The sequence below is a fragment of the Leptolyngbya sp. UWPOB_LEPTO1 genome (genome assembly GCF_017302695.1).
GTDB lineage: Bacteria > Cyanobacteriota > Cyanobacteriia > Leptolyngbyales > Leptolyngbyaceae > Leptolyngbya > Leptolyngbya boryana.
In genome coordinates this window covers 57672-113300 of the sequence record NZ_JAFLCJ010000012.1, presented here as the reverse complement: position 1 = coordinate 113300, position 55629 = coordinate 57672, and the positions used below count along the sequence as shown (strand labels likewise).

Sequence of the window (55629 nt, the reverse complement as noted above, 5' to 3'; positions counted from 1 at the left end):
GGGTACAGACTTGGGCAGGAGAGGAGTTCTTTGTGTACTGTCCCACCCCAAAATCGATCAATACAGATGGCGAAATTACAACTTCAACGCCTGCTCACTTTAAGGTGATTCCAAAGGCACTGCCTGTTTTGGTTCCGTAAGGCTTCTGAGGTAGAGGGTTCCAACTGTCGCCAAAAAGGTGAAGTATGCGATCGCTTCTGCCCAGTAAAAGCGATCGACATAACCAAACAAGGTATGCAAAATCACGCCCGGAAATTGTTTTTGAGGTAGGACTTGCGAAGTATCCCAAATCAAGCCGCCTAAAATGCAAGAATCCTGAGTACAGGGGAAGTTTGGATTGAGTACTAAGCTTTTATTCAGATGTGCGAGTACTCCAATCACTAAGCCCGAAACAATCAAGAGTAAAAAGATTCCCATGACTTGGAAGAACTGCTTGAGATTGATTTTAATGCCGAGTTTGAACAATAAAATCCCGATGATCGTCGCCCCACAGAGTCCACCCATTGCACCAATCACAGGTGAGCCACCTTGCTGAAATTGGGCAGCGATAAACACAACAGTTTCAAAGCCTTCTCGCAGAACTGCAAAAAAGATAATGCCAAAAATGCCCCAAGCGGCATTGGTTTGAATGGCGCGATCAAGTTCGTGTTCGACTTCACCTTTTAAGGATTTTGCTTGTCGGGTCATCCAGATCAGCATCCAACTTAAAAGCGCGATCGCGATCAGTCCAAATATCGCTTCGAGCAATGGTTTTAAATACAGTTGATTAGTCGTGTCTAAACTCGATAACGTTCCAATAAATATGGTTCCAATTGCAACGCTTGCGAGAATTCCTGCTGCAATGCCAGCGTAAACCCAAGGATTCAGATACGAGCGATTCGCTTTGTTCAGATACGCCAACACAATTCCGACCACGAGAGCAGCTTCTACACCTTCTCGCAGGGTAATCACAAACGTCGAAAGCATACATTCAAACCTGAAGAACTATGACTTATTTTAGAAGCTCGATCGAAGCTATCATCAGGTCAGGAGGAAAAAGCGATGACTCAAGCCAAGCCGAGATTTAGAACGATCGAGGAATATCTTGACTATGACGACGGCACGGACATCCGCTATGAGTTAGTTGATGGAGAATTAGTCGAGATGCCGCCGGAAAGTAGGTTAAACCGCCAGATTGCATCCTTTCTGTTTGAAGTCTTTCTTCGGTTAGGTTTGCCGTCAAGGTTGCTTGCGATCGGAACGCAGATCACGGTAACGAATCGCAAAGTTACAGCTAGACAGCCTGATTTCGTCGTGCTATCGCAAGATTGTGCAGATGCACTAGATGGAGCAAATCGCGATGTGATTACATCGAACATCCCATCTCCAACGCTAGTTGTTGAGATTGTTTCACCGGGAAATCCTGGAAGCGAGAATTACGATCGCGATTACATTGAGAAACGCAAAGAATATGCGTTACGAGAAATCGCTGAATATTGGATTATTGATCCGAATCGCAATACTGTGACTGTCCTTGCGCTGAATGGGAATGAGTATCAAGAAATTGGCTGTTTTCAAGACAATAATTTCATCGTTTCTCCAGTATTTCCAGCACTACAAATTATTGCAAAACAAATCTTACAGGCTGGAATGTAAGATGCAATCGATGTTTAGATACTCTCAACCCTTGCAACTATAACGCTCCAATCCCTTTCAGTGATCCTCAATTTAGGAGGAAAAAGCGATGACCCAAGCTAAACCGAGATTTAGAACGATCGAGGAATATCTTGACTATGACGACGGCACGGACACCCGTTACGAGTTAGTGAATGGAGAATTAGTCGAGATGCCGCCGGAAATGCCCATTAACAATTTGATTGTTAGTTTTCTGTTTGCGACATTTTTACGGATCGGAATTCCTCATTATCGATTGGTGATTGGTCATCAGGTTGTAACAAGTTCAACTAAGGTCACAGCACGACAGCCCGATCTAGTTGTGCATACAGAAGAATCTGTTTCTGCGATTCTGAGTGGAAGCCGAGTGTTGCAAGCTGAGATGCCGCCGCCCTTGCTAGTGGTTGAAGTTGTCTCTAACAGCGAAGGAGACAAACGATCGCGCGATCGCGATTACGTTGAGAAACGCAAAGAGTATGCGCTGCGGGGAATTGCTGAATATTGGATCATCGATCCGAATCGTAGTGCTGTGACCGTACTCGCGCTGAATGGGGATGAATATCAAGAAATGGGCTGTTTTCAAGATAATCATTGCATCGTTTCTCCGGTATTTCCAGCACTAGAAATCACTGCAAAACAAATCTTACAGGCTGGAATGTGAGATTCAGTCGAATCCTAACCTGCTGCTATTCTAGACACCAAACTTCACGGAAGTTGTGAGGCAATGCCTTTAAGTTATCATCGGCTTAGAAGGAGAGAAGCCATGACCCAAGCCAGGCCGAGGTTTAGAACGATCAAGGAATATCTTGACTATGACGACGGGACGGACACCCGTTACGAGTTAGTGAATGGAGAATTAGTCGAGATGCCGCCGGAGATGCCCATTAACAACACGATCGCAGTATTCCTGATTGTGACGTTTGTAAGATTGGGTATTCCTCATTATCGTTTGGCGACTGGGCATCAAATTGTTGTTAGTTCGTCGAGAGTAACAGCACGACAGCCCGATCTAGTTGTGCATACAGAAGAATCTGTCTCTGCAATTTTGAGCGGAAGTCGAGTGTTGCAAGCTGAGATGCCACCGCCCTTGCTAGTGGTTGAAGTTGTCTCCAACAGCGAAGAAGATCAACGATCGCGCGATCGCGATTACATTGAGAAACGCAAAGAGTATGCGCTACGGGGAATTGCTGAATATTGGATCATCGATCCGAATCGCAGTACTGTGACCGTACTCGCGCTGAATGGGAATGAATATCAAGAAATTGGCTGTTTTCAAGAAGCCGATCGCGTCGTTTCTCCTACCTTCTCAGAGCTAGATCTCACCGCAAAACAGGTGCTCAATGCAGGAATGTAAATCAGCAAACTATCCACTGCCAAATCGATACCCTTTGCCATATACGGTTGTAATTAACGATGTTTCTCCTTTGGCTTCGATCTTTCTGCGGAGCAAACGAATTTGTGCAACTAAAGCGTTGCTGGTTGGTTTCTCGCTGTCACTCCAGAGATGCTGGGAAATCTGTTCGTGGGTGAGAAGTTGATTCGGCTGGCGCATTAAATATGCCAACAGTTGGCTCTCTTTTTCAGAAAGCTCGATCGCTCTGCCATTGCGATAAGCGACTTGATTCTGAGTGTCTAATTCTAAATCGTCTACTTTCAATCGAGGCGTAGCAGTTGGCTCAATATTTGTCGGTCGGCGGAGCAGTGCTCGCACTCGTGCCAGTAATTCTCGCAGTTCAAACGGTTTGACAATGTAATCGTCGGCTCCTGCATCTAACCCTTGAACTCGATCGTCGATCGTATCTTTTGCCGTGAGAAACAAAACCGGAGTCATATCACCTTGCGATCGCAAATTTTGGCAAATCTCCAGTCCAGAATGTCCGGGCAACATCCAATCGAGAATCAGCAAATCGTAAACTCCCTGACCCGCCAGTTGCCGACCGTGATCGCCATCATACGCGACATCCACTTCGTAGCCTTCGCGCAGCAGGGAACGGCTTAAGGGATTTGCCATTTCGATTTCATCATCGACTAACAGAATTTTCATGCAATTCCCTACTCCCCACCTCAAATGCTCCAACTCAAAACGGATTGCTCTAATATAAGATTCTGACATTCTTGCGGGTTGATTTCATGCTTACCGTCGCGTTGCCGAAAGGCGCACTCCTCAAAGACAGCATTCGATTGTTCAAAGCGATCGGGCTAGATTTTAGCGCATTCCTCGAATCCGGCAATCGACAACTTCAAATTACTGACCCTACAGGCACAGCTAAAGCGCTTTTGGTCAGAAATGGAGATGTGCCTGTTTATGTCGAATATGGGCAGGCGCAATTAGGCATCGTTGGCTATGACGTGCTGAAGGAAAAAGCGCCTAATGTTGCACATCTGATTGATTTGGGATTTGGTGGTTGCCGAATGTCGGTGGCGGTGAAAGCGGAAAGTCCTTATCGATCGTCGTTAGAATTGCCCCTGCATGGTCGAGTCGCTTCTAAATTTGTCCATTGTGCACGGGAATATTTTGAGAATTTAGATTTACCTGTTGAAATTGTGCCACTGTACGGATCTGTGGAATTAGGTCCAATTACAGGCATGTCAGAAGCGATCGTAGATTTAGTCGCAACCGGAAATACGCTGCGTGAGAATGGCTTAATTGAAATCGATGTCTTATTTCATAGCACGGCTCGTCTGATCGCTCATCCACTCAGCTATCGCCTGGATAGCGATAACATCAGTCAGCATATCCAGAATATTCGTCACCAAATTGCATCTCCTGTATGAATTCTTCTCGCTCTAAAGAGACTGATTGGCGCTTATTTCTGCGTCTCGCTCCGTATGCTCGTCGAAATCTGAAATTATTGCTGTTGTCGATGGTATTTCTTGTGCCATCTGCGATCGCAAGTACTGTGCAGCCGATTTTGATCGGGAAAGCTGTTTCTCTGCTCAAACGCGAGCCTTCTGCATTTGATGCGCCCTTCGGCTTTTTGCGCGATCTCTCGCTGAGTCAAGGGCTGAATGCATTGGCAATGTTGTTATTGACGACGATCGTATTTCGATTGATTTTCGATGCGTCTCAAGGCTTTCTTGTGCAGAATGTGGGTCAGCGAATTACCGCCAACATTCGCAATGATTTGTTTGATCATGTGACCTCTTTAGCGGTGCGATTTTTCGATCGCACTCCTGTGGGCAAGTTGATCACCCGCTTAACCAGTGATGTCGAAGCGTTGGGCGAAGTATTTTCGACTGGAGCGATCGGGGTTGTCGGTGACTTGTTCACGATGCTGACGATCACGGTGACGATGTTTCTGATTCAGTGGCAGCTTGCGTTACTGCTCATTTTCATGCTGATTCCGGTCACAGGATTGATCGTTTACTTTCAGCAGCAGTATCGCAAATCGAACTATCGCGCCCGCGAGGAACTCTCTGATCTCAACTCGATGCTCCAAGAGAACATTACGGGGATTGGAGTCGTTCAGTTGTTCAGACGAGAGCAGTTTAATAGCCAACTGTTCCGGGAAGTCAATCAGCGCTACATCAAAGAAGTCGATCGCACTATCTTTTTCGATTCTGCGGTATCGGCGACTTTGGAATGGATTTCACTTGTGGCGATCGCAGGTGTGCTCGGTGTTGGGGGATGGCTGGTCACAGGCGGGAATTTGAACTTTGGCGTGTTGTCTACGTTCATCTTGTTTGCTCAACGCTTGTTTGACCCGTTGCGGCAGTTTGCGGAGAAATTTACCGCGATTCAGGCTGGCTTTACCGCAGTCGAGCGAGTCAGCGAAATTCTCAATGAGCCGATCGAGATTCGTGATCCAGCAAATGGTCAGATTCCTCCTTCCTCGCAAGCGGGCGAGATTCGCTTCGAGAATGTCTCGTTTGCTTACAAAGCAGATGAATTCGTTTTACACAATCTCGATTTTACGATTCGCCCAGGCGAACAAGTTGCTTTAGTAGGCCCGACTGGAGCCGGAAAGAGTTCGATCATTCGGTTACTCAGCCGTCTATACGAACCGACGAGCGGCAGAATTCTACTCGATGGGGTGGATATTCGAGACTTGCCTCAAGCAGAACTGCGTCGTCGTATGGCGATTATTTTGCAAGATGGTTTCATCTTTGCTGGCGATGTCAAAAGCAACATTACTTTGGGTGAGTCGTATAGCTTTGAGCAAATTCGCTCTGCTGCTGAACGAACAAATGTCGATCGCTTAATCGAACAATTGCCGCAAGGCTACAATACTGCGCTGCGAGAACGCGGCACAAACCTTTCTGGTGGACAGAAACAACTTCTAGCCTTTGCGCGCGCAGCAATTCGCGATCCGAAAATTCTGGTTTTAGATGAAGCTACCGCCAGCTTAGATGTGGGCACAGAAGCTCTGATTCAAGAGGCATTAGAACATCTGCTAGAAAATCGGACGGCGATTATTATTGCGCACAGGCTTTCAACGATTCGCAATGTCGATCGTATTCTCGTACTCAAGCGGGGACAGTTAATCGAATCTGGAACCCACGAGGAACTGCTGAATCTCGGCGGACTCTACGCCAGTCTCTATCATTTGCAAATGCTTGAGAGTTAGTATTCCTCTTTTTTAGAACAGCAACAGTTTTAGCGGAGAACATGGTTAGCTCTGCTAGAACTGTTGCACGATCGCTTTTTTCCAAAAAGGGTTTACAAACCGAAATTTATGGGGCAGAATTTATAACAAGCGTTCGATATAAATCCATGACTCAGTTTCCATCAAGGTTCCTCTTACGGTTAGACGATAGAATATATCGATCATTCGATATCCCAATTCGCCTGTATGCCGAAAATTGTTGACCACGATCGCTATCGCAAGGAACTGATTTTTAAATCGTTTGATCTGTTTGCTGAGAAAGGATACGCCGCGATTACGATGCGGCAGATCGCCCAAGGCTTAGGAGTTTCGACTGGAACGCTGTATCACTACTTTCCGAGTAAGGAGGCATTGTTTGAGCAATTAATCCAAGAACTGACTGAGGTGGATATTCTCAATTTTTCGACTCGATTAAAAGGCAAAAACCTAGTCGAACAGACTCAAGCAGGTTTTGCACTGTTTGAGGAGCATCGAGACTACTTTCTGAAACAGACATTGCTGATGACAGATTTTTACCAACATCAGAAACGAGAGGGAAAAGAAGTCAGTGAAGTCTTCAGAAGAATCTGTGATCAAGCTGAAAAAACGATGTCTGCAATGCTTGGAATTGATGATCCACAGATTCTGATTTTTATGATGAGCTTAGTCGATGGATTATTGCTCCAAGACCTTTACGGGCATCGCAAGATTGATTACCAAGCTCAAGCAAAATTACTTGCTGAAATGCTAACGCTGTACTTAGAGAAACACAAACCGAAAACATCATGAGTCTGGATCTCTTTCTGAAACCGAAAAATCGTCTCTGGAGCGGCATTGCGATCGCAACCTTGATCACAGGTGGAACATCGTTTTATGTCGTCTCTCAATTCAGTCCTAAGCCTGCAATACAACCTGCTGAAACCGCTCCGACTGTGACCCGAATTGCTGCGTTGGGACGACTAGAACCTGGCTCTGAAGTGATTCGATTGTCGGCTCCGATCTCGTTAGATGGCGATCGCATTTCTGAGCTATTCGTAAAACAAGGCGATCGGGTTCAGAAAGGTCAAGTAATCGCTGTTTTAGACTCGCGGGATCGATTGCAGGATGCACTCTTACAAGCTCGCGAACAAGTTCAGGTCGCACAGGCGAAACTTGCTCAAGTTCGAGCAGGCGCAAAGACTGGAGAGATTGAAGCGCAGCAAGCAACGATTGAACGACTCCAAGCCGATCGTCAAGGTGAAATTGCGGCTCAAACAGCAGAGATTAATCGTTGGCAATCTGAAGTAAGAACGGCTCAAGCTGAGTTCGATCGCTTTAATTCACTCTACAAACAAGGTGCGATCTCGGCTTCTAACTTAGATAGTAAACGCCTTGCACTCGATACTGCTCAATCACAACTCAGACAAGCTCAAGTCAAACAGAATCAAACTGCAAATTCGCTCGAAGCACAGTTAAGTGAAGCAAGAGCAACGTTGAATCGGATTGCAGAAGTTCGTCCGGTCGATGTTCAGACGGTTGCAACTGAAGTAAATAGCGCGATCGCTGCTGTAAAACGAGCTGAAACTGAACTCGAACAAGCTTACATTCGCGCACCGATGGCAGGACAGATTCTCAAAATTCATACTCGTGCAGGTGAAAAAATTAGCGAATCTGGGATTGCAGATTTAGCTCAGAATGATCAAATGGTGGCTGTAGCTGAAGTGTATCAAAGTGACATTGCCAATGTGAAAGTTGGACAGCGAGCGACGATTACTGGACAAGCATTTGAAGGAGAGCTACAGGGAACAGTTTCAGAGATTGGATTGCAGGTGAATCAGCAGCAAGTCTTTAGTAACCAGCCAGGAGAAAACCTCGATCGACGAGTGATTGATGTGAAAATTCGCCTAAATCCAGTAGCAAGCCGAAAAGTTTCCAGCCTGACGAATTTACAAGTTCAGACTTCGATTCTGCTGAACTAATGGATAACGAACGTTCGATTTAAGGAGTGAGAGATGGACATTGTTAAACTAAAGCCTTCAGATTTTGCGATCGCATCGGATCAGCTTTCAGCAGCATTTAATCAAGATCCGCTCATCGGTTACTTCTTACCCGAAGAAGCATCTGCTAGGTTAAATGCCCTCAAGCACATGGCTCGCGCTTTGTTGAACTATGGTCAGCCTTACAATCAAATTTATACAACTGCTGAAACGCCAAAAGGGGCTGCAGTTTGGCTGCCCCCAGAAGCTTCTCAGTTTACTTTGTCGAAGGGGTGGCAGGCAGTGGTATCAGGATTGATCACTGTTCCGTTCTATATCCGTTGGGATCGAATTGGGGATTTACTTTCTTTTGTGGGAACAGAGATCCAATTACAGACCAAGAATGCTTCAGAGCCACACTGGCACTTAACTCTGCTCGGAGTATCGCCAGCATATCAGGGGCAAGGAATTGGTGGAAAGCTACTCCAACCCGTACTTCAAGAAGCCGATCGTACAAAATTGCCTTGCTATTTGGAAACTTCGACAACAGGCGCAGTGCGATTCTATCAGCGGCATGGATTTGAGATTGTTCATCAGGGAACCTTTGCGGGTCGTGAATACTGGGCAATGAAACGTAGCCCACAAGGAGGCTAGAGCGATGGACATGATCAAACTTTACTTCGATGAGATTGGGCGAATTCCGCGTCTGACTCCAGCACAAGAAATCGAACTCGGTCGGCAGGTTCAACGCCTACAAAAGCTCTATGAGATTCGACAGCCGACGCTTGAACAATGGCAACAAGCAGCAAACCTATCCTCTGAGGAGTTACAACGTGAGATTGCGCTTGGAGAACGAGCAAAGCGCAAAATGATCGAAGCGAATCTACGCTTAGTGGTTTCAATTGCGCAGCAATATCAGAACCGGAATCTAGAGCTTTCAGATTTGATCCAGGAGGGAAATCTCGGCTTACAGCGCAGTGTCGAGAAGTTTGATCCCGCGAAAGGCTATCGATTTTCGACCTATGCGTATTGGTGGATTCGCCAAGCGATGAGTCGAGCGATCGCACTCAAAAGCCGTTCAATTCGGATTCCAACTCACCTAAGCGAGAAGCTGAATCTGATTCGTAAAACTCAAAGATCGCTTTCACAGACTCTAGGTAGAACTGCAACCATTCCAGAAATTGCTCAGGCGCTTTCTTTTACTCCAACAGAGATTCGAGATGCGTTGCTTGCCGTGCGAAGATCGATGTCTTTGGATGTGCCAATCGGACAGGATCAGGAGACAAAGCTAGGTGAGCTATTGCCCGATGCAGGAGAAATGCCAGAGGAGAGCGTAACGAGATCGTTGCTTCGAGAAGATTTGCTCAATTTAATCGGGTTGCTACCGTCTAATCAGCGTCAGGTACTGACCTTGAGATTTGGATTAGAAGATGGGGAAGCTCTGAGCTTATCTCAAGCGAGCCGGAAGATGAATTGTAGTCGAGAAACGGTTCGCTTGTTAGAGAAAGCAGCAATGAAGACTTTGCAGCAGTATAAGGTGCGATTGCAGGAATATGTTGCGGTCTAAAAGTTCAACGTGAATTCAAATCTGGAGTATTTCTGATGCAATTTCTAGGGATTGGAGTTTTCATCTGGTTGACTGCCACGATCGCGTTTCGTCTAATCGGTCAATTTCTACTCGATCCGACGAATCTTGTACTCTCGATCGGTTTATTTCTCGCTACCAGTCTAGTAATGCTGATTGTTGTTACTAGCGTTTATCTCTGGCAGCAAGTCAAATCCATTGATCGACCGAAAACTGCATTGCTGATTGCTCTACCGGGAATGCTACTAGATGTTGGAAGTATTTTATGGTTTCCAACGGTCTTCCCAAACATTGATCCAAATGCAAACATTCTATTTGCAGGACTGATGCTATGGGGATATACATCCATTCTAGTTACTGGTTTTTTACCTGAGCAATGAACAGCAAATTTCTTTTAGTCTGGGGACGTTTTTTGCGCTTGAAGCTTTCGCCGTGGTTGACTTTGATGCGATCGAGTTACCGAGCAATTCGAGGCTGCCCCCGAGGACAATCCCGCTGGATGATGGCGATCGCAAAACTCAATCTACTCCCTATCTATGATTTGCTGGACGATTTGATTCGTTATCCACCGTACTAAGGAAGCTTGATATGGCTCGTAAAACACCGCTGGCATGGTTCCAGTTGATGAAAGAGAAAGCCCGCTTAGTCGTCGCGATCGCGGGAATCGGGTTTGCTGACATGCTGATGTTTATGCAACTCGGCTTTCAAGATTCGCTCTACGATAGCGCTACTGTGCCGCATCGCATGTTGCAAGCAGATTTGGTGATCATTGATCCAAGATTCAAGAGCTTAGCAGCATTTACACCTTTTTCTCGCGAACGCCTTTATCAGACGAAAAGTAGCGATCGCGTTCAATCAGTGAGTTCTATCCGAATTGCGATGGGACAGTGGAAAAATCCTGAAACTCGCTTAACTCGAAGCATTCTCATTTGGGGGATTGAACCGGATGCACCGAGTTTTAAGCTCTCCGGATTGCAAGAGAATTTAGAACCGCTGAAGTTACTCAACAATGTGGTCTTTGATCGAGTAGGTCGTCCTGAATTTGGCGCGATCGCAGATACGTTTCAAAAACAAGGTAGTGTCTCAACGGAATTGAATCAACAATTGATCAATGTCAGTGGACTGGTCACGATGGGCGCATCTTTTACTGCTGATGGCAATGTGTTCATGAGCGATTCAACTTTCTTGAGGCTGTACCGCGATCGCCAAGCGAGCAACATCGACATTGGGCTGATTCAACTCAAACCGAACTCAGATGTCAAAGCCGTTCAAGCTCAACTCAGTGCAAGTCTGCCAGATGTAAAAGTTCTCACGCCTGAAGAGTTTGCAGGCATTGAACGCAATTACTGGGAAAGCCAAGGAACAATTGGCTTTATTTTTGGAATTGGTGTGATTGTTGGATTCATTGTTGGCACTGTGATTGTTTATCAGATTCTCTACACAGATGTTGCAAATCACCTGCCTGAGTATGCCACGTTAAAAGCAATGGGATATAGCGATCGCTTTCTTCTGAATATTCTGCTGCAAGAAGCTCTAATTTTAGCAGTTCTTGGCTTTATTCCAGGCTTTGCGGTTGCAGTTGGACTTTATCAAATTACTTATGCTGCAACGTTGTTACCGATCGCAATGACAGCAAATCGAGCCATTACGGTCTTTGTTCTAACTGTTGTGATGTGCTCGATTTCGGGCGCGATCGCCATGCGAAAACTTCAAGCTGCTGATCCTGCGGATATTTTCTAATGATGCAACCTGTTATTTCTGTTCAAAATCTCAACCATTACTTTGGTCAAGGTCAATTGAGAAAACAAGTCTTATTCGATGTCAGTCTGAATATTCATGCAGGCGAGATCGTGATTATGACGGGACCTTCTGGCTCTGGGAAAACAACGCTACTAACGCTCTTAGGTGGATTGCGATCGGCTCAGGAAGGAAGCTTAACGATTCTGGATCAAGAAATTCGAGGCGCGACCAAGCAACAACTGACCCAGCTTCGTAAAAATATCGGCTATATCTTCCAGGCACACAATTTAATGACATTCTTAACCGCAAAGCAGAATGTCAGAATGTCGCTGGAACTGCACGCTCGCTATCTCAATCAAGATCTAGATGCAATGGCAGTGTCAATGCTCGAAGCTGTTGGACTTGGGCATCGAGCAGATTACTATCCAGATGGACTCTCTGGAGGTCAGAAACAGCGAGTTGCGATCGCGCGAGCTTTAATTAGTCACCCTAAAATTGTTCTCGCAGACGAACCGACTGCTGCACTCGATAAACAATCGGGTCGAGATGTCGTTGAACTCATGCAGAAGCTCGCAAAAGAGCAGCATTGCACGATTTTATTAGTAACCCATGACAATCGGATTTTAGATATCGCGGATCGCATTGTTTATATGGAAGACGGGCGATTGGTCAGTGATGGAAAAAGTGCGATCGCTGCCGTAAAGTAACGTCAAATGCGATCGCACCCCAACGGATCAAGTATCTTATGACTTTGGTGGTCCGGCGGTCACAATGATCAATTGCTCTGGTCGAATCAGTTCTTGAGCAGCCTGATTGACCTGAGCTTGCGTCACCGATTCGATTTGATTCGGAAATTGACGCAACTCAGCCGGGTTTAAGCCATAAGTCTCATTCATCAAAATTTCACTGGCAAGCTGATCCGGATTCGCTAAATCAACCGGATAGCTACTGGTGATCGATCGCTGAGCAGTCAATACCTCAACTGTACTGACTCCCTTTTCTCGAACTTGCTCTAAGAGCTTCACCGTACTTGCGATCGCTTTATCTGCATCTTCTGGAGCAGTCTGCATCGAAATCACAAATGGACCCGGACGATTTCCCGCTTGGAAGTAACTGTAAATTCCATAAGTTAATCCTTGTCGATCGCGCACCTCAGCCCCTAAACGGCTCGATAGCGTATCGCCTCCTAGTACCTGATTCACAATCGAGGCATTGTAGAATCGTGCATCTCGTCGATCGATTCCGGCTGATCCAATCAGCGTGACAGATTGTGTCTTACCCGGAATCGGCGCATAACGACGCACGACAGAGCTAGGAGTAGGCAAGGGTGGATAGGTCAAAGCTGGTGCGGCTCCAGAAGCTTTCCATCCGCCCAGTTCTTTCTCAACTAGGGTTTTCACATCCGCGAGATCGAAGTCACCCACTAAAGACAGAATCATTCGATCGGGTCGATAGTGTGTTTGGTAGAAGTTCAAGACATCTTGGCGCTGAATTGCTTTTAGACTCGTTTCGGTTGGGAAACTGTGGAACGGATGATTTTCGGGATAGACCGCCTGCTGAAAGACGCGACGAGCTAGAACTGCTGGATTGTCCAGTTGAACTTTGAGCGCCGAAAGCGCGCGATTTCGAGCCAGTTCAAGTTCTCGATCGGGAAATGTTGCATTTTGGGCAACGTCTGCCAACGTTTGAACTAAAACCGGGAGATGTTCGCTGAGTGCGCTTGCGTTGACTAACACGCTCTCACGATTGGTTTCAATTCCAAGCTCAATGCCTCGATCTTCTAGCGTTTTCGCTAACGTTAGCGCATCTTTGGTCTGGGTTCCATTCGTTAAGTTATCAGCAGTCAGCTTGGCGATTCCCGCTTTGGTACTTGAGTCAAATTCGGAACCTGCTTGCATAGAAGCAGCGAGCGAAACGGTTGGAGTACTGCTATCTCGCATCAATAGCACGCGCAATCCATTCGGCAAGACATAGCGTTCTGGTAGCGCTTGCGTGGTGCGATCGCTCTTTTGCACGGCAGGCAAATACTTGGCAACTTGAGCCGGATCAACAGGCGCACCTAGGTTAAATTTCTCAGTCGTCTGACCTGAATTCGCTGCATTTCCTGCTTTTGCATCAATCGTTGTCGGTTGAAAAAAGCCAATCGTCGATTTTTCAGGGGCGAAATATGTTTTAGCAACACGTTGCAGATCAGCTGCAGATACACGATCGACGGCGGCTAAAAAGCGATCGGTATATTTGTAATCGCCTGTCGTCGTCTGATCATCCCCAAGCTGAAAGGCTTGGCGAGTAATATCGCGATTTTTGAGCAGAATTGAAGACTTTAACTGCGTCTTAGCGCGGGTCAGTTCTTCTTGGGTGACGCCTTGCGATCGCACATTAGATAGTACTTTCTCGATCTCGGCGCTGATTTTATTCAAATCTTGATCCGGCGCAGCAGTTGCAGAAAGGTCGTACCATCCCCCCGAAATCATATTCGCTGGATAACCGCTAAACCCGCTGACCAAGCCCGTTTCAACCAATGCCTGATACAGTCGAGAACTCCGACCCTGAGTCAAGACTAAATCCAACACATGCAATGCAGGTACATCGGGATGGGTTGCTTTGGGTAAAGGATAGACTGAGTTCAACAAGGGCGCGCTACCCGGTTCGCGAAGCACAATCGGTTGGGCTGGTTTTACAGGTTTTGCAACAGGCTGAGCTTGTTGCTGAACAGGTTGCTTTTCTTTTTTCGGAACTTTGCCAAAGGAGTCTTTGACCGCTTGCAAAGTCGGCTCTGTTTTGAAGTCACCGACAATGATTACAGTTGCATTCTCAGGGCTGTAGTAATTGCTGTAGTAACTACGAACTTGTTCGATGCTAAACTTTTCGACATCTGCTTTTGTACCGCCCACAGGCAGTCCATAAGGAGAATTTGGGAAAGCAGCCCGCATCACCGCTCGACTTAATCGATAGTTCGGGCTATTTTCGTTACCTTGCAATTCTGAAATGACCACTCGCTTTTCACTGGTCAGCGAATCTGCGGTGATCAAAGCATTCTGCATCCGATCCGCTTCGAGCACTAGCAGCGATCGCAATTTGTCCCGCTCAACGGTTCCGAAATATGCAGTCTGATCGTAGCTCGTAAACGCATTCGATTGACTGCCCAAGGCATTGAACAGGCGACCGAATTGAATCGGTCGATCGCTCGTTCCTTTAAACATCAAATGTTCTAATTGATGTGCAATCCCATTTACACCTGTTGCTTCATCTCGTGAGCCAATGCGATACCAAACTTGCACGGTTACCACAGGAGCCGTCGGAACTTCTTTCGTCAACACGGTCAAGCCATTGTCGAGGACTGTCTTACGAACTTCATCGGTCGTCGTCATGGCAACGATCGCAGGAGAACTCGCCCACGCCTCTAATTTGCCAAAGTAGACTGAATTAGAAAGCAGAACGATGCCGAGGCAAAGTGTAAACAGCCCACTAAAAAGGCGATGATGTCGAAAGAATTTCAGAAAAGACATAAGTTAATGAGTAAAGCGCCGACAGAAAAAATTCGGCTTGTGAAATTTAGACCTGATCTGACCAGGTAAGTTCCACTTACTTTAGCGTGTCTTTATTTAGATCGACTGATGCAATTTGTGAATGGCGATCGTGTTCTGGCTTACATTTGGGAGATACATAGTTTAGGGTAGGATGAAATGATGTCTACCAAACTTATTTCTGGAGTGTCGCATGTCTATGACTTGACGGCTCCGACTTCCCATCCCGAAACGCTAGTTTTTATTCACGGCTGGATGCTCAGCCGAAATTATTGGCAACCCTTGATTGATCAACTGTCAGTCGATTATCAATGTCTGTCTTATGATTTGCGGGGTTTCGGTGAGTCTCAGCCTGGTCGAGATCGCGTCATCTTGCCAGAGGCTCAATCGTCTGGAAACCTGGCTGTTGCAGTACAGGCGAGGGTGACCCAATACAGCCTCTTATCGTATGCCAGAGATCTGGGCATGTTGCTCAGAGAGTTGCAGATTTCCAAGGCATGGTTGATCGGGCATTCGTTAGGAGGATGTGTGGCACTGTGGGCGGCGGATCAAATGCCGGAACAGGTTCAAGGCGTGATTTGCTTGAATTCAGGGGGCGGAATTTATTTGAAAGAAGCCTTTGAGCGGTTTCGATCCGCCGGGCAGCAAATGGTCAAATTTCGTCCAAAATGGTTGCCACAGTTACCGGGATTAGATTTAGTATTCACGCGCGCAAATGTGGTGCAGGCGATTGATCGATCGTGGGGTCGCCAGCGGTTGATTGATTTTGTCAAGGCTGATCCAGACGCTGCTGTTGGCACGTTGCTCGATTCGACGACAGAAGCCGAGGTGCATCGATTGCCGCAAGTTGTAGCACGCCTATCACAGCCTGTCTATTTTGTGGCAGGGACGAAGGATACAGTGATGGAGCCGAAATATGTTCGTCATCTTGCTAGTTTTCATCCGCGATTTGGCAGCGATGCGGACAATGTGCTAGAGATTGCCGATTGTGGACATTTATCGATGTTGGAAAAAACGGATGTTGTCGAGGCTCATATTCGTCGTATTTTGCGATCGTAAGTTCAACCAAGCAGAAATAGTTCTCAACTGTCTGCTCAAGGCTCAGATTCTCGCAAGCTAGGCGAAATGGGCAACGTTTATTCTTTGATCAAAGTGATAGTAGCTGCGATTCTTGTGATATATTGCTCCGCGGTGGGAGTGATTTTGTTACGAAGAATTTAAGTAAAAGCTACGTGAGCAAGATGCAAAGATCCGAAGAAAAAGCCCTGACTCGAATTCAAAAAGTAATCAAAAACACTGCTTTAGCTGTCAGTATTAGTCTGGGAGTCTGGAGCCAGTCTGAAGTTGCCACTGCCCAAACTTCGTTGTCCGATGCACCATTAAATTTTGCGGTGCGATCAACTTCTAGATTCTGCCGAAGCAATTTAGAATCTGCGATCGACGCTATTGTGAAAAATCCAAGATTTCGCAATGCTCGCTGGGGCATTCTGATTAAGCCGATCGAAACGCCTGCAATTCTCTACCAGTACAATCCGAATAGTTCACTTATTCCTGCCTCGAATGTCAAATTGCTGACGACCGCTGCCGCGCTGAAAATTGCTAGCACCAACAATCCTCAAACGATACCGTCTTTTAGTAACTGGGTGACTGAGGTCAATCGCTATAGCGATAACAATCGAGCAGATGCGCTGCGCCGTCGTATTGGAGGACAAGCTGCCATCAGAAATGCATTAGAACTGCTAGGAGTGAATGCCCAGAGCTATGCGCAAGTTGATGGTTCGGGACTCTCTCGCAATAATCGGGCAACGCCATCTGCTCTCGTTGCTCTCTTGGAAGGGATGTTTACGAATGATTCAAGTGGACTATTTTATCGATCTTTAGCCGTTGCCGGAGTGAATGGAACACTCCAAAATCGCTTTCGCAATACTCCCGTTCAAGGTCAATTTCATGGCAAGACTGGAACCTTGCGGGGAGTCAGGGCATTGTCTGGATATTTAGACAACCCGAACTATGGCACGATCGCGCTGAGTATTGTGGTCAATCAACCTGGGCAGTCAGGACAAGTCCTCGTCCAAGCAATCGACCAAATCGTGCTGAAAACGGCTCAAGTCGATCGCTGTGATTAGCCTGCGAATTCCGTGCTGAGGTGTATTGTGTGAGATCCTATTGATCAGGTGCTCGCACAAACTTCTCTCAAACTATGCCGCATACGATCGCTAAAATCTTGAAATTCTCCTTGATTGTTCTCCTCATTGCTGGAATGATTTGGGGAATCAATCAAATTGGTGTCGATCAACTCCGAACAGAAGTTCAACGCTTTGGCGTATGGAGTCCGATTGTTTTACTCGGACTGCGATTTGTCAGTATCGTGATTCCGATTCTTCCAGGGACGTTGTATGCGCTGCTCGCTGGCGGTCTGTTTGGATTTGGAGTTGGGTTAGCGACGATCGTTGTCGCCGATCTCCTTGCTTGTGTAATGAATTTTTACCTAGCACGTCGCTATGGTCGATCTCTTGTCCAAAAGCTGGTGGGCGCAAAATTTATGGAGCGCGTCGATCGGTTTAGCCAAAAGCATCTAGAGAAGAATTTCTTCTTAGCTACGGGCTTTATGATGGGCGGTGGTTTTGATTTTGTCGCGTATGGGATTGGCTTAACTCAGATGCGATGGAAAAAATTCCTAGCATCTTTGGGTCTGAGCTTGATTGTTGCCAAGCCTCCAACAGTTGCTTTGGGTGCAGGATTATTTGATGGCGGTCAAGCAGTAATCGGCATCGCAGTTATCAGTTGCTTTGCACTCGCGGTCGTCACTGCACTTTTGAATCGGCAAGCAGACAGTTCATCGGCAGAATAAGAAAAGAACTCCAGGCTTGACACAACTTGGAGTTCTGTAGCTGCTCGAAACTTTAAAGATTCAGGTCAGGAGAATAGGGTGAAGATCTGAAATGATAGTTGCTACTCCCCACCCTGCACAATGAATGCGATCGACGATTACTCATCCGACTCAAAATGCGAGTCCAAGAAATTCAGCGCATGATTCCGCAGTTCATAGTAAGCAGGAGAATTGCGAATCTTCGCTCGATCGCGGGGATGCTCAAACGGGACTTCTAGAATCTCTCCGATCGTAGCTTCAGGTCCATTCGTCATCAGCACAATGCGATCGCTCATATAAATCGCCTCATCGACATCATGCGTAATCATCATCACCGCTTGCCGATGCTGCTCCCAAATTTCTAGTACCTGTCGCTGTAATTTACTCTTCGTCAACGCATCCAAGGCTCCAAACGGCTCATCCATCAGCAGCATTTTTGGGCGGATTGCTAATGCTCTCGCAATCCCGACTCGCTGCTTCATGCCGCCTGAAATCTCATCCGGATACTTATCAGCCGCAGCATTGAGATTCACCATGGCAATGTGTTCATTGACAACCTGTTTTTTCTCAGCCGCAGACAAGCCTCGCGACACTTCATCGACAGCTAAGCGAATGTTCTGTCGAACGGTTAACCAAGGCAGCAATGAATAGTTCTGAAACACCATCATTCTCTCTGCTCCGGGTTTGCGAATTTCTCGCCCTTCGAGTAAAACGGAACCTGAAGTCGATCGCTCTAGTCCCGCCACAATTTTTAGCAACGTAGACTTCCCACAGCCCGAATGCCCAATAATCGAGATATATTCGCGCTCCCCGATCGTTAAATTGACATCTTTGAGAATCACAGTTTCGCGATCGCCGTTTTTATACGATTTAGAAAGCTGCTGAATTTCAAGAAATGCTGGTGCATATGACATCCCAAACTCAGGCTTTGGCGCATTGAGCATGTTGAATTTTGTCATGAAGAACTCCTTCTAAAATACTCGTTAACTACGAAAAATAAACCTAGGAAAAATAGACTTTTGTAGCTTGACTCGCCCGAATCTCGAAACTGTTGAGATACCCGACTGGATCGCTTGGGTCAAACGCTTTCTTGTCGATAAATGCTGCTGATGGCTCAACTTTGTAATCCTCAGTTGGACAAGCAATTCCCAACTCTGCTGCGACTTCGCGATAAATATCGGTGCGCCAAGATTTTGCTGCAATCTGATCCGCATCTTTCGGAATTTCTTTGATTTGTCCCCATCTCGCTGCTTGGGTCATCAGCCATAAACTGCGCGATTGCCACATAAAAGTAGAATGCTCATCTTTGACGTGAGGCACATCTTTCGGCATGTCGAAGAACATGGTTGTCGAATCTGATTTCACGGTTCGATTTTTGCCATCAAATCCGCCGTAGTTGTAGTCTCCGACGATCGCTGGTCGAGTAAATTTCACATTTGCTCCGGTATACGATCGCGCTGAAATAATCTGAGCGACTTCTTCTCGATTTTGATCACAGTAGCGACAGGCTTCGATCATCGCTTTGAGTAATGCCCGATAAGTTTTGGGATTCTCATCAATAAAAGATTGCATGACCGCAAGTAAGCGATCGGGATGTCCATTCCAGATCTCTCGTCCTTGAGCAAAAGTAAACCCGATGCCTTCATTCCCTGAAATTGCCCGTGTATTCCAGGGTTCAGCGACCATGTAACCTTGCATTGCGCCAATCCGCACATTCGTCACCATCTGGGGCGGGGGCACAATAATCACTCGAAACTCTTTGAGTGGATTGACTCCTGCTGCTGCAGCAACGTAGCGCACAAAGTACTCGTAGATTGAAGAACTGAGGACGACTGCCCAGACTCGTTGCTCTGAAGGTAAGTTATCAAAGTACTGTCGAAAGTCTTGCCCAAATGTGTCTAAGTTGCCGTTGTATGCTGACCAAGGACGCAATCCTGACTCCCACATTGCGCGATTCATCGTCATCGCATTTCCGTGATGATGAATGGTCATGCCAGCACACATCGGAGCATGGCGCGCGCCTTCTGCTCCAACTCGCGCATTTGTAACTGCTCCGGCAACGACGGGAGCCGCATCTAAGCGACCGAAGATTAAGCCATCTCGTGAGGTCGCCCAACTGGCTTCACGGCTCAATTGTACATTCAAGCCATATTTGCGAAAAAAGCCTTTTTCCCAAGCGATCGCAAATGGCGCACAGTCATTGACCGGAACATAGCCGATCGTCAAATTCGGTTTCTCTAACTCGCTCGATTGAATCACAGGAGTAACTGACATTGCAGCCTCAGAGAGTCCTTGGGGTGCACGACTGGCATTGATCGCACATGAAGGCAGTGAAGCTGCCACAGTCGATGTTCCCGCGCCGATTAAAAATGCTCGTCTTGTCCAATTTCTCATGCTCTACTCTCTGCATTCGGAGGATGTTCAGTTGAATGTCGGGTTCGGTTTAAGGGTGCTACAGTAACTTCGGCTTTAGCGTCTAAAGCTCCTAGAATCAGGGACTTTAAGTTTTGAAACCTCTAAATTTTCAAGATCTGCTAAGCCTACAAATTGCTATCAATCGTTCCTGATAGCACGCAATTCTCTAGAGAGTTTCTCGAAGCTAAACCGATCGCCGACGATGTGTTACTAGAGCTTCAAGCTGGGCTAATCCAAAATCTAATAGCAATCCTGTTAAGCCAATGACAAACACGGCTAAAAACACAGAGCTAAGATTCAATCGACTCCATTCATCCCACACAAAGAATCCGATTCCCACTCCGCCAGTTAGCATTTCGACTGCCACAATCACCAGCCAAGCAATTCCCAGGCTAATTCTCAAACCTGTAAAAATGTACGGCAAGCTAGCAGGGAGCACAATCTTCAGAATCCGCCGCCACTGCGGCATTTCTAACACTCGCGACACATCAATATAATCTTTTGGAACACTCGATACGCCCAACGCAGTGTTGATAATCGTTGCCCAAAGTGAAGTAATGAAGATCACGAAAATTGCTGAAGGATCAGCCAGATTGAAAATAGAAAGCGCGATCGGCAACCAAGCTAGCGGCGAAACGGGCTTAAAAATCTGAATGACTGGATTGAGCGCCATCATGGCTTTTTCAGACATGCCAATCAAAAAGCCGACTGGAATTGCTACCAATGCACCCAAGCTAAATCCAATCAATACCCGCCGCAAACTCGCAAGTAAGAGCCATCCTAATCCTAAGTCTCCAGGGCCTCGACGATAAAACGGATGCAGAATGTAATCCAAATTTGCCACCCATGCTTCAGGAGGCGTTGGAATCAACTCCGGTTTCGCAAGCGCGATCGCCCACCACAGCACAATCACACCTAGAAAACCTAGGAACGGTAAAAAGACACGATCGCGACTAATAACTGGACGAACCCGCCGCCCCATCGCTTGAGAAACAACAGCAAACATTGCTGCCAAATTGATTTGCAGGATCATAAGTTTAGATTCTCCAGAGCCACACTCTCGAATGCTGACGAAGTTAGCTGACGGGCGAGGGCTGCGAGATGCCCCCCATTGGGTTACTTAGAAATAACTAAGCTCACAACAGTAAGCCCCGAATAAACTGGTTCCTCCGCTTCAGAGATTACTCTCTGAATTAAGCTGACCGACTCGAATAGGAGATACTTTACCATCGAAGTATCAAAATGAACAATCTTTCTTTAGAAGTATTTCATGATCCTCTCACAGCAGAATGCATAAAAATTCTCAATCGATTGGATAATTTATCGATCGAACACTGTGCCCCTCTCCGATCTCTAGAACTAAATCTGCCTGCTTTAGTAGGGGCGGAATGAATAATTCAGGGTGTAAGGCTTGCCAAAAGTACTCGACAAATTCATCGATTTCAGCATCACTCATTCCAGCTTTACCTTGAGCAATCATTTTATGCTCAGCTTCTTTCCGCCATTGTTTGCTCAGTTGATACTCTGGAACATAGAGAATCACGAAGCGATCGAGTAATTCCCACAACGGTACATAGCTCTGCAATTGCTGATTCATGGCTTGTGCGAATTGCTGATCTGCAACAATCTCGAACTCAGAAACAATCGGGCGTACTCCCACAAACCATCCCTCAAAGAGAATAATATCTGCCTGTGTAATGAGTTCTGGCTCACTGCGATCGCCTTCGCCTCCATGAGCCGATTTATCAAATCTGGGCAGTGAGATCGGAAACTCTCCCCGCTGAAACTGCTGTAAAACCTCAATGCCTAATTGCACATCATGCGTTCCAGGTGGTCCTCGACGAATCATTCGCGGATCACGAGTTCGCAACCGAACTCGATCGACATACGGCAAATACAAATCATCAAGTGACCAACTCACAGTCGAGTAGCCGAGCTTGTTGAGAAGCAGCGCAAGGACTTTAGTTAAGGTCGTTTTTCCAGTGCCTTGCCCACCTAGAAACCCCTGAATGAGAACACGAGATTGAGCGTTGCGCCAATGTGCAATCTGAAAGGCTAAAGGTACCCAGATCTTCTTAATGGTGTCAGGGTCGGGCACAATTTCGAGTTCGTTGCAGAGTTCTACGATCGCAGCTTCGTGGATTTTAAGAAACTCGGATCGATTCCTTTCAGACTCATAATCAATATCCATAGAATCAAGTCTTTATCCGTCGCAATTCTATTATTGAATCAAAAAAACCGGGAGAATCTATCCCCCGGTCTATAACCCCTGAAATCAAACCCTAGCTCGTGCAGCGATTATTTAGCAGCAGCTTTTTGTACTTCGCTCTTTCTCGCCTTGAACTGAGTTGCCAGATTTTCTAGTTCAGAACTGCTGAAGTTATCGCGCAATGCTGCAAAGAACGTGCTTTCTTCTTGACGAACGTGATCCATGATCTCATCCATCAACTTGTTCAATGCAGACATGAACTGATCCGACATCATGTCCATTTTTTCCATCGCTTCAAGTGCGGGGAACCAGGAATTTTGCTCATCGTAAAGTTCTTGCAAGTCGCTTTCAGCATACTTACCTCGAACTGCGGGATAAGCAATTTCGTTTTCAGCGATCGCATGAGCGCGTAAGTCACTCGCCAACTGAGTGAAGAACTCTTTGCGCTTCATTTGATCTTGCGTTCCTTTGATTTCAGCAAACAGAACATTCACTTTTTGGTGATCCATCCGAATCACATCTTGAATGTTCATATCAGACTTGCCACTCGCTTGCGTGACAACACTACCTGCTACACCAGACAGTGCCGCAACCGCATCTTGAACCCGGCTCCACAGTCCTTGGTCTGCATCCATTCCGGTCAATTCGCGCACGCCCAACGTTTCGAGAACGCCTTTGAGTTGCTCTTGGTGAGCACGGTTTTCAAAGTTGACAGTATTTAGTGGAGTAATCGCCGCTTCGATATCTGCACCCACGCGCTGAGCAGCTTTGTGAATCGTGATTCCGGTCATCACTTGCTGATGCTTCATCAATTCATGTTGAAACACCTTTTCATACATGGTCAATTCGGAACCAGACATCATCTGATCCATCTTGCTGACGAATTCGCTAATCGTCTGCTTCGGTTCAGATGGCACACCATATTGAACAATCACAGTGTCCAAGATTCCCAGATTCTTCTGGTCATCTTTCAGCATCTCTTGAAAGCGCTTGGCAATCTCAGAATCTGTCGTTGCTGAAATAAATTCCTGTTCATTAGAGATGATTAATTCTTGAACAGCTTTCATATCCGCAAGCTTCATCGCGATCGCTTTGCGTTTCGTGTCGTCTACTGTTGTAACCATAATGAGTGTTCTCCAAATTTGCTCTTATTGAGATTTCGGTATTCGTTCCAGCTTTGAGCTTCGCACAGGCATCTAGAAACAACATCATTCCCGTGGTTGACTAAAATGTTGGGTAAATCACCTTCGGGATCAGACTCTAGATACACGTAGAATCTAAAATTTCGTCTTTAGATAGTTGCCTTTTGCTCAGTTGTGCTAGACGCTTTTGAATAAGAATAAAAAATGGGATGCTTAGGCGAATCGTGCCGCTAGGACTGTTCGCACATCACGTGAGAGAAATGCTAGGAGCAAGTATCGATGTCTACTTATGATGTGGTCATAATTGGTGCAGGTCACAATGGATTAGTCTGTGCTGCCTATCTACTCAAAGCTGGGTACAAAGTGCTTTTGCTAGAAAAGAGATCGGTTCCAGGGGGAGCCGCGACAACCGAAGAACTTCTACCCGAAGAAGCACCTGGATTTCGCTTTAATCGATGTGCGATCGATCATGAGTTTATCCATCTTGGTTCAGTGGTCGAAGAACTGGAGCTAGAAAAATATGGGTTGAAGTATCTTTACTGTGATCCGGTTGTCTTCTGTCCGCACCCGGATGGCACTTACTTTCTGGCGCATCAATCTGTTGAAAAAACTTGTGCTGGAATTGCTCAATATAGTGAGCGAGATGCGAGAAAGTATGCAGAGTTTGTGGATCTGTGGCAGCGGACGATCAACGCCATGATTCCCATGTTTAATGCTCCTCCTAAGTCAATTATTGATATTGCTGGAAACTATGATCTCAAGAAGATCAAAGATTTTCTATCAGTAGTTGGTTCCACGAACAAAGCACTCGATTTTGTGCGAACGATGCTTTCGAGCGCTGAGGATATTTTGCATGAGTACTTTGACACAGAAACAGTCAAAGCACCTCTAGCTCGATTAGCAGCAGAAATGAGTGTGCCACCTTCACAGAAGAATTTAGCGATCGGAGCAATGATGATGGCAATGCGACATCATCCAGGAATGGCACGACCGCAAGGGGGAACAGGTGCGCTGACCGCTGCTTTAGTAAAATTAGTTCAATCTCTAGGCGGGGAAATTCTCACAGATCAATCAGTGAAGCAAATTCTGATTGATGACGGAAAAGCAGTGGGTGTCAGAGTTGCAACAGGTCAGGAATATCGCGCGACTCGTGGCGTAATTTCTAACATTGATGCGAGACGAGTATTTTTGCAACTCGTCGATCCAAGCGATGTAGATTCAGCCGATGAACATTTGCGAGAAAGGCTCGATCGTAGAATCGTGAACAATAATGAAACGATTCTAAAAATCGATCTGGCAATGTCTGAACCCTTGAAATTTATTCATCACGATCACAAAGATGAGTATCTCATTGGTTCAGTGCTGATTGCGGATTCGGTTAAGCATGTAGAAATTGCTCATCACGATTCTTCGATCGGTAAAATTCCCGATGCTGATCCCTCGATGTACATTGTTCAACCGACGATGCTCGATCCGACGATGGCTCCTGAGGGTGGTCATACGGTGTGGATTGAATTCTTTGCGCCTTATCAGGTTGAGAATGCTGAAGGAACAGGCTTGAATGGCACAGGCTGGACAGATGAATTGAAAAATAAAGTTGCCGATCGTGTCGTCGATAAGCTGGCTGACTATGCGCCTAATGTGAAAACAGCTACGATCGCTCGTGCGGTTGAAAGCCCTGCCGAGTTAGGGGAACGGCTTGGCTCTTACAAAGGTAATTACTATCACATTGATATGACCTTAGAGCAGATGGTCTTTTTCCGACCTTTGCCAGAGATTGCGAATTATAAAACCCCGATCGAGAATCTTTATCTCACAGGAGCAGGAACACATCCGGGTGGGTCAATTTCGGGAATGCCGGGGCGGAATTGTGCGCGAGTGTTTCTCCATGCTCAGCAACCGTTTTTGCAGACGTTTCGGGATGCAGGCAGTTCGATCAAGTCTGTTTTTGATGGGTTGTTTCAGAAATAATCACGATCGATAGTTTGATCCTCATGCTGGTTGATTTGATAAAACGATTGAGCTTCTCTTTGCTGCGGTGCTTCTCTGAGCGAATTAAAAAATTAGGAATCCTGGGTGGTGCTGATGAATTAATTCTTACAATTGAGAAAAAGCTAGAGGATGATTCATGTTTGGAAAGAAGCCCCCGGAAAATCCAACTCAGTCTCAGTCGATCGGTGGAAATGTCACAGGTAGCCAAGTGCAGATGGCGCAAGCAGGTCGTGATCTGACGGCGGTTCAGCGCGGTGACTCGGACGATCAGACGCAAGGCATGACGATCGCTGAAGTGGTGCAACTGCTGGAAAAGCTAGAAACAGCGATTAAATCATCCGGGGTCGCTGAGACAGAACAAGAAGAAATGCTGGATTATCTCGACGCTGCTAAGAAAGAGGCGAAAAAAGAAGCGGCGAAGAAAAAGGAAGCGAATAAGACCCTGATTGGCGAGAATCTGAAGCAAGTGAGTGAGACGATGAAGAACTTACAGGAGACTTCAGAGGCGGCGAAGGGTTTATGGCAGACGGGAGCGGAGATCTTGAAAGCGATCGCGCCTTGGCTTGGGGTGGCGATGCATTTTTTTGGGATTTAAGAATTAACAACGATGGCTTCTCAAGATCAAAACATCGGCGGCGACATTAACAATAGCGAGGTCGATCTCACTCAAGCAGGACGAGATCTGAAACAGATTGCAGGCGACGATCGCAGTACGACGATCTATCAAACTTTCCTGCAAACCTTTCCGCAGCCTGGGAAAAAGTGGGACGATCGACAATCTCGTATTCTTGAAAAAATGCAGGAGGATGTGATCGCTCGGCTGGATTTTACGCTGAATGATGACGATGTTTTGATTCCGTTGCAGATGAAACCGTATGGTGCAAATTCGAGTAAGGCATCGCTAAAACTGCGGCGGAAGTTAAAAACAGAAGGTCAGGAAGAAGTTGACCTGGATTTGAATGACGCGATCGTAAAAGTCTTCTGTCGTAAAGATGTTCGCAAGAAATTGCTGATTTTGGGTGCGCCAGGAGCGGGGAAAACGACGACGCTGTTGACCTTGGCGCAGGATTTGTTGGCGGGCGCGATCGACAATCTGGGTTCTGTGATTCCGATTATTTTTGAGTTATCGACTTGGAAGACGGGGAAGATCGAGGATTGGCTGGTGCAGCAGCTTCGATCGGGGTTTAACCTGGCGGAAGATCAGGGAAAGGATTGGATTGAGAAACAATTGCTGTTGCCGCTCCTGGATGGGTTAGATGAGTTGGGAATGGAGCAGCAGACGCAGTGTATTGCAGCGCTGAATGAGTTTGCGAGTGGGTATCCGCATTTAGTCGTGTGTTGTCGGGTGCAGGAGTATGAGGATGCCGGAGCGAGTTTGAGATTGATGCCGGGGCAGATTTGTTTGCAATCGCTGAGCGAAACGCAGATTCAGCAATATTTACAGGAGATTGAACTGGATTCGTTGTGGCAGGCGATTCAAACTTCGGCAGAGATGCGGCAGATGTTGCAGCCGGACAAAGACGGGAATCCGGGGATTTTTCAGGTTCCGTTGCTGTTGAGTATTGCGGCTGAGGCGTATGATGGGCAGCCGTTTTCGAGTCGAGAAGAATTGTATGAGGCGTATGTTGAGAAGCGACTATATCGGGAGACGCGGGAGAGAGAGCGACAGTTTCGGCGGGATGAGAAAAAACAGTGGGCTTATGTGACGGTGGAGGCGGAGCCAAATTGGTCGGAAACTCGGCGGTCTTTGGCTTGGTTGGCGCGACAGTTGCAGAGTCGGGATCAGGTGGAGTTGCTGATTGAGAAAATGCAGCCGAGTTGGTTGGAGACGAAGCGAGCAAGACGACAGTATCGGCTGGTGTTTGGATTAATATTCGGACTATTTTTTGGATTAATGATTGGACTATTTTTTGGTTTAATTTCGGGGCTAGTAATTGGATTAATATCTGGACTCACATTTGGATTGATTAATACGCTAAGCGGCTGGTTACTTGGCTGGCAAGTTTTTGGAAAAGATTACATTGTTACTATAGAGTCATTTCAAATCTCGATGTCAGTAGCAGGCAAAGCAGCACTGTCTAGTCTGATTCTTGGAACAATCTCAGGTCTGCTGGGAGGACTCCTTTTTGGGCTGATTCTTTGGCTAAACGGGGATTTAATTCTTGGAATGATTTTAGGCTTTGTTATTTCCTCAACCTTCACTGTAATTTATATCCTACTAGGCTGGTTCCAGCAGGATTTACAAAGACGTGCTAAGCCTAATCAAGGAATTTGGAACTCACTACACAACACCGCTTGGACAAGCATTTTTATCTATCCCTTCTTGCTCATATTGCTATCGTTAATTCCGGCTGCCATCCATCTAGCCAGAAAGCAGTATGATTTTAATTTTTTCACTGTTCTTTCAGAGACTGTACAAATCTTCCTAATTCCTGGAGTGCCACTAGCACTGATTCTAGGAGCTTATTTAGGTGGTGGACTCGCTTGCATTCAGCACCTCTGTCTCCGCCTCATCCTCACCCACACCCACAAAATCCCCTGGAACCTCGCCCAATTCCTCAACTACTGTACCGAGCGCCGCCTACTCCAGTGCATCGGCGGACGCTACCGCTTTCTCCACCGCGAACTCCTCGACTACTTCGCCACCCTGCAAACCTGAGCCTCACTGCTCAATCTCATAACCTGCTCACTCGATCGCATAGTCGCCCATCTGTCTAAAACTCGGTGGATGCAATCCTAAAACAATATCTTGCCGTTCGACTCCCGCCTGCATCAGAGATCGAGCAATATCCACATCAGTACGATTCTCTTGTATCCAAACCTTACCGTTGATCAAATCGAGATGCACAATCGGCAAAAAGACCCGTTCATCTTCACGCCACCCCAAATCTAGCAGTTGATATCGATCGTGGACTGTATCGAACACTGGAACCGTCTCAATCTCATCTTTAGAAGCGTGTAAAAACTGATTCAAAACTTCAATGACGATCGCTCGATAATCGTTCTTTTTCGGGCTTACGTCGAGTGTGGCATTGGGCTGACAGGTGGCATCCATTGTCGAATCTCCTTTTCCGTAACATCAATCAATATCAGTCGAACATTGTGAGCTTGAAGACTAGCTTGAAAAAACTCATCTGTGAAATGTCGATCGTAAATGAAGCTAGGAACTGCAAGATAGGGAATTCGGGGTGATTCAAGCCGCTCTAATACTAAACGATAATGCAAATATTGCCCGATCGCCTGATGAAACTCATACACAACGCTCGGAGCAACAAAGCTTTTGACTTCTACCGCGATCTGAATATTTTCCTTCTCAGCAATCAAAAGCCGCTCTGCTGATAAATCAACCTCTAATCGGATATTGCCATATTTCAGAGTTAAGGGTGCAATCTGCACCCACCCGTCTTTAGCTAATGCCTCTCTGACAGCCTCATGAAAAATATCTTTTGCTGGCATCCTTCAGCCCTACAACTTCGGACTCCGAGTATGCCAATCCGTCGCCTGCTCATAAGCATAAGCAACTTGGAAAACCTGATCCTCTCTCAACACATTGCCAACAATCTGAAGTCCGATCGGTAAACCTTGCGAATCAAATCCACAAGGCACACTCATTCCCGGCAATCCTGCCAAATTCACCGGAATCGTCATCAAGTCAATCAGATACATACTCAATGGATCTTGCGACTTATCGCCGAGCTTAAATGCAGTCGTCGGAGCCGTCGGTGAAACTAAAACATCCACTTCCTCAAACGCTTTCTCGAAATCTTGTTTGATCAGCGTTCTCACCTTCTGAGCTTTCAAATAATACGCATCGTAATATCCAGCCGAGAGCGCATACGTTCCGATCATGATCCGGCGCTTCACCTCCGCGCCAAATCCTTCTGATCGCGTTTTCGTATACATCTCCATTAAATTCTCAGCATCCTCAATCCGCGCCCCATACTTCACCCCGTCATATCGTGCCAAATTCGCCGAAGCCTCAGACGGAGCAATAATGTAATACGCTGCAATTCCATACCGGAATCGAGGGCAAGAAATTTCTTTGACTTCTGCACCTAACGCTTTGAGCTGATCGATCGCAGCATTCACCGATTTCTCGACTTCGGGATCAAGCCCTTCGCCAAACGTTTCTTTGATGACTCCAACTTTTTTCCCTTTCAAGTCAGTCGTTAAAAACTGCGTGTAATCAGGAACGTCTACTTTCAAACTCGTAGAATCTTTCGGATCGTATCCCGCGATCGCATTGAGCAAAATTGCTGCATCTTCCACCGATCGCGCAAACGGTCCAATCTGATCCAACGACGACGCAAATGCCACTAATCCATACCGTGAAACCAATCCATAAGTCGGCTTCATCCCCACAATTCCACAGAATGAAGCAGGCTGCCGAATCGATCCCCCGGTGTCTGATCCCAACGAAATCGGACATTCTCCGCCTGCAACCGCTGCTGCTGAACCACCCGATGATCCGCCCGGAACTCGTGAAATATCCCAAGGATTCGCTGTCTTCGCATAAGCTGAAGTCTCGGTCGATCCGCCCATTGCGAACTCATCGAGATTCGTCTTGCCGACCATCACCGCGCCCGCATCGATCAATTTCTGCGTCACCGTCGATTCATAAGGCGGCACAAAATTCTGCAAAATCTTAGACGCACAAGTGGTTGGAACCCCTTGCGTACAGAGATTATCTTTAATCGCGATCGGAATTCCTGCCAGCAGTCCGATTTCTCCTCCAGCAGCAATCTTTGCATCAATTTGCTTCGCCTGTTCTAATGCGCGATCGTTCGTGACCTGCAAAAAACTATGCAACTTCGGCTCCAATGCTTGAATCCGATCCAGCGACTCCTGCACAATCTCAACGCAAGACCGCTCTTTGCTAATCAGTTGCTGATGCAACTCACGAATCGATGCCATACGAACCTTCCTCAATAGACGTGCGCACTCAAAAATCTGCACAAGTTTACAGTATAGGGGAAGCCAGAGATCGAGCGTTAGAAAAAAAGACGTTATCCCACTAGCAAATTCTGGGAATTTTGAGAGCAAAGCAGAAACTTTAAACTTCTATGACTGCGTTGCGAATTCTATTCGCGCTTGGCTCAGTCAGCGGCTGGAATAATTTCTGCGTCAGTTCTAGGGGGCTAGGTTAAATTGTTTACATCAATTTCCTACGCGCTCTATGATTTCAAATTCCTGAAATTCGCGATATTTCTCAGTTTTTCGTCCAAGTTTTCTGTGGCGTGCATGTGATTACTCTAACTTTATTACACCCAGTTCAGCTAACGCCCGTTCAACACTGGACTTTTGAGGACTCCCCAGTGGTAAAAGTCGGTCGATCGACTGACAATCACGTTGTGCTGTATAGCGCAGTTGTGTCTCGTTACCACGTCGAACTTCGGCAAGTCAACTTAGCCTGGGAGTTGGTCAGTCTCGGTGCGAATGGGACTTATTTTGAAGGCAAACGAGTCTTACAATTGCCTGTGCGAGATGGCATGATTTTCCGACTCGCGCGATCGGGTCCCAATCTTCAAGTTCATTTTGGGCGACCTGAAACTCTGACCGTGAAGCGTTCTGTTGAGCCTGCGAAAATTCCCGTTGCGGCTCTCAATGTGCCGTTTACGAGTACCGAGGATGAGGATAGAACTCAGCCTCTGCTCAATACTCAAACGATCGCGGTTTCAGATTCTAAGACAACGATGGATACAGATGTATCTATCGGGCATCCCAGTGCGGAGTGGATTCGCAAGCAAGATGAAACGAGAATCGGCAAATATCAAGAGATTCAACTGCTCAGCCAAGGCAAAGTGGGGATCACCTATCTGGGAGAGCGAGACGGCGAATTGCTGCTGCTCAAAACGCTCAATCCTGATTGGATCAATCATCCCCAAGCGCTTGCCTTGTTTGAACGTCAGTCTAAGATGCTCAAGCAACTGAATCATCCTGGTCTTCCGCGCTGGCGGGATTTTTTTCGGATTGACGGACAACCTTTTCTTGTGACAGAGCGGATTTCTGGGCAGACGCTCTGTCACTACATTGGCGATCGCGGCAAAGTCGAACTCAAGCAAGCGATCGCGTGGATGGTAGAAGTCTGCGAAATCTTGGAATATCTCCATGACCAATCTCCTCCTGTGTTGCACCAAGATCTTCGTCCTCATAATTTGATTTACCGTGCTCACGCTACGTCTTCCTATCAGCTTGCGTTGGTCGATTTTGGCAGTGTCCGGGGATTGGGTATGGATGAGACTTCTGCCGCTTATCTTGCCCCAGAGCAAAAAAATGGACAGGCAACATACCTTTCTGATCTCTATGCGCTCGGCACAACGTTAGCCTTTCTGATTTCAGGGCAACATCCGCATCTGTTTTACCGACAATGGCGGCAGGAATATCGCTTCAGTCCCGATTTGATTCCGGGATTACTACCGCAATTGATCGAAGTTTTATATCAATTAACCGAACCGAACCCGGCAGATCGCTACCAGTCTGCGCGTGAAGTTCTAACGGCATTGCGATCGCTGATTTAAGCCAAAATCTGAGCAACGTATGCGATGATGAAATCCGTTTGTTTCATCCTGGCTCATGAAGATTGCAACTTGGAATGTCAACTCGATTCGGACTCGTCTGACGCATGTTACAGACTGGCTAACGGCGAATCCCATCGAGCTATTGTGCGTACAAGAAACAAAAGTCGTCGATGAGTTATTCCCACATGAAGCGATTCAATCGATCGGCTATCATGCAGCGGCATTTGGACAAAAGAGCTATAACGGCGTTGCTTTGATTAGTCGATCGCCTTTAGAACACGTCGATCGCGGATTTGGAGCGATTCTCCCGGCGGAGCTTGTGGGCGATCTCGATGATCAAAAACGAGTCATTAGTACAGTCATTGACGGCGTTCGAGTGGTGAATCTCTATGTTCCCAATGGCTCGGCTGTGGATAGTGAAAAGTATGTCTACAAGTTACGCTGGCTGAAGGTGCTGCGAGAATATTTAGCTGTTTTGCTAGAGCGATCGCCTTCTCTACTTGTCTGTGGAGATTTCAATATTGCGTTAGAAGATATTGATATTCACAATCCCAAAGGTCGCGAAAAGCAGGTGATGGCAACCGATGTGGAGCGAGATGCATTACGGCAGGTCTTGGAATTGGGGTTATCTGATGCGTTTCGGAAGTTCACAACCGAAAGCGGACATTTTAGCTGGTGGGATTATCGATCGGCTGGATTCCGTCGGAATGCAGGTTGGAGAATTGATCATCATTACTTAACGCCAGATTTGTACGATCGAGCAATTTCCTGTGTCATCGATCGCGCTCCTCGTGAATTGGAACAACCGAGCGATCACACTCCCGTTGTCGTAGAATTCTGATCTCCTCCAAAGGCTTAGAACCTAAAGAACAACCGTGTGTTCTTGCAATTTAGCCCAATTCTTAGCTTCTGCGATAGTAAAAAAGTACTTGAAACAGCAATGCTGCTACGATCGGAACCACGATCGGAATGAGCACTACAAACCCCCAGCGATCGAACTGGAGTGGTTGATCTTTCGGTTTCAGGAGATATACACCTGCTGCAATCCCAGCGATCGTGCAGAGGATACCGAACCCTAGAAAAATAACAAATCCTGACTCTGGAATTCCCATACTGTTGCTCATGCACTGCGCACTTGATTCTAGAGGAATTGACACAGTGTGCTGCTCCAACCCGTGATAGATCTGATAAAAATCCATCTAAACAGCATTTTTTAAATCAATCGGGATGACAGGATTTGAACCTGCGGCATCCTGCTCCCAAAGCAGATGTACTAAAACACTAAAAGTAGCGCTAGACTAGGCGTATCAAGGAATTTGAGCGCTATAAGTAGGGGTAATAATTCATCCTGAATCGTCCTGAATCATCCTTGATTGCACCAAAAGTTAGGGCTAGTTTAGGGCTGAGCATGGACGCACTTAAAAAGTTGAACGATCGCTTAAAAGCCGCATGTATTCCCGTTCGTGTCATTCCCAAAGGCAAGAATTTAGGGCTACGTGCGACTTTACCCAAAAAACCTGAGCATGGCGGGATTGGGCAAAAACAGTATGATATTTCGCTCCGCATCCCCGCATCTAAGGACGGTCTGAAGGAGATATGGAAAGAAGCTCTTAAACTGGGGCAGTTGATAACGGAGCGTTCGTTCACATGGGAAACTTACATCCAGTCGGACTCTGATCCTGACGAAAAGACGATCGCGCAATGGCTCGATGAATTCAAAACTAACTACTTCAAAACGCATCGACGGATCAAAGAGCCAACTTGGAATAACAACCAGGCTTGCACATTTCGGAAGTTACCATTAGGCGAAACCTTAAGCGAGCCAACGCTTTTAGCGGTTATTCTCAGCACAGAAGAGGACAGCCGCAATCGAGAGTTAACGTGTCAGCGATTGCAGAATTTTGCAACATTTGCAGGATTGAAAGTCGATTTATTGCAGTACATCGGTGAGTATGAGCCTAAAGCTCGTGATCTGCCTGACGATGAAACGATCGTAGAATGGCGAGACAAAATTCCTAATGAGCAATGGAAATGGGCTTATGGCGCGATGGCTGCATTTGGTATCCGTCCGCATGAAGTATTTGCCTGTGAGCCAGTTGACGAACTAACTCTTAAAGTCCACGGCAATACTAAAACAGGTGCAAGAATCACTCATGCAATCCGTCCAGAATGGGCAAAACAATGGAATTTGATCGAGATGAATGCTCCTCAGACAACCCAGACAAACAATCGCCTCCGAGGGCAGCTAGTGAGCCATCAATTCGGAAGCGATCGCTATAATTTGCCGTTTGTCCCCTACGACTTGCGCCATGCTTGGGCAATCCGGGCATCAGTTGTCGAAGGATTGCCTGTCTCTACCGCAGCCGCATTAATGGGGCATGCGCCTGATGTTCACATGAAGGTCTACCATCGGTGGCTAAGTGCGGCAGAGAATGAGCGAGTTTATCGATCGTACATTCTGAAAAAACGCGATTAACCTGCACGATATCGCCGTTCCAACGCCTTTCTACAGTTCGGAACATGGTAAAGCCATCTCGGAGTTTCACCCTTACCCACGTTCCGAATTTCGCCCTTGGATTCGTTAAATGCCCCATCTAGCCGCAAATTCTGAAGCTGTTTTGGTGATTTGATGCCGTGGGTCTGAAGTGCGATCGCTGCTTCTTTAGCAGTCATCCAACCATCAGAGATCGCGGGATGTCCTTCGAGTCGCAATCGGAGTGCCTGAACCTCAGCCATTAATTTCTGCTGATTCAGGTACATTTCGGCGATCAATTTTTCAACGTCGTTCGTCATGCTGATCGCCTCCAATAATCTTGTGAACACGGAGCTTCAATGCCTTGCTGTAATTCAGTTGTAGAAGTTTGCTTTTCTTCGCTGTACTCAGTCGATTCTGGCTCGGATTGCGTAGTGGCAATGTCGATTGGGGCAATTACGTTGAGCCGTTTTCTAGCGGCTGCGAGTGCCTTTTCTCGCATTTCCCAAGCTTGACTCTGTAAATCTTCCGATACTCGATCGACTGATACAGAGTAAACCCGCTCTCGTTGCTCCCCCCGCTTGCCTTGGGTCTTGACGCACAAAGATTTCAAGCCAATCTTCTTGAGCAGTTTGCCGCAGACATCGACGGGCGTGTGTTGCCTTCTGCCTTTTGAGTCTGTGTATTCAGGTGCAATCGTCAGTCCGAAATAATATCGAAGCTGCTTTGCGTGTTTGACTGCCCATTGCTGGATTGCAATGCAGCGCGGATCAGAATTCGAGAATTTAGCATCACGATCGGCAAGCTGCAAGATCCCGCTCTTCTGGAGCAGTTGAGCGCGAATGTACCGCCGCTTCATCCGATGCGTCATTCCCAAATCATCGGAGCAAATCGCCTCAATCGATTCGCGATCGAGTTCTTTAGTCGCCAAAGTATTCTCGGTTGCCGCCTGCATTTCCGCACCGCGTCCTAATTTGCCACGGTTGCAAATCAGAATCCACAAGCAGTTATCGAGATCGTCAAAATTGATGTCAGGGAAGCGATCGCAGGCTAGAGTTTTCTTCGCCTTGATCTCGTCTTCAAGACTGCATTCAGAAGCCAGAGTCTTATGAGCCGCGTCAGTTGTCTCGTACTTGCCAGAATCTGCCCATCTCTGAGCCTCTTCGAGGTCGATTTCGTCACGAATCTGAACAAGCTCAGCGAGTTCTTCGCTGCATCTGCCCCATTCTTCGGTCTGGACAGTATGCCCTGCTTCATTTAGAAGAGATTCTAAGTAATCACGAGAGATCGCCTTCTGTGCCCCGCGTAGAGCGCACATCTCCGAATAATATTCTTGTGCTGCGAGGCGAATTGCAACTTTACGATCGTCGGTTTCTTCTTCTTCGAGAGCTTCGATCGCATAGTGAGCCGACATTGCAGCACGATCGAGATCCGCTTTCTCGCGAATTGACTTCGGCAGCATCAAGGACTCATCGCCTTGCGTCACAACGAACTTGGGACAGCAGACAAAGCGGGGTACGCTCGGACGATACCGACCCAACATCTGAAACCAGCCGTCCGGGTCGATCGCTCCGACGAAGTAGCCATAAACCGCGTCAAAGCCCTCCCAAGTAATCGAAACACCCGTTCTGACAGAGGGAGAGACGATGAGAAAATCAGGCTGATTCTGCTCTAGCCAAGTATCCGGATCGTCGAAGAATTCAGCAAATGCCCCGCCTCGATTTGTTTCCGAATCAATCCGAATAACCTTCTTGTTAGGGAATTCAGCTTGTAACCGACGATCGAGCTTCTTGCCACTAGCTTGTGAATCGGTCGGAATAAAGAACCGCTTCGATTTTCCGTAACCCAACTCTTCAACGGCATCTAACAGAATCTTGGCTGAAAAGCCGCTCAAGTCACCAGAACCGATTGTTACCTCCCACGTTGCGTTCTGCCGATAGTGCTTGAAGTAGCGAATATCGGCAGAGCCTGAGAACTTCTTGAGAAGTTCAATTGATCGTGGGTGAATCTCTGCTTCTGCTGAAATAATCGCCCCTCTGAATCCGCAGATGAAACAGATCTCGGCAGAGCGATCGAGGATTTCTGAATGCTTCGCTCCTAAATTTCCACCTTCGATCAAATAATCTAAGCCCTGGTTAACCTCGTCTAAAACAAGCAGTAGCGGGCGATCCGTGAGAAACCATGTAGGAATTCTATGCAGTGAGTTGAAGCAGATTGCCGCGCCATGCCGTGCTGATATATCTCGGCAGAAAGCGCTGTACCCATCCTTATCGCCCAAATCATAGTCCGAACTATGCGGAATATCTGAGAGCCGCGATCCTTGCGCTCCAAGAGATAGAAGTGGGTCAAGTCGCAAGACATTGCCGCCATTTTCGATCCACTGTTGCACTGTCCGATTAATGCCCGTGTAGCTCTTACCCGATCCCATGTTTGCTGCGATCGCAGTAATTGAGCCGATCGGAATCTCAGAAGGCAACTCAGGCAGATAATCGCCAGTAGTATCGCGATCAGGCGTAATTTGCAGAGTTTTCAGTCTGCGAATGATCTCGAAGTATTGCCGCTTCAGTCCGCATTTCTTCCACTCATCCAGAGTGAGAGATGCCGCGATCGTTGCGTCTACCCAGTCCGCACCCTCTTGAACAAAGGCATCGTCGATCCCTTTCCCGCTTCGGGAATCCCAAGTGGTTACGAAAATATTGCACTTAAACTCTTGAAACGCCTGCCCTAACTTCTTGATCTGCGCTCCAACGTTCGCGACCGTCTTAGGCTTCTCGTCCTGGTCAAACACGATTCGGATCATTCTGCCTTCAGTCGCAAACTCTCGCAGGATTGGGAAAAGCTCAGCTTCTCCTTTACGATGCCAGTTTGCGACACCTCGCAGACAAATCGCTGGATAGCCTTGCTGAGTCAAGAGAACGGCTTTCTTAAGCCCCTCAGTAACACATACAGGCAGACTGCAACGTTTAACAGTTCGCCAGAAAGATTCGCCTTCTAGTGGGACAGCATCGTATTTCTCGAAAACCCTTTCAGCCGTCGCCTGATCAACAAATGGCAAGATCGGCAACGCCTCGCACTTTCCAGGCGTTTCGTATTTAATCTTTTTGCGCTTCTCGAAGTCGATTCGAGGATGTCTCGACTTGAAATAAGCAACTTCTGCGCGATCACCGTCGATTGTACTGCCATAGCTCAGCCAGCCACCTAGAGCCGCATTCTCGTAGCGTCTAAGAATTGATTGAGCAGATCTTGTGACGTACTGAACGCTCTGGCGTTGCGCGATCTCATGCTCTGCCAGAACTTCTACCGCATGATCGCCCTCGATCGTCTGCATATTGAGCACGATCATCTCGTCGGCGATGCCACTCGATTTCCAGTCCTCTTTTGCCCATTCTTTGACTGTTAGTTCACGATCGAGACGGTTTCTAAAACCCTGAATCGATCCACCAATTTCAATGGGGTGAACTTTGCCAAATCCTTTGGAAGTGATCATGGCTGACCACCCCCGCACTCTTCAAAGTGTTCAATCCAGCGAGCGACGGTCGTAGTTTCTTTCGGTTTCCGATTGAGTTCGGCAATACGATCGTTCAGCGAGGTTTGGAAGTCTAGTTGGAGCGATCGTGAGAGATCGCTCCAGTTGGATCTAACTCGTCTCACATGAGACTTAATGAGAGAGAAAGTTATTTTCCTTGTCGCAGAATTTCGATTTCGTGTCATCATGGGTTTAGAAAATTTATGAATCGAGCACGGTTTCCGCCGTGCTTTTTTGTGTCTAAGAGCAATCTAAGCGATCGGAACGAGGAATAGTAGGTCTGATCTAGAGATGGGCATAACCTGCTCAGGGCTTAGATTTGAGGTCGATTTTTGCCCGTTTTTCAACCAAAATAGTTCCTTAGAAATTTCAAGCACCCTTGATCCTGTGGGCGAGTTTCCGAAATCGGTCAAAGCGCTTCGACTGTAGGCATTTGAACGCTTTCAGCTTGCTTCTCAAGGTTGGATTTCCCCGGAGCCGCTTCTGAATTGCTAATTGGCAGAAGTTCAGAAATGAGCCGGACTCATTCCGCGATCGCACCGAATCGGCATACTCGATCGTCCTCAACGCCCGCTTATTTTCAAGTCCGTGGAACATGGCAGGATCTGGCAGACTACCCGAAAGCAGTGTTTTAGATTCGCGAACATTGACTTGATTGCCCCTTGCAGCCGACAGCATTGCCTCACAGTCAAGTTCAAGAATTGTTGTGAGTGCTTCGCCCGGAGAACTAGGGAACCACGATCTCGGATAATTTTGACTTACCTCTGCTTCAATCTCGCTCCAGCCAAACCAGAACAGATCGTAAACGCCAAGGTAGTACGCGACTTCGCCTTCAATGAGGCGTTTCCGCTTCACGTCATCTTTCCCGATCGGGTTTGCTTCCCCTGAGAAGTACGCCGCAAGAGCTTTTTTCAGGTCTTGAAAGTGTTGGTGGACAGCAATAAAGTGCTGTCCTTGCTTGATCGTCTCAGTTCGATCCCACTCCTCGACGGGTGGCAATCCGTTGCATGTTGCCAAAAGCATTTCTTGATCCGTTGGTGTGACTTTGATCTTCACGACTTGCTAGCCTTCTGATGTTCCTCGATCGCTTTCTCCACAACTCGATAGAGAGCAGTGCTAGGGCGACCGCTCGGATCAAGTGCTGCAAGCGCTTCAGCCTGCCAAGGATAAAGCACGACTGATACGGTTTTGCTTCGGACAGGCTTGCTTTTAATGTGCATAGTATGACTGAACTAAGAAGTCGTGAGAATATTGCCTGATTTCATCGATAAAGTCAACTAGAAATAAAACCTTTCTCAAACAATATTGTGATCGCTGGGATAGCCACATTTGTAATTAGTTAGTTACAGATAATGATCGCTAAAAGAAGCACATCTGTTACGTATCTGTAACAGCTAGATCGCTCTCTATAGCTGAGATTCAGCGAAATCGCCTAACTTACAAAAGTTTGTAAATCACCCTGCATTGAGAACTTGTTCTGCGGTGAGTTGCAAGTTTGGGAAGGTGGGGGAGACGATCGGATCAGTTCCGCGAAACTCTGCGATTCGATAAGAGCCGCTTCTCAAGCTCAGCACTGCCACAACTGCGCGACTGGGATCGACTCGCCAGAATTCAGAAATTCCCCGCGCTGCATATTCCTTGGGTTTATCAACGTAATCGCGATCGTAGTTCTCGGTTCCGGGCTTTCCTGGCGATACGACTTCGACAACAAGCATAGGAGCAGGCATCGCAATCCGAATCAGTTTTTCGCCTGATAGCAATGCGGTAATGGACTCGTCGGTATGAACAACTAGATCCGGCTGTCGAGCGCTGACATCAGCCGATGTGACCTCGATTTGATGCCCTATGGCGAAACGTCTAGGAGGAATCCCCATTGCCGCAAAAGTGAGCAGTAGAAATGCTGCGATCGTGGAATTGATTGGATCTTCAGTAGGCAAAGCGATCAACTCCCCATCAACCAGTTCATAACGGGTGTCTGTTCCATCGTCATATTCGAGATAGTCCTCAATCGTTCTAAATCTTGGCTTGGCTTGGGTCATGACGATTCACCTCGCTTTGTCCTGTCTCAAGATTACTCTGATTCATCTCGCTCTGCCTCGGTTGAATTTGTGCGATCGCTTTCCTTTTTGGATTTCTTTTTCCGTTTGCCACTCTCGAGAGTTTTGGGATTTGCGAGATCGCTGGCTTGTTGACTCGGATCGGATGTCACTGCCTCGCGCTGAGCTAGTTCAGATTCGTGAAACCTGTCGAGAGCCTCAAAAATTCTTTCTGCTACTGTCTTCACGATTAGTCCTCCGTGTTGTTCTCAGAACCTAAGCGATCGCTCTCTTCTGCCGTCGAGTTTGTTTTCTTTGGCTTGCTGCGATCTCCTCCACGGGTTTCACCCAAAGGTTTAGCTTCATTAGGCAACTTGCCTCGCTCTTTAGCATGGTTAAACAAAAGTATTTCTAGGTAACGGTTCGCAGACAAATTAGCGTCTTGAGCTAATTCTGCAATCGCGTCAATTACTCGATCGTCCAGTCGATAGTTTGCTTGTTTGCGAGGCATTGAGAGGCACACGGTTTTAATTCCTTAATTGAACGTCAATATCAAACCTAACTCAATAAGATATCGAATAGCATTCAAAAAGCTATCACTTTGTCTTTATTGTCTCTCTGGAAATATTAGCAATAGTGATAGCAAATATATAGCAAACAGCTATCACATTGGTTATATTAGTTTTGTCGGGGGCGGTGAGAGCCGAGAACCTGACCGGGGACTCGCCCGAAGCGAGCGGAGGGGTTAGCCTAGCTAGCTCCGAGGAAAGTAGAAACTTTCCAATCAATATCGTCCGGGGTGACTGGTAAAGGACGTTAAAGCGGGATTGCAACCGCCACGAACACAACCACAAGATTCCACACTCGATCGTGCTTCTCATGGGGCCGATCGACTGCTGGATTCTTCCAGCCTCAACCCTACAGCGAGGTATTCAAGAATGCTTACTTTAATTTTGGGATTAACGATCGGTTACTTCGTTCGCAAATACACAGTTTTCGAGATGCTTGATGACGGCAGTACAGCTAGTGCCGAGATCAATTTCGGGCAACTCATCAAAGATGTGACCTGGCTTTTCGGAATTATCGGATTCTGCTACACCTGGACGATCGCAACTGCTCGAAACACTCTAGCCTACTGCGATACAGTGCTTTTTCCTTGGTTAAGTGAGCGAGGAATTTCGATTCAGCTTCCAACAATCGTTCTTCCCGCAATGCCAACCGATACCGAGAGTGAATTAGAAGACCTGCTCGAAGTTCAAGCTTAATTTCCAATCAAAAAGCCGTCCCTGCCTGAGAAACATTGGACGGCTTCAAACCACAATCACGAGGTTTCACCAATGCTATCACTTCAAACGATTCCGGTTCCTGTCAAAACAACGGAGCCAATTTGTTCACGGTGTCGCCGCTCCGATCGTGGACTTTGCCGCCTCAAAGCCGAGGCTGATTGGGATGATTCCGCTAAAACTTCTCCCACAAGAAAAGCTTGCTACTTTGCAAGTCTCATTCCGTTCTAAATTTCCCCACTTGGCTATAGCAGGTGAAGACTGCCTACTATAGCCAAGCACTCTAAAACGACTAAAACCATTAGCTTGAAAGGGATTGAATTAATTTCCATGATTTTTCAAAACACCGACGCATCTAAACCACTGGCTATGATCGACTATGACAGCCTACTTCAACCTATGGGGGCAGATATCGGGAACGGGCAGTTAAAACTTGTCTCTGCAATGTCTGAAACTCGCACAGAGAGCTACATTCATGAGTTAGATGAGCGTTCACCGGACGGAGTTAAGGGATACGTCGAATATCTCAGAGGCGATCGTGCGGACTTGATCAGTAAGCAATGGATCGGCGGCATCAACGCTTACTACAACGGGTTGACTTCGATTCGGCGAGTCACCGACGACAAGCAAGGAAAACCTAATCTAGGGCTGCAACTGTTCCTTTCTGCCTTGTCAGAGTACGCCCACCGCGATCAATGGAACATTGCCCTAGCGGTTTCGGTACATGACTCCAAGACGCTTGGAAGTGCGTTGAAACGATCGCTTGAAGGTTCGCATCATGTTCGATTCCGTAACAAAGAATCGATTGTCTCGATCAAAGTTGTCGCAGGACTTGAAGAAGGGACAGGCGCAATCATCACCTACCAAAAGCAGGCTGATATCACCAACGCGATTCTTTACGATTTGGGCAACGGAACGCTGATTGTGAGCAGCTTCAACGGTTTGAAAATGACCGATCGCAGCTACAGCCAGAATGGAGGGGTTGAGAAGCTGATCGATCAGATTGCAACTCATGACGCGATTCGAGAGCGATTACTGAAAGAGGGAGATCGACACTTGATTCGTAAGGGGATTGAAGCGCAGACATTCACCTATGGGACACAGCACCCAGACTGGAACTTTGAATCGGTTTATCGTGAAGAGTTGCCGAAGTGGGTCAAAGCAGTACTGGCTCCGACCGTGCGCCCGTGGGAGGATCGGCGCGATTCTGCGACTGCATTGATCGCAGTCGGAGGCGGAGCACAACTGCCGGGAATTGAATCACTGCTTAGTAAAAAAGGCATCAAGATTCTGGCTGATCCACTATGGGCAAATGCGCGAGGGCTTTATACTCTGGCATCTCGCAAGGTTGCCCAACTGGAGGCGAAATGAAGCAGGTCAGAGCTTCGATTCCGTCCCATCTTCAGACTGCTTTTTTTGAGGTGGGACGGCAATTAAACACCAATGATCCAACGGTGATCTGTACTCACATCTTGAGTTGCTATTTCACAGGCGATCGCTCTGATAGTCCCAAGCAACTTGCTCCAAGAGAGGTTGATGCTTTCGAGCTTGAGGATTTAGGCGATTGGGCAACAGAGGAATCATGCTAACTAACCATCGACTCAAGATCAAACGACAAGCGCGATCGTTGCTCAACGTAACCATCGGGCACAATCCGCACCTGCTTGCGAAATACGATCGTGCTTCCCAAAAAGCTCTACTCAAAGCACTTGGAGGAATTAAAAGTGTTTAAGTTCAAGCGAAAACCGCACTTACCGCCTGCACAACGACTCTGGAAGCAGTTCTGCGAGTACGAAAAAGATTCCGCAAAGGAGAGCGAATTTCGCTGTATTGCTGGAATTTGTGCCCGTCAAGAGTTACTCGAAGCTATGTGCGCTGATATCGGGTTGAATGCTCCGAATATTTGCGCGATCGCCTATATCACTTTGTTCAATCTGCCTAGCCCGAATATGAGCATCGATGATCGAGTAAATTTTGCCCAATTCCGCAAGCATCTCCGCAGTACTTTTCTATCAACCTGGGAGGAATTCAATGTCCGAACTGTTCAATCAAATCGCTAATTTCTACGGTGGCGATTCAATGCTCAAGGCAAGATTCACCGATTTGGCGTTCCTTGCATCAAGTCTGGGCAGAGCGCTGGTATCGGGAGACGCGATCGAGGTTTCGCACTTCGACGGCTATATGAATCGGCGCAAGTCATTCGAGCAGGTTTCGAGATTAGATACGATCGTTTGCCTCGCTAGAGTAACCGCACTGCTCGAAGCGAAGCTGAAAGAGTTGCCCACATCGGAACTGGAAGCACTCGATCGTATGCGGCAAATGATGTTGCAAGCCTCGGAGCCGTCAAAGTAAATCGAGCAGTTCCCCTTTGATACTCAGTGCTAGACGAGTCAAAACCCATCATTTTAAGTGTTTTGACAACTCAATTATGGACAATGCAATTCTCGAAAATGTTGATGTACGAATTGATAACAGCACGATCGTCATTGATCCAAGGCCAGGACATACAGGCAGTGCGGCTCACAACTTACAACCGATCATCCGGGCTGTACAGTCCACTCATCCAGCCGCAGAGCAATGCGATCAAGTGCGGCTCTTAGTCGCTGGCGAGTACATCGAGATGCAAATTGGAAGCATCTTGCAGCAGATTGCCTGACAAATCAAAAGCCGATCGTCCAGCCTGTGACAAGGAAAACGATCGACTTACTCCCCCTACTATCGAGGTTCTTTCATTATGTCGAAAAAACTTAAGTCGCGCGTAACCGGAATTGCGGTTATGGGCTTCATTCTGTTCGTCGCAATGCGTCATGCAGCGTATGTTCGATCGCTCGAAGTCAATCAAATTCCGAACGATCGACCAGCGATTACTCAGTTTGACCAGAAACGCTAATCAAAATGCCGTCCCCAGCTACCAACTAACGGACGGCACTATCCCACAAATCACTTGAGGATTTTTCAATTATGGCTCAATCAATTGGCTATTACGGCGGAGATTACGACATCCCTGAGATTAAGGAATTTGCAGAACGATTTGAAGATGCAGCGGGAAATTGCAAACTGTCTGACAACGATCAAGCGGCATTAGTTGCAGTGCTTGGGGTTCATGCTTGGGGTTTGAAGTCCGGGCTTCAAGATGATTTCTGGACAAGCGTTTCAGACGCGATCGGGGATGGTGTTGAAACCTCAATGGAAAACGAATCGGCAAACGATCCAATGCTGTTTGCGCTGGAAAGCTTATCGACTCTGACAGATCCGATTCAGTGTTGGGCAGTCATCGCTTGGTTAATTCAATGATCAATCTCAAAGACGAATTCATCCCACACGCGCTTGAACATATGGCTTCAGAGCGCGTGAAAGCAACAATGCAGCAGATTCGTAGCATCGTCGAAAATTCAGGCTTGGATGAAGACGAGTTGCCTGATCTGCAATTCCTGATTGAAGACCTTGCCAACGATTTACAAAATCTAATCCCGGAGGATTAAACCGTGAGCAACTATCACAAAGATGATGGCTCGATGACTAGCGGGATTTTCGTATTTGGTTGCGTCCTGCTTGCTTTCGTCGCTGGCTACTGGGTGCGCGACCAGGGCGTTCTATTTCGCGTTGATATTCCCTCGATCGAGCAACGGAGGGTGAAATGATACGTTTTCCCATTCAATGTTTCGCGATCTCAATCTCGATAGGCGCAATCATCCAAGGCTGTCAGCCTGTCAGCCATAAGCCACAAATCGAACCGATTAAAGGCTTTGAAGTACCCGCCGATCGTCCAGCAATCACCGATTCTGACCGGATTAGAAACAACACAATCCGACCAGATGAAGTTGAGCGAATCGAGCAACGGAGGGTGAAATGAGCCTACACAAACAGCTTTACAAGTCCTCTCGAAACCTGGGTATCGGGTTACTGCTATTCTCAGCCGCGATCGGTGGCACTCAGCTATTCATCAAAGCGGGAAAGCAGCACCAAACCGACCTACGAACCTCTGAGATTGAGCAGCGCGCCCAAATTGCAGAGAAGCAAGCCGATGCACAAGACAGAGAGGCTAAAGCCTTTCAGAAGGCAGATCAGTTAAACATTCATCGGCTGATTATCAACGATGTGAGCCGAGAGCAAATCAAGCCAGGGCTTCCATTTTGGAAGACGCAACCGACTCAAACTCGATTGATTTTCGACAAATTCGAGCGCTGTGCAGGGATTTGGCGCGATCGAAAATTCATGCCAGATACAACCGTCTGCAATAACCCCGACCATCCACTACTCAAATAGGATTAACACTTATGGCACTTCGGAACGCTCAAGACAATTCAACTCAGCCCAAAGCAACTGGATCAGATTCGACTCAGCCCAAATCGAATCACAATACTGAACCGACTGCCGATGAAATCTTCGGTTCGCTTGCTGACTCGATCGCGTGGTTCTTCTCCCGTCCTGCTGCACTTTACAAGTGGTGTACGGCTCCACGGGGAGGACAGCGCATCTTTCTCGGTTCCATCGCCATTTACTTCTGGCTGTGCTCTGCCGAGTCTTATTGGCAAGCACTCGCGATCGGCAATCACTTCTCTAAGACTGGCAAGTTTGATGGTTCATACATTGCTGAAACTCATCCGTCATTCATGCCGAAACCGTTCAGTCCCAATAACGGCGACATTCAGAACATTGGGATTGCTTTTGCTGACCCGAACTTCTATGTCACTGGCATCATCTCGATCGTCGTTCTCGGAGTTCAAGCCAACTTGCAGCGCGGTAAGAAGTCTGTTGCCAAGGCAAAGCAGGACTATGAATCGGTGAAAAACTTTCGAGTGGGTGATGTCCCAAAAGAAGCGATCGACGTAGTTCACATTGAAGCAAAAGCCTACAAGAAAGCAGGTACAGCCAATCACGGGATCATTGCGGGTGTTGTCCGATCCTCATACGTTTTGGACATTGCCGCAGCCGTTGCCCCGCTTTATCGGTTTATGTTTGTCAGTCCTGGAGGCTTTGTTACATCTGTGATTTGGACTTACGTCAACACCTTCATGGCAGAGAAATTTGTTGCACTGTGGCAAGCCAATGAAGACATCGTGAAGGCTGAGGGACAGTCAAAGCGGTTCCCCAAGGTTCTGAACTTCAAAAAGCCGTCTGCAAACAAGTCTGAATCCGCATAGATACGACAAAGCGCGATCGATTGACGCTAGATCGCGCTTCTTGTCCATTCAATTCCCGGCGAGGTAAATCAAATGGCTCTAGACAAGTTTAATCCTCAATTAATGCACGATGACCAACTTCTACCAGCGACCCTGTTGGAGATGGGCGATACTCTGAATTTTATTGAAACCCGCAAACATACTCTACGCAACGAGATCAAGACATCCAAGATTGATGCAGGAGTTGGTAAAGTTTCAGGTCTTGCGGGAATTGCAGGCGGAGGCGCACTCCTCATTCTCAGCAATCCGTTAGGCTCGCTCATCGTTGCAGGTGGCGCAGTTGCCTATTCGATGGCAGTCTTTGCTCAATGGTTGCAAACTGGCAAAGTTCAAATCATGCCGCTATCCAGCAAGACTCAAGCCGAGCGCGATGTTGAGTTGTCCAGTTCAACCGAAACCGGAAACGCTTACGATATTGCTGCGATTCAAGGGCAGCGGGATTCGATTCGGGAAGATGCAGCATACTTGAGCGATCGCGAAAAGGTTGAGTATGAACTGCTGCACTTCTCCCCCGAAGGCTTGCTATCGGCAATGAACCATGTTCACCCAACACAACGATGGGCGTGCTATCAGTTCCTCATCGATGCCTTTCTCGCGGGTACGATTCAGAGCTACTTTGCAAATCCCCAAGCATTGCGAGACGTTCTAGGCAATCCCGCGATCTATACGAGCCATCTGCCAGAAGCCTCGAAGCGATTCCCGGAATACGGATTGCAAGGCACGGGGGCAATCAGAGCCGAAGATGCGATCGCATCATTTCAACCTGCGGCAGTACCTACAATTGGGTCAAATACCCGATTGAATGCGGTGGAAGTTTCTGCGACATCCGCGCAACCGTTCACAATCCCGATCGTCTCTCCTGAATCAAAGCTGTTCGATTGGAACCTGCTCAACACTGCTTATGATGACTTCCCTCACTTGCTCATGCTGGGTAAGACTGGAGCAGGTAAGAGCTTTCTGGCGGAGTATTTGGGGCGATTCTTGAATGGATCGACGATCGTGATTACTCCCAAGAAGAAGCCGAAAGACTTTATCGGGATGCAGGTGATCGGCGTGCCCTATGACTTTGCAACGATCGCGGCGAATATCGGGGGACTATCGAAATTGGTTAAGGACAGAGAAGCTGAGATGAACCAGACCGGGAAAGAAGACTTTCTACCGATCAACGTGATTCTAGATGAAGTCCCTACGTTTGTTGCTGGTTGCAACGATCTAAAGCTTGATGTGGTCAAGGATCTGAAATTCGTCATTCGAGCAGGCAGGACAAGCAAAGTTCGCCTGATTCTGCTGGCTCAAGGGCAAGAAGTGAAGACGCTCGGCATTGAGGGAGAAGGCAGTCTACGAGACAACCTCAGCTACGTCTACCTCAAAGGATTTGCAGAGAAGCAGGCGCAAGATCTGAAGCTGGACATCTCCACATACGATCGTCCCTGCATTATCGACAGCAAGATTGCCAAGATTGCGGCTCTACTCGAATTGGCAAATCAGAAGTTGAGCGAAAAACCACCGATCGCGTCTACTCCAGAAGCACTTGATCGGATGTATCGAATGGAGTCTGAAGAACCAAAAGCCTTAGATCATGAGGTTGAAGAATCGGTACGCGAGACTGATTCAGTTTTGCCCAAGATTCAGGCAGCTTTCCCTCAGTGGAAGCCAAAATCAATCGAGGTTGCTTCGACGATCGTGGATTGGCTAGCAGCACGCTCAGACAAGTCGTTTGCCCCATACGAAATTCGTAAATCAATTCGACGGCTCAAGGATGATTCAAGCTTACCGACCGAGAAAATCAAAACTGTTTTGGATGTTTTGGTAACGGCTCAATTCTTGATCGAATCAGAGGGTAAGTACTCGATCACACCCAATGCACCCAATACCGAAGATTACGATTTCTAGGAGCATAAAACGTGGAATTTCAAGAAGTTGTTAAAGCAACTCAGCAGAGTCGAATTTTCAAAATCAAACAACCTCGATTCTGGGTGCTATGCCATCTATATTTACCTGACGAAGTTGCAGAACATTTAAGCGCGATCGAGGTTTCTAAAGTCAGAGGACAATACCTTTTAGGCTTTAACTTTAAGCCAGAAAAGGGCGAATACTTTCCCTACTGCGGTCACATTTGGAGAGTAAAGAACAACCCGATTCAATTCCCTGCTAGATATAAGACAAAAGGACGAAAAGATCCACCGTTTGTCATGGCGGAGTATGTAACAACTTGCGATAGTGAATCCGAAATATTTACAGCAATGCTTGATCTTTCAATTAACAGTTAGCTTCCTCTCACGAGACACGAGACGGAATTCTGAGAGGTGGAAAAAAGGGCGAGACACCTTGTCTCGTGGCTGTCTCGTCTGTCTCGTAGGTTTTGTCTCGTGATTTTGTCTCGTCTGTCTCGTGGATCAGAAGCAGTTACGATCGCTCATTTAAACTATCAGTGAAAGTGGTCTGCTTTGCAGCACCGCAATTAAAAAATCAAGGAGGAAATTCAACCATGAAACTTTCAGAAATTTTGAATGAATTACTCGATCGCGGCTTCAATCCCAAATTCAGCAGCACAGGGATTCTTTGCGAAATTAACCTCGATAATTGCAGTTTTGGACTGACGATCGCTCCTTCTCACTCTGAGTTTATTCGCTGCGTTGCTTGGGAAAGTTATGCTGGATCGGATTATTTCGATCTTTGTTTCCATCCTTGAAAGAAGCATTGTTTTCCGCGCAAATGGCAGCAGTTTTAGACACCGCCAGACTGACGGAAGAAATCGCACATCTTGGAAATTGAGCCACTTACAAATTTTGTAACCCTCCAAATTCAAACAAATAAAACCGGGACGATCGATAAAACGATCGTCCCGGTTTTATTTGTAAATGGCTAAAATTCTGCACTCACTTTGATGACTGTGACCAGTGAGTATACGCCAGTCGCAGGAATAGTCGCATTATATGCAGCAGTGGAATTGTTGGGGAAAATCGCGTTGAGATTAATATTTGAGGCAGTGCTAGGGTTTTGAGTGCAAAGCGGATTGCCAACCCGCTTATTCTGCTTGAACGGGATGAATACATTAATCGGGGTTCCAGCCAGCAGATACCCATCAGCGGTTACTTGGATTTCCTCATAGTATCTCTGACATAAATCTAGTTCTTGCGAAACCAGTCTTGGTTCAATCCGTGAGGGCAGTGATAGTCCAGGCATCGCTACAACGTTGGCGATGTCGATCGTCCCTGTTCCGCCCCATGAAATTGCTGCACCTGCTTGAGATGCGACACTACTGCCTGCTTGCATCCAGAATTGAAGCCTCAAGCAGTCATCAGTCCCGATCGTTTTGCTGGCGATCGATGGAACGACAAACGTCATCGAGAATTGCTGCCAAGTCGAAGACAGAGTAACAAGTTGCCCTGCCCCCGGAACAACCGGGCTTCCTCCTGTGCCGAAGTTTTGGAGCAAATTCACGCCGATCGTTTTATTTGCAATCGACGATCTCGCCCAAAATCTAACTGTAATCGTTTGACCAGCGAATGTTCTAACCGACTCGATCGACTGTGATAAAACCCAATATGACCCTACACCGAGCGATGAACCTTGAGAGGTGTTTGCAATTCTAAGGTAGTTGCTCGGTTCATATGGGACTTCCGTTTGTCCTGGTGAAAATGATTGCTGTGAAACAGATCCGGCTGGATTTGTGCCGCCACTCGCATTCATCAAGATTTGCCAACGATCGAGCGTGTAAGCTCCATCAGCAAACGAATAGCTCGTTGCGCCACGCTGATTAATGCGAAACTCGCCGTTAATAACTGAATTGACCAATGAGACAGGTTGCGCCGAAATTCCTCTGAGCATACGGTTTGGGTGTTGATGTGAGTACCATTTTTTCAATCGAAAAACCGCTCAGAGCTTAGCCCCAAGCGGTTAGAGATGTTTGCACGATCGTACCTCACCCTAGTTGGGAGTGAGAATCGCATTGAGTTACTTCAATCTGCGGTCCAACTGCTCGATCGTTCTCCCATGCTCAATCTCTGTCTGCATTCCTCAAATTGGGGAAATGGATGTAGGGCAAAGAGTTGGGCGATCGGATCAGGAGCCGAGAAACGGACAGCACCGACGTTTTTCATGATTTGTGATGAAAGCTCTCTTACCAACCCAACTGCTGAACAGCAGCTACTTTCTCTGGCTCCGTGACTTTCTAATCCACGATCGCGCGGTCTATCATCATATCGACCCACGGCATATCCACTTCTTTGAATGAGGCATATCGTGCAGAGATAGACGCGACAAGCGGCAGGCGAGGTAATGCTGGCTTCGCTTCAGGCGCAAAGACAAAGTTAAACGTATTACCCAAGACCGTCGCATTCAAAGCCCCGGAAACGACAATCCCTGTCCCAACTCGAAGTATCTGTCCATCACTCGTATTATTGATAAACGCCGAGCCGTTAATGGTTTGCGACGCATTTCCGAACCATGCACGGGTTCCGATGGAGAGAGCGATCGCCATGAAAGCGCTGTTACTTGTCCACAGAGTATTGTCGGAAAATCGTAAATTTTGGGCATAGCCTGCATAACTTCCGGGAGCCGTCCCGATTCCCGAAAGGTTAAATACCCCATCACTCACAATCCCCCCATAGGCATTGTTGGAGAGGTTCAAGACAGTGTTGTATCTAACACCGCTGTCTTGACGATTTTGAACGGATTTATTGCCGACAAACGAGACAATTCCAACATCTGTCATATTGATGACGGTATTAAACCTAACATCTACGGCTTCCCCACCGATCGAGATGCCATCGGACCATTGAGCGGCAAAGTTGCTAAAGGTTCCATCTACAAAGTTACCAAAAATAGAAGAAGAAGCGCTGGGAAGTCCTACCGATCGACCCCCAGCGGTGATGTGACTGAAACCCATACTTCTTTCGACCCGACTGGATATGATCGAGGAACCCATTCCCCCAAGCAACCCAACATTGATGTTTTGTGGCTTGAAATTGGGTTCGTTCATTTTGCTGCGTTGCCCATCAACCCATACAAAATTAAGGCTTGATGCCTCAGAGACAGCGATCATAGCCCCATCGGTAAAAGAGGGGGATCTGACAAATCGTGCCATTTTCTGATATTCATCAGGAAATGTTGCACCATTTGTGTGAATGGAAACACCCCAAGGCGTAACGATCGTTTCAGTCACTTCGATCAAACTCCTTTGAGGTAGCATAATTCTTGTCCCGACTCTAGACGAATTCAAAAGAGCTTGTAGTTGCTTGCTGTTTGTTATCTGAACGTCTGGAGGCGCATCTGACCACTCATAAATGTTGTAGCTTGTTTTAACTCCGATTCTGTAAGCGGGCTGACCAATCTCCGGTCGATACGGAGTGCCCCCGCGAAACTCATATTTTCCTTGGGTATACATGGAGCCGATCGAGTTAAACTCTTCACCCCAAAAGAAATTAAAGACCACATCAGAGAATGAGCGCACACCAGAATCAACTTGAGATGCCCAATAGTTAACGCCCCCTAGATCGGCTTCACGGGATAAAGCAACTCTGTAGAGAACCGCTAATCGATCCTTAGTGTTGTAGCCCTTACCTAAGAACTCATCTCCGGTAAAAAAGGATGCTCCAACTCTTCTAACTTGATCCAAGGAGCGATCGCGCTCGATCTCACCCTGCCAATAATTCCAGCCACCTGCATCGGGTGCGCGTCCTAAAACATCTGTGTACGTCTTTGAAAGAAACTGATAAGCAACCATGAAATTCAAAACCAAATGGCAGTGGTTGCACGTAATCTATACAAGATTCTTTTGGATTTACGAGAAAATACTGATAGTTCTTATGAACTTCACAAAAACTATGGAACGTTAAGAACTTTATGATTTCTCAATATCTCAAAGCTGAGACTGGCTCAAGGATTCTCGCTTTCTAGAAGCGATCGCGCCTGTGATCAAAATTAGGGGTGATCACTGAGCGGGCGGGAACGAGAACACAGTACCCGCAAATATAAAAATCTTCCTCTTGTGCCTTTTCTTAAAATTTGATGTGCATTTGGTTGCAAGCGTTCTGAAATCGGCTCCACATAATACTGATAATGGGATGAGCAGTTAAAACTTGTGGCAGTGTAGCGCGACGTTACTCGAACTAGGGACTATATGCACGTCTACATGGGAAAGATAACAGGACTACTTATCAAAATTTAGTGAAACCGATTGATTGGCATCTTGAGAGCAGATAACCTAAGTGAGCAATGTTACAGTCCAATTAGATGAAGCTCAGCATATTTGGTTCTCTTACTGCAATTCTCTTGTTTGTCACTCAATCCCCTGCTCATGCCCGTAGCTGGAGAATGCTTGCGGAGTGTCACTTTGTCAGCGCTGATGGCAAGGAACAAATTGATGACACATGCGAAGTTGAAGGCAGTTCCGGTCAAGGAATGACTTATTTCACTATCAAATGGCGAGATGGAGTTCAAACTCGCGTCAGTGGAAATTTTGCAACTAGAAGCAACTACAAAGTTGACCAGAAGCCCGCAATTCAGAGGAGCGTTAATAACGTGACGTTTCTGCGAACTGATAGTGGGAACGTCATTATTCTTCACAAGCTTCGAGATTTGGAGTATTGAGTTTTATAGGGCGATCGACTACTGCAACATTGCATGAATAGAAAAGAGTGTGTCGCAAAAGCCGACGCAGTAAAACTGGGAGCGGGAGGAGGACGATCGGATCAGGAATCGCGAAACGTCCGTGCTGTCCGTTTTTCCACATTTACGTGGAAAAATCCCTTACCAGCCCAACTGCTGAACAGCAGCCACTTACCGCCCCTGGTAAGTGGGTGTTTTGCTCAAGTCTGAGCAAAACATATGATCACTGGAGCAATGTCTCGCAACGCTAACGCAACTGCATGATCGCATATCGCCGTTGCTCTGGTGTGACCTCCAGATACCGAGAGAGTTCATTCAATGACTCATGCCCCGTGATGCTTGCGATCGTCTTGATCGGAACACCTTTGCCATGCAGCGACGTAGCCAGCGATCGACGAAATGAATGTGTTCCAACGCCGCGCAATTCCAAAGCCTCACAGACTTCTCTTAGTTCCTTGTCCAACGCTTGGCGAGTGATATAACCTGCGCTACGGTTCGACGGGAATAGATAGCCTTTTGTCGGCAGATTTGCACCAGTGAGAATCTTCACTAACTCTGGGTGCATTTCGATTTCCCGCGCTCGACCCGTCTTTGTATTTGTCAAGGTAATTATCTTCTCTGCCAAATTTAGGTTCTCTGCTCTAAGTCGAAGTGCCTCACCCATTCGGCAACCAGTGAAGGACGCGATCGCAACCACATAGCAATATGGCTTCCTACAGAGACTAATCACCGCATCGATCTGATCATTGGTCAGAATTGCCGCTTGTCCTTTTCCATTCACTTTGGGCATGAGACTGTTACTCGAAACAACTTGCTCTATTTTATTGTCGATTCCTCTGAAACGACAACGACAGAATGGGATATTCAGGCTCATTTCTGAAATCAGTCGCGCTTTACCCTGCTTATTGACAATGACCCTCTGCTATTGCGAAAACACGGTTATCATTGTTATCAAATTGGTCTTAAATGAGACGATGAGCAGCTATAAATATGAGTGAGAAAAAAGTAATGGTTGGGTGTCGAGTGCCGATCGCGCTCAAAGATGAAATTGATTCGACTGCGCGATCGATGGATTGCACCTCTAGCCAAGTGATTCAAATCGCGATCGAGCAATATTTGGGCATTGAGTCTGCGGACTTACCGACGAGTCGAATGACAACGATCGAGCAACAGATTCAAGAACTGCGGACGATCGTTGAGGAATTGCAAAAATCAACTACCGCGATTCCGGTAGTTAGAGATTTCCGAGTCTCCTCGGAAAAGGCTCTGAATTTACTGCCAGAAAATCTGGTAGTCGGCGAGAAGGTTTTGAACGATCGCCGTTACGGGGATTCCCGTGGCGGGAAAACCTCTTTACCCGTCGAGGTGAGTGGATCTTCCCCGAAGGTTGAGGAAATCTTGACTGAGGCGGAATTACTCAATCGTTTCAATCTCTCCCAGAATTGGCGATCGTCCGCTCCGCACGGCTGGGTGCATGAATTTTGGCTAGCTCAGAAACTTGGAGTTGAGTATTTGGGGAACGATCGGTATCAACTAGGGGATTCCCCATAGTTTAAATCCGGGAGAATCCCGTGTTTTGCTAAAGGTGTTGCATGGATTTCAGAAGACTTGAAAGGTCGGACTTTTTCGGGATTTTTCGCGATCTCTGCAAACTAATTGAATGCGGGAAATCCAGTCGCCGGAAAACCATTTCAGGGGCAAGACTGAAATGGAGAGTCAGGAGGCATCAACGATCATCCCTAAACTGAAAGAGGATAGGGATTTCTTATCAGATCTGATGAAAAATGGTCAGTGTGGGCGTTCCAGCTTCATACCGAATCAGAATCAACAGAGTCGATCGTCTCTGAATTAACCGTCGATGCCAACGGAGTAGGACGATCGAGCATTCGAGGGGTCGCGCGGATGGTTGGAGTTGATGATTCTGCTTTAGTTAGGGCGTTTCAAGGTGCTGATCTAAACCCTTCAAAATTGGCTACGATGATTATGGCACAAGGGTTTTCGCCTGCTGATCTAAGCCGTTTTGCTCAAAATGGTGTTCCAGATACAGCGATCGCTGTCATTGCGACTTACTACGGATTTGAAGCAGGTCGGAATTGTACAGCAAAAGCGAGATCGACTGTTCTTGCATTTAGCTCGATCGGGTTCGAGTTCATATTCAGCGAATGGTTGGAGTTGACAAGTCTTCGCTTCGTGAAAGCTTACTCACGGGTGGGGGGACGAATCCCTCAAAACCAGCCAAGATGCTGATGGATCAAGGGTTTGAGGCTGGAGGGATAAGCCGTTTCGCTCAAGATGGCATTCCAGATACAGCGATCGCAGCAGTGG

General features: G+C 47.0%; 68 protein-coding genes and 1 riboswitch (1 of these 69 cut by a window edge). Of the genes, 44 read left to right on the top strand and 24 right to left on the bottom strand.

Annotated features, from left to right (window positions below; translation table 11 throughout):
* Positions 1-140, top strand: the end of a protein-coding gene (locus J0L70_RS18600; RefSeq protein WP_017288131.1) for a lipid kinase. It extends 730 nt beyond the left edge of the window; only the last 140 of its 870 coding nucleotides appear in the window; the start codon falls outside the window, past its left edge; its stop codon occupies positions 138-140.
* Here J0L70_RS18600 and J0L70_RS18595 read toward each other — a convergent pair.
* A complete protein-coding gene (locus J0L70_RS18595) occupies positions 100-966 on the bottom strand; it encodes an FTR1 family iron permease (RefSeq protein ID WP_287455515.1) in 867 nt (288 codons plus the stop codon). The two genes, J0L70_RS18600 and J0L70_RS18595, sit on opposite strands and share 41 nt — an antisense overlap.
* 75 nt (positions 967-1041) lie before the next feature.
* Here J0L70_RS18595 and J0L70_RS18590 point away from each other — a divergent pair, with 75 nt between their 5' ends.
* From J0L70_RS18590 to J0L70_RS18580, 3 genes are all read left to right on the top strand, one after another.
* Entirely contained in the window at positions 1042-1635 is a 594-nt protein-coding gene (locus J0L70_RS18590; protein WP_287455514.1) for a Uma2 family endonuclease, read from the top strand.
* 88 nt (positions 1636-1723) lie between these two features.
* Positions 1724-2314, top strand: coding sequence for a Uma2 family endonuclease (locus J0L70_RS18585; protein WP_017288133.1), 591 nt, complete (start codon positions 1724-1726; stop codon positions 2312-2314).
* Between the two features lie 102 nt (positions 2315-2416).
* Positions 2417-3007, top strand: coding sequence for a Uma2 family endonuclease (locus tag J0L70_RS18580; RefSeq protein ID WP_287455513.1), 591 nt, complete (start codon positions 2417-2419; stop codon positions 3005-3007).
* Between the two features lie 9 nt (positions 3008-3016).
* Here the strand turns inward: J0L70_RS18580 and rppA are convergent, their stop codons facing one another.
* Positions 3017-3697 carry a two-component system response regulator RppA gene (rppA, locus tag J0L70_RS18575; RefSeq protein WP_287455512.1) on the bottom strand — a complete coding sequence of 227 codons (681 nt, stop codon included), beginning with the start codon at positions 3695-3697 and terminating at the stop codon, positions 3017-3019.
* Positions 3698-3783: 86 nt separating this feature from the next.
* Between rppA and hisG the strand changes: the two genes are divergently transcribed.
* From hisG to J0L70_RS18525, 10 genes are all read left to right on the top strand, one after another.
* The gene (hisG, locus tag J0L70_RS18570; protein ID WP_190652302.1) at positions 3784-4428 is read left to right on the top strand and encodes an ATP phosphoribosyltransferase; all 645 of its coding nucleotides are present in this window, start codon (positions 3784-3786) and stop codon (positions 4426-4428) included.
* Positions 4425-6221 (top strand): ABC transporter ATP-binding protein, encoded by a 1797-nt coding sequence (locus tag J0L70_RS18565; protein ID WP_268184599.1) that lies wholly within the window; start codon positions 4425-4427, stop codon positions 6219-6221. Before hisG ends, J0L70_RS18565 begins: the two co-directional genes overlap by 4 nt.
* 225 nt (positions 6222-6446) lie before the next feature.
* Complete coding sequence (locus J0L70_RS18560; RefSeq protein ID WP_017288138.1) at positions 6447-7028, top strand: TetR/AcrR family transcriptional regulator; 582 nt, start codon at positions 6447-6449, stop codon at positions 7026-7028.
* Positions 7025-8197 carry an ABC exporter membrane fusion protein gene (locus J0L70_RS18555; protein WP_287455511.1) on the top strand — a complete coding sequence of 391 codons (1173 nt, stop codon included), beginning with the start codon at positions 7025-7027 and terminating at the stop codon, positions 8195-8197. The genes J0L70_RS18560 and J0L70_RS18555 overlap by 4 nt, the downstream gene beginning before the upstream one ends.
* A gap of 33 nt (positions 8198-8230) precedes the next feature.
* Positions 8231-8848 carry a GNAT family N-acetyltransferase gene (locus tag J0L70_RS18550; RefSeq protein WP_017288140.1) on the top strand — a complete coding sequence of 206 codons (618 nt, stop codon included), beginning with the start codon at positions 8231-8233 and terminating at the stop codon, positions 8846-8848.
* A gap of 4 nt (positions 8849-8852) precedes the next feature.
* Positions 8853-9761 (top strand): sigma-70 family RNA polymerase sigma factor, encoded by a 909-nt coding sequence (locus J0L70_RS18545; RefSeq protein ID WP_287455510.1) that lies wholly within the window; start codon positions 8853-8855, stop codon positions 9759-9761.
* 35 nt (positions 9762-9796) lie between these two features.
* Complete coding sequence (locus tag J0L70_RS18540; RefSeq protein ID WP_017288142.1) at positions 9797-10159, top strand: DUF5367 family protein; 363 nt, start codon at positions 9797-9799, stop codon at positions 10157-10159.
* Positions 10156-10356 (top strand): hypothetical protein, encoded by a 201-nt coding sequence (locus tag J0L70_RS18535; RefSeq protein ID WP_017288143.1) that lies wholly within the window; start codon positions 10156-10158, stop codon positions 10354-10356. Before J0L70_RS18540 ends, J0L70_RS18535 begins: the two co-directional genes overlap by 4 nt.
* 11 nt (positions 10357-10367) lie before the next feature.
* Complete coding sequence (gene devC, locus J0L70_RS18530; protein WP_287455509.1) at positions 10368-11519, top strand: ABC transporter permease DevC; 1152 nt, start codon at positions 10368-10370, stop codon at positions 11517-11519.
* A complete protein-coding gene (locus J0L70_RS18525; RefSeq protein WP_287455508.1) occupies positions 11519-12226 on the top strand; it encodes a DevA family ABC transporter ATP-binding protein in 708 nt (235 codons plus the stop codon). The genes devC and J0L70_RS18525 overlap by 1 nt, the downstream gene beginning before the upstream one ends.
* A 36-nt stretch (positions 12227-12262) precedes the next feature.
* On the opposite strand, the gene J0L70_RS18520 is transcribed toward J0L70_RS18525, so the two are convergent.
* Positions 12263-15028: a M16 family metallopeptidase gene (locus tag J0L70_RS18520; RefSeq protein ID WP_287455507.1), complete on the bottom strand. Its 2766-nt coding sequence runs from the start codon at positions 15026-15028 to the stop codon at positions 12263-12265.
* A gap of 180 nt (positions 15029-15208) precedes the next feature.
* Between J0L70_RS18520 and J0L70_RS18515 the strand changes: the two genes are divergently transcribed.
* The 3 genes from J0L70_RS18515 to J0L70_RS18505 all read left to right on the top strand — a co-directional run bounded on the left by J0L70_RS18515 (position 15209) and on the right by J0L70_RS18505 (position 17897).
* Entirely contained in the window at positions 15209-16105 is an 897-nt protein-coding gene (locus tag J0L70_RS18515; RefSeq protein ID WP_017288147.1) for an alpha/beta fold hydrolase, read from the top strand.
* Between the two features lie 182 nt (positions 16106-16287).
* Positions 16288-17172 carry a D-alanyl-D-alanine carboxypeptidase gene (locus tag J0L70_RS18510; RefSeq protein ID WP_017288148.1) on the top strand — a complete coding sequence of 295 codons (885 nt, stop codon included), beginning with the start codon at positions 16288-16290 and terminating at the stop codon, positions 17170-17172.
* 74 nt (positions 17173-17246) lie between these two features.
* Positions 17247-17897, top strand: coding sequence for a TVP38/TMEM64 family protein (locus tag J0L70_RS18505; protein ID WP_287455506.1), 651 nt, complete (start codon positions 17247-17249; stop codon positions 17895-17897).
* 137 nt (positions 17898-18034) lie between these two features.
* Here J0L70_RS18505 and J0L70_RS18500 read toward each other — a convergent pair whose 3' ends face one another.
* From J0L70_RS18500 to J0L70_RS18480, 5 genes are all read right to left on the bottom strand, one after another.
* Entirely contained in the window at positions 18035-18874 is an 840-nt protein-coding gene (locus tag J0L70_RS18500) for an ABC transporter ATP-binding protein (protein WP_017288151.1), read from the bottom strand.
* Positions 18875-18917: 43 nt separating this feature from the next.
* Positions 18918-20309, bottom strand: a complete 1392-nt coding sequence (locus J0L70_RS18495) for an ABC transporter substrate-binding protein (RefSeq protein ID WP_287455505.1) — start codon at positions 20307-20309, stop codon at positions 18918-18920.
* 205 nt (positions 20310-20514) lie between these two features.
* Positions 20515-21363, bottom strand: coding sequence for a nitrate ABC transporter permease (ntrB, locus tag J0L70_RS18490; RefSeq protein ID WP_287455504.1), 849 nt, complete (start codon positions 21361-21363; stop codon positions 20515-20517).
* 17 nt (positions 21364-21380) lie between these two features.
* Positions 21381-21540: riboswitch (cyclic di-AMP (ydaO/yuaA leader) on the bottom strand.
* A gap of 93 nt (positions 21541-21633) precedes the next feature.
* Positions 21634-22521 carry a glycerate kinase gene (locus J0L70_RS18485; protein WP_287455503.1) on the bottom strand — a complete coding sequence of 296 codons (888 nt, stop codon included), beginning with the start codon at positions 22519-22521 and terminating at the stop codon, positions 21634-21636.
* Positions 22522-22628: 107 nt separating this feature from the next.
* On the bottom strand, positions 22629-23663 hold the full coding sequence (locus J0L70_RS18480) for a hemerythrin domain-containing protein (RefSeq protein ID WP_287455502.1): 1035 nt from the start codon (positions 23661-23663) through the stop codon (positions 22629-22631).
* Positions 23664-23960: 297 nt separating this feature from the next.
* Here J0L70_RS18480 and crtO point away from each other — a divergent pair, with 297 nt between their 5' ends.
* The 3 genes from crtO to J0L70_RS18465 all read left to right on the top strand — a co-directional run bounded on the left by crtO (position 23961) and on the right by J0L70_RS18465 (position 28332).
* The gene (crtO, locus tag J0L70_RS18475; protein ID WP_287455501.1) at positions 23961-25652 is read left to right on the top strand and encodes a beta-carotene ketolase CrtO; all 1692 of its coding nucleotides are present in this window, start codon (positions 23961-23963) and stop codon (positions 25650-25652) included.
* 157 nt (positions 25653-25809) lie between these two features.
* Positions 25810-26268, top strand: a complete 459-nt coding sequence (locus tag J0L70_RS18470; RefSeq protein ID WP_287455500.1) for a hypothetical protein — start codon at positions 25810-25812, stop codon at positions 26266-26268.
* A gap of 12 nt (positions 26269-26280) precedes the next feature.
* Positions 26281-28332, top strand: a complete 2052-nt coding sequence (locus J0L70_RS18465; RefSeq protein ID WP_287455499.1) for an NACHT domain-containing protein — start codon at positions 26281-26283, stop codon at positions 28330-28332.
* A 27-nt stretch (positions 28333-28359) separates the two neighbouring features.
* On the opposite strand, the gene J0L70_RS18460 is transcribed toward J0L70_RS18465, so the two are convergent.
* The 3 genes from J0L70_RS18460 to gatA are packed head-to-tail and all read right to left on the bottom strand — an operon-like array spanning position 28360 to position 30587.
* A complete protein-coding gene (locus J0L70_RS18460; protein ID WP_287455498.1) occupies positions 28360-28728 on the bottom strand; it encodes a XisI protein in 369 nt (122 codons plus the stop codon).
* Complete coding sequence (locus J0L70_RS18455; RefSeq protein WP_287455497.1) at positions 28689-29129, bottom strand: element excision factor XisH family protein; 441 nt, start codon at positions 29127-29129, stop codon at positions 28689-28691. The genes J0L70_RS18460 and J0L70_RS18455 overlap by 40 nt, the downstream gene beginning before the upstream one ends.
* Before the next feature lie 9 nt (positions 29130-29138).
* Positions 29139-30587, bottom strand: coding sequence for an Asp-tRNA(Asn)/Glu-tRNA(Gln) amidotransferase subunit GatA (gene gatA, locus J0L70_RS18450; protein ID WP_287455496.1), 1449 nt, complete (start codon positions 30585-30587; stop codon positions 29139-29141).
* 401 nt (positions 30588-30988) lie between these two features.
* Between gatA and J0L70_RS18445 the strand changes: the two genes are divergently transcribed.
* Together J0L70_RS18445 and xth are read left to right on the top strand one after the other, a co-directional pair.
* Entirely contained in the window at positions 30989-32191 is a 1203-nt protein-coding gene (locus J0L70_RS18445; RefSeq protein ID WP_287455495.1) for a protein kinase domain-containing protein, read from the top strand.
* A gap of 55 nt (positions 32192-32246) precedes the next feature.
* Positions 32247-33032 carry an exodeoxyribonuclease III gene (gene xth / locus J0L70_RS18440; RefSeq protein WP_287455494.1) on the top strand — a complete coding sequence of 262 codons (786 nt, stop codon included), beginning with the start codon at positions 32247-32249 and terminating at the stop codon, positions 33030-33032.
* A gap of 61 nt (positions 33033-33093) precedes the next feature.
* On the opposite strand, the gene J0L70_RS18435 is transcribed toward xth, so the two are convergent.
* Positions 33094-33315 carry a hypothetical protein gene (locus J0L70_RS18435; RefSeq protein ID WP_287455493.1) on the bottom strand — a complete coding sequence of 74 codons (222 nt, stop codon included), beginning with the start codon at positions 33313-33315 and terminating at the stop codon, positions 33094-33096.
* Between the two features lie 284 nt (positions 33316-33599).
* Between J0L70_RS18435 and J0L70_RS18430 the strand changes: the two genes are divergently transcribed.
* A complete protein-coding gene (locus tag J0L70_RS18430; RefSeq protein ID WP_287455492.1) occupies positions 33600-34667 on the top strand; it encodes a site-specific integrase in 1068 nt (355 codons plus the stop codon).
* Here J0L70_RS18430 and J0L70_RS18425 read toward each other — a convergent pair.
* The 8 genes from J0L70_RS18425 to J0L70_RS18390 form a co-directional block, all read right to left on the bottom strand.
* Positions 34664-34984, bottom strand: coding sequence for a hypothetical protein (locus tag J0L70_RS18425; protein ID WP_287455491.1), 321 nt, complete (start codon positions 34982-34984; stop codon positions 34664-34666). The genes J0L70_RS18430 and J0L70_RS18425 overlap by 4 nt on opposite strands.
* Positions 34981-38151: a DUF3854 domain-containing protein gene (locus tag J0L70_RS18420; RefSeq protein ID WP_287455490.1), complete on the bottom strand. Its 3171-nt coding sequence runs from the start codon at positions 38149-38151 to the stop codon at positions 34981-34983. Before J0L70_RS18420 ends, J0L70_RS18425 begins: the two co-directional genes overlap by 4 nt.
* A complete protein-coding gene (locus tag J0L70_RS18415) occupies positions 38148-38315 on the bottom strand; it encodes a hypothetical protein (protein WP_287455489.1) in 168 nt (55 codons plus the stop codon). Before J0L70_RS18415 ends, J0L70_RS18420 begins: the two co-directional genes overlap by 4 nt.
* Positions 38316-38559: 244 nt before the next feature.
* Positions 38560-39246, bottom strand: coding sequence for a hypothetical protein (locus tag J0L70_RS18410; protein WP_287455488.1), 687 nt, complete (start codon positions 39244-39246; stop codon positions 38560-38562).
* Positions 39243-39410 carry a hypothetical protein gene (locus J0L70_RS18405; protein ID WP_287455487.1) on the bottom strand — a complete coding sequence of 56 codons (168 nt, stop codon included), beginning with the start codon at positions 39408-39410 and terminating at the stop codon, positions 39243-39245. The genes J0L70_RS18410 and J0L70_RS18405 overlap by 4 nt, the downstream gene beginning before the upstream one ends.
* Before the next feature lie 234 nt (positions 39411-39644).
* Positions 39645-40229: a Uma2 family endonuclease gene (locus J0L70_RS18400; RefSeq protein WP_287455486.1), complete on the bottom strand. Its 585-nt coding sequence runs from the start codon at positions 40227-40229 to the stop codon at positions 39645-39647.
* A gap of 32 nt (positions 40230-40261) precedes the next feature.
* Positions 40262-40474, bottom strand: a complete 213-nt coding sequence (locus J0L70_RS18395; protein WP_287455485.1) for a hypothetical protein — start codon at positions 40472-40474, stop codon at positions 40262-40264.
* 2 nt (positions 40475-40476) lie between these two features.
* Positions 40477-40737: a hypothetical protein gene (locus J0L70_RS18390; protein WP_287455484.1), complete on the bottom strand. Its 261-nt coding sequence runs from the start codon at positions 40735-40737 to the stop codon at positions 40477-40479.
* A 427-nt stretch (positions 40738-41164) separates the two neighbouring features.
* Here J0L70_RS18390 and J0L70_RS18385 point away from each other — a divergent pair, with 427 nt between their 5' ends.
* The 18 genes from J0L70_RS18385 to J0L70_RS18300 all read left to right on the top strand — a co-directional run bounded on the left by J0L70_RS18385 (position 41165) and on the right by J0L70_RS18300 (position 49384).
* On the top strand, positions 41165-41491 hold the full coding sequence (locus tag J0L70_RS18385) for a hypothetical protein (RefSeq protein ID WP_287455483.1): 327 nt from the start codon (positions 41165-41167) through the stop codon (positions 41489-41491).
* 72 nt (positions 41492-41563) lie between these two features.
* Positions 41564-41740 (top strand): hypothetical protein, encoded by a 177-nt coding sequence (locus J0L70_RS18380; protein WP_287455482.1) that lies wholly within the window; start codon positions 41564-41566, stop codon positions 41738-41740.
* Positions 41741-41839: 99 nt separating this feature from the next.
* On the top strand, positions 41840-42880 hold the full coding sequence (locus J0L70_RS18375) for a ParM/StbA family protein (RefSeq protein ID WP_287455481.1): 1041 nt from the start codon (positions 41840-41842) through the stop codon (positions 42878-42880).
* A complete protein-coding gene (locus J0L70_RS18370) occupies positions 42877-43098 on the top strand; it encodes a hypothetical protein (RefSeq protein ID WP_287455480.1) in 222 nt (73 codons plus the stop codon). The genes J0L70_RS18375 and J0L70_RS18370 overlap by 4 nt, the downstream gene beginning before the upstream one ends.
* The gene (locus J0L70_RS18365) at positions 43092-43241 is read left to right on the top strand and encodes a hypothetical protein (RefSeq protein ID WP_287455479.1); all 150 of its coding nucleotides are present in this window, start codon (positions 43092-43094) and stop codon (positions 43239-43241) included. The genes J0L70_RS18370 and J0L70_RS18365 overlap by 7 nt, the downstream gene beginning before the upstream one ends.
* On the top strand, positions 43234-43569 hold the full coding sequence (locus tag J0L70_RS18360) for a hypothetical protein (protein WP_287455478.1): 336 nt from the start codon (positions 43234-43236) through the stop codon (positions 43567-43569). The genes J0L70_RS18365 and J0L70_RS18360 overlap by 8 nt, the downstream gene beginning before the upstream one ends.
* A complete protein-coding gene (locus J0L70_RS18355; protein WP_287455477.1) occupies positions 43541-43861 on the top strand; it encodes a hypothetical protein in 321 nt (106 codons plus the stop codon). Before J0L70_RS18360 ends, J0L70_RS18355 begins: the two co-directional genes overlap by 29 nt.
* A gap of 76 nt (positions 43862-43937) precedes the next feature.
* Positions 43938-44165, top strand: coding sequence for a hypothetical protein (locus J0L70_RS18350; RefSeq protein WP_287455476.1), 228 nt, complete (start codon positions 43938-43940; stop codon positions 44163-44165).
* 78 nt (positions 44166-44243) lie between these two features.
* Entirely contained in the window at positions 44244-44399 is a 156-nt protein-coding gene (locus tag J0L70_RS18345) for a hypothetical protein (protein ID WP_287455475.1), read from the top strand.
* A 71-nt stretch (positions 44400-44470) separates the two neighbouring features.
* Positions 44471-44803, top strand: a complete 333-nt coding sequence (locus J0L70_RS18340; RefSeq protein WP_287455474.1) for a hypothetical protein — start codon at positions 44471-44473, stop codon at positions 44801-44803.
* A complete protein-coding gene (locus tag J0L70_RS18335) occupies positions 44800-44991 on the top strand; it encodes a hypothetical protein (protein WP_287455473.1) in 192 nt (63 codons plus the stop codon). Before J0L70_RS18340 ends, J0L70_RS18335 begins: the two co-directional genes overlap by 4 nt.
* Before the next feature lie 3 nt (positions 44992-44994).
* A complete protein-coding gene (locus J0L70_RS18330; protein WP_287455472.1) occupies positions 44995-45150 on the top strand; it encodes a hypothetical protein in 156 nt (51 codons plus the stop codon).
* Positions 45147-45362, top strand: coding sequence for a hypothetical protein (locus tag J0L70_RS18325; protein WP_287455471.1), 216 nt, complete (start codon positions 45147-45149; stop codon positions 45360-45362). Before J0L70_RS18330 ends, J0L70_RS18325 begins: the two co-directional genes overlap by 4 nt.
* Entirely contained in the window at positions 45359-45775 is a 417-nt protein-coding gene (locus J0L70_RS18320) for a hypothetical protein (protein ID WP_287455470.1), read from the top strand. The genes J0L70_RS18325 and J0L70_RS18320 overlap by 4 nt, the downstream gene beginning before the upstream one ends.
* Before the next feature lie 11 nt (positions 45776-45786).
* A complete protein-coding gene (locus J0L70_RS18315) occupies positions 45787-46653 on the top strand; it encodes a hypothetical protein (RefSeq protein ID WP_287455469.1) in 867 nt (288 codons plus the stop codon).
* Positions 46654-46725: 72 nt separating this feature from the next.
* On the top strand, positions 46726-48585 hold the full coding sequence (locus tag J0L70_RS18310) for a P-loop NTPase family protein (protein ID WP_287455468.1): 1860 nt from the start codon (positions 46726-46728) through the stop codon (positions 48583-48585).
* Positions 48586-48596: 11 nt separating this feature from the next.
* Entirely contained in the window at positions 48597-48962 is a 366-nt protein-coding gene (locus J0L70_RS18305) for a hypothetical protein (RefSeq protein WP_287455467.1), read from the top strand.
* Positions 48963-49180: 218 nt separating this feature from the next.
* The gene (locus J0L70_RS18300; RefSeq protein WP_287455466.1) at positions 49181-49384 is read left to right on the top strand and encodes a hypothetical protein; all 204 of its coding nucleotides are present in this window, start codon (positions 49181-49183) and stop codon (positions 49382-49384) included.
* A gap of 173 nt (positions 49385-49557) precedes the next feature.
* Here J0L70_RS18300 and J0L70_RS18295 read toward each other — a convergent pair whose 3' ends face one another.
* Positions 49558-50523, bottom strand: coding sequence for a carbohydrate binding domain-containing protein (locus J0L70_RS18295; protein WP_287455465.1), 966 nt, complete (start codon positions 50521-50523; stop codon positions 49558-49560).
* A 75-nt stretch (positions 50524-50598) separates the two neighbouring features.
* On the opposite strand from J0L70_RS18295, the gene J0L70_RS18290 reads away from it, so the two are divergent.
* Positions 50599-50862 carry a hypothetical protein gene (locus J0L70_RS18290; RefSeq protein ID WP_287455464.1) on the top strand — a complete coding sequence of 88 codons (264 nt, stop codon included), beginning with the start codon at positions 50599-50601 and terminating at the stop codon, positions 50860-50862.
* Positions 50863-50866: 4 nt separating this feature from the next.
* Here the strand turns inward: J0L70_RS18290 and J0L70_RS18285 are convergent, their stop codons facing one another.
* The 3 genes from J0L70_RS18285 to J0L70_RS18275 form a co-directional block, all read right to left on the bottom strand.
* A complete protein-coding gene (locus J0L70_RS18285; protein WP_287455463.1) occupies positions 50867-52420 on the bottom strand; it encodes a DUF4214 domain-containing protein in 1554 nt (517 codons plus the stop codon).
* An 831-nt stretch (positions 52421-53251) separates the two neighbouring features.
* A complete protein-coding gene (locus J0L70_RS18280) occupies positions 53252-53428 on the bottom strand; it encodes a hypothetical protein (RefSeq protein WP_287455462.1) in 177 nt (58 codons plus the stop codon).
* A 123-nt stretch (positions 53429-53551) separates the two neighbouring features.
* Positions 53552-54094 (bottom strand): tyrosine-type recombinase/integrase, encoded by a 543-nt coding sequence (locus tag J0L70_RS18275; RefSeq protein ID WP_268184644.1) that lies wholly within the window; start codon positions 54092-54094, stop codon positions 53552-53554.
* Positions 54095-54294: 200 nt separating this feature from the next.
* Between J0L70_RS18275 and J0L70_RS18270 the strand changes: the two genes are divergently transcribed.
* Both J0L70_RS18270 and J0L70_RS18265 read left to right on the top strand, forming a co-directional pair.
* The gene (locus tag J0L70_RS18270) at positions 54295-54855 is read left to right on the top strand and encodes a ribbon-helix-helix domain-containing protein (protein WP_287455461.1); all 561 of its coding nucleotides are present in this window, start codon (positions 54295-54297) and stop codon (positions 54853-54855) included.
* A 240-nt stretch (positions 54856-55095) separates the two neighbouring features.
* A complete protein-coding gene (locus J0L70_RS18265) occupies positions 55096-55551 on the top strand; it encodes a hypothetical protein (RefSeq protein ID WP_287455460.1) in 456 nt (151 codons plus the stop codon).
* Positions 55552-55629 lie beyond the last annotated feature (78 nt).

Coding starts and splice junctions, on each gene's coding strand:
- J0L70_RS18470 (WP_287455500.1), top strand. CDS start 25,810: ATGTTTGGAAAGAAGCCCCCGGAAAATCCAACTCAGTCTCAGTCGATC.
- J0L70_RS18340 (WP_287455474.1), top strand. CDS start 44,471: ATGGCTCAATCAATTGGCTATTACGGCGGAGATTACGACATCCCTGAG.
- J0L70_RS18565 (WP_268184599.1), top strand. CDS start 4,425: ATGAATTCTTCTCGCTCTAAAGAGACTGATTGGCGCTTATTTCTGCGT.
- hisG (WP_190652302.1), top strand. CDS start 3,784: ATGCTTACCGTCGCGTTGCCGAAAGGCGCACTCCTCAAAGACAGCATT.
- J0L70_RS18400 (WP_287455486.1), bottom strand. CDS start 40,229: ATGACCCAAGCCAAGCCAAGATTTAGAACGATTGAGGACTATCTCGAA.
- crtO (WP_287455501.1), top strand. CDS start 23,961: ATGTCTACTTATGATGTGGTCATAATTGGTGCAGGTCACAATGGATTA.
- J0L70_RS18540 (WP_017288142.1), top strand. CDS start 9,797: ATGCAATTTCTAGGGATTGGAGTTTTCATCTGGTTGACTGCCACGATC.
- J0L70_RS18595 (WP_287455515.1), bottom strand. CDS start 966: ATGCTTTCGACGTTTGTGATTACCCTGCGAGAAGGTGTAGAAGCTGCT.
- J0L70_RS18405 (WP_287455487.1), bottom strand. CDS start 39,410: ATGCACATTAAAAGCAAGCCTGTCCGAAGCAAAACCGTATCAGTCGTG.
- J0L70_RS18380 (WP_287455482.1), top strand. CDS start 41,564: ATGCTATCACTTCAAACGATTCCGGTTCCTGTCAAAACAACGGAGCCA.
- J0L70_RS18435 (WP_287455493.1), bottom strand. CDS start 33,315: ATGAGCAACAGTATGGGAATTCCAGAGTCAGGATTTGTTATTTTTCTA.
- J0L70_RS18335 (WP_287455473.1), top strand. CDS start 44,800: ATGATCAATCTCAAAGACGAATTCATCCCACACGCGCTTGAACATATG.
- devC (WP_287455509.1), top strand. CDS start 10,368: ATGGCTCGTAAAACACCGCTGGCATGGTTCCAGTTGATGAAAGAGAAA.
- J0L70_RS18350 (WP_287455476.1), top strand. CDS start 43,938: ATGGACAATGCAATTCTCGAAAATGTTGATGTACGAATTGATAACAGC.
- J0L70_RS18515 (WP_017288147.1), top strand. CDS start 15,209: ATGTCTACCAAACTTATTTCTGGAGTGTCGCATGTCTATGACTTGACG.
- J0L70_RS18505 (WP_287455506.1), top strand. CDS start 17,247: ATGCCGCATACGATCGCTAAAATCTTGAAATTCTCCTTGATTGTTCTC.
- J0L70_RS18270 (WP_287455461.1), top strand. CDS start 54,295: ATGAGTGAGAAAAAAGTAATGGTTGGGTGTCGAGTGCCGATCGCGCTC.
- J0L70_RS18520 (WP_287455507.1), bottom strand. CDS start 15,028: ATGTCTTTTCTGAAATTCTTTCGACATCATCGCCTTTTTAGTGGGCTG.
- J0L70_RS18535 (WP_017288143.1), top strand. CDS start 10,156: ATGAACAGCAAATTTCTTTTAGTCTGGGGACGTTTTTTGCGCTTGAAG.
- J0L70_RS18465 (WP_287455499.1), top strand. CDS start 26,281: ATGGCTTCTCAAGATCAAAACATCGGCGGCGACATTAACAATAGCGAG.
- J0L70_RS18550 (WP_017288140.1), top strand. CDS start 8,231: ATGGACATTGTTAAACTAAAGCCTTCAGATTTTGCGATCGCATCGGAT.
- J0L70_RS18390 (WP_287455484.1), bottom strand. CDS start 40,737: ATGCCTCGCAAACAAGCAAACTATCGACTGGACGATCGAGTAATTGAC.
- J0L70_RS18590 (WP_287455514.1), top strand. CDS start 1,042: ATGACTCAAGCCAAGCCGAGATTTAGAACGATCGAGGAATATCTTGAC.
- J0L70_RS18375 (WP_287455481.1), top strand. CDS start 41,840: ATGATTTTTCAAAACACCGACGCATCTAAACCACTGGCTATGATCGAC.
- J0L70_RS18500 (WP_017288151.1), bottom strand. CDS start 18,874: ATGACAAAATTCAACATGCTCAATGCGCCAAAGCCTGAGTTTGGGATG.
- J0L70_RS18560 (WP_017288138.1), top strand. CDS start 6,447: ATGCCGAAAATTGTTGACCACGATCGCTATCGCAAGGAACTGATTTTT.
- J0L70_RS18425 (WP_287455491.1), bottom strand. CDS start 34,984: ATGACGAACGACGTTGAAAAATTGATCGCCGAAATGTACCTGAATCAG.
- J0L70_RS18385 (WP_287455483.1), top strand. CDS start 41,165: ATGCTTACTTTAATTTTGGGATTAACGATCGGTTACTTCGTTCGCAAA.
- ntrB (WP_287455504.1), bottom strand. CDS start 21,363: ATGATCCTGCAAATCAATTTGGCAGCAATGTTTGCTGTTGTTTCTCAA.
- J0L70_RS18545 (WP_287455510.1), top strand. CDS start 8,853: ATGGACATGATCAAACTTTACTTCGATGAGATTGGGCGAATTCCGCGT.
- J0L70_RS18300 (WP_287455466.1), top strand. CDS start 49,181: ATGAAACTTTCAGAAATTTTGAATGAATTACTCGATCGCGGCTTCAAT.
- J0L70_RS18365 (WP_287455479.1), top strand. CDS start 43,092: ATGCTAACTAACCATCGACTCAAGATCAAACGACAAGCGCGATCGTTG.
- J0L70_RS18495 (WP_287455505.1), bottom strand. CDS start 20,309: ATGAGAAATTGGACAAGACGAGCATTTTTAATCGGCGCGGGAACATCG.
- J0L70_RS18275 (WP_268184644.1), bottom strand. CDS start 54,094: ATGCCCAAAGTGAATGGAAAAGGACAAGCGGCAATTCTGACCAATGAT.
- J0L70_RS18420 (WP_287455490.1), bottom strand. CDS start 38,151: ATGATCACTTCCAAAGGATTTGGCAAAGTTCACCCCATTGAAATTGGT.
- J0L70_RS18345 (WP_287455475.1), top strand. CDS start 44,244: ATGTCGAAAAAACTTAAGTCGCGCGTAACCGGAATTGCGGTTATGGGC.
- J0L70_RS18290 (WP_287455464.1), top strand. CDS start 50,599: ATGTTTGCACGATCGTACCTCACCCTAGTTGGGAGTGAGAATCGCATT.
- J0L70_RS18580 (WP_287455513.1), top strand. CDS start 2,417: ATGACCCAAGCCAGGCCGAGGTTTAGAACGATCAAGGAATATCTTGAC.
- J0L70_RS18280 (WP_287455462.1), bottom strand. CDS start 53,428: ATGTGGAAAAACGGACAGCACGGACGTTTCGCGATTCCTGATCCGATC.
- J0L70_RS18460 (WP_287455498.1), bottom strand. CDS start 28,728: ATGGATGCCACCTGTCAGCCCAATGCCACACTCGACGTAAGCCCGAAA.
- J0L70_RS18525 (WP_287455508.1), top strand. CDS start 11,519: ATGATGCAACCTGTTATTTCTGTTCAAAATCTCAACCATTACTTTGGT.
- J0L70_RS18485 (WP_287455503.1), bottom strand. CDS start 22,521: ATGGATATTGATTATGAGTCTGAAAGGAATCGATCCGAGTTTCTTAAA.
- J0L70_RS18480 (WP_287455502.1), bottom strand. CDS start 23,663: ATGGTTACAACAGTAGACGACACGAAACGCAAAGCGATCGCGATGAAG.
- J0L70_RS18555 (WP_287455511.1), top strand. CDS start 7,025: ATGAGTCTGGATCTCTTTCTGAAACCGAAAAATCGTCTCTGGAGCGGC.
- J0L70_RS18285 (WP_287455463.1), bottom strand. CDS start 52,420: ATGGTTGCTTATCAGTTTCTTTCAAAGACGTACACAGATGTTTTAGGA.
- J0L70_RS18430 (WP_287455492.1), top strand. CDS start 33,600: ATGGACGCACTTAAAAAGTTGAACGATCGCTTAAAAGCCGCATGTATT.
- J0L70_RS18295 (WP_287455465.1), bottom strand. CDS start 50,523: ATGCTCAGAGGAATTTCGGCGCAACCTGTCTCATTGGTCAATTCAGTT.
- J0L70_RS18310 (WP_287455468.1), top strand. CDS start 46,726: ATGGCTCTAGACAAGTTTAATCCTCAATTAATGCACGATGACCAACTT.
- J0L70_RS18455 (WP_287455497.1), bottom strand. CDS start 29,129: ATGCCAGCAAAAGATATTTTTCATGAGGCTGTCAGAGAGGCATTAGCT.
- J0L70_RS18510 (WP_017288148.1), top strand. CDS start 16,288: ATGCAAAGATCCGAAGAAAAAGCCCTGACTCGAATTCAAAAAGTAATC.
- J0L70_RS18585 (WP_017288133.1), top strand. CDS start 1,724: ATGACCCAAGCTAAACCGAGATTTAGAACGATCGAGGAATATCTTGAC.
- J0L70_RS18320 (WP_287455470.1), top strand. CDS start 45,359: ATGAGCCTACACAAACAGCTTTACAAGTCCTCTCGAAACCTGGGTATC.
- J0L70_RS18325 (WP_287455471.1), top strand. CDS start 45,147: ATGATACGTTTTCCCATTCAATGTTTCGCGATCTCAATCTCGATAGGC.
- xth (WP_287455494.1), top strand. CDS start 32,247: ATGAAGATTGCAACTTGGAATGTCAACTCGATTCGGACTCGTCTGACG.
- J0L70_RS18355 (WP_287455477.1), top strand. CDS start 43,541: ATGTCCGAACTGTTCAATCAAATCGCTAATTTCTACGGTGGCGATTCA.
- gatA (WP_287455496.1), bottom strand. CDS start 30,587: ATGGCATCGATTCGTGAGTTGCATCAGCAACTGATTAGCAAAGAGCGG.
- J0L70_RS18370 (WP_287455480.1), top strand. CDS start 42,877: ATGAAGCAGGTCAGAGCTTCGATTCCGTCCCATCTTCAGACTGCTTTT.
- J0L70_RS18315 (WP_287455469.1), top strand. CDS start 45,787: ATGGCACTTCGGAACGCTCAAGACAATTCAACTCAGCCCAAAGCAACT.
- rppA (WP_287455512.1), bottom strand. CDS start 3,697: ATGAAAATTCTGTTAGTCGATGATGAAATCGAAATGGCAAATCCCTTA.